Annotated in this window: 42 protein-coding genes and 1 tRNA gene (1 of these 43 cut by a window edge); 33 read left to right on the top strand and 10 right to left on the bottom strand. The window is 69.8% G+C overall.

Annotated elements, in window-relative coordinates; genetic code table 11:
• The first annotated feature begins 75 nt into the window (after nucleotides 1-75).
• The 9 genes from surE to DDZ18_RS12840 all read left to right on the top strand — a co-directional run bounded on the left by surE (nucleotide 76) and on the right by DDZ18_RS12840 (nucleotide 7,057).
• Nucleotides 76-882 (top strand): 5'/3'-nucleotidase SurE, encoded by an 807-nt coding sequence (gene surE / locus DDZ18_RS12880; RefSeq protein ID WP_109253806.1) that lies wholly within the window; start codon nucleotides 76-78, stop codon nucleotides 880-882.
• Nucleotides 879-1,523, top strand: a complete 645-nt coding sequence (locus DDZ18_RS12875) for a protein-L-isoaspartate(D-aspartate) O-methyltransferase (protein ID WP_109253805.1) — start codon at nucleotides 879-881, stop codon at nucleotides 1,521-1,523. Before surE ends, DDZ18_RS12875 begins: the two co-directional genes overlap by 4 nt.
• Nucleotides 1,524-1,620: 97 nt before the next feature.
• Nucleotides 1,621-2,025 carry a DUF6491 family protein gene (locus DDZ18_RS12870; RefSeq protein ID WP_109253804.1) on the top strand — a complete coding sequence of 135 codons (405 nt, stop codon included), beginning with the start codon at nucleotides 1,621-1,623 and terminating at the stop codon, nucleotides 2,023-2,025.
• Nucleotides 2,026-2,125: 100 nt separating this feature from the next.
• Nucleotides 2,126-2,524, top strand: coding sequence for a DUF6491 family protein (locus tag DDZ18_RS12865; RefSeq protein WP_109253803.1), 399 nt, complete (start codon nucleotides 2,126-2,128; stop codon nucleotides 2,522-2,524).
• Between the two features lie 89 nt (nucleotides 2,525-2,613).
• On the top strand, nucleotides 2,614-3,546 hold the full coding sequence (locus DDZ18_RS12860) for a M23 family metallopeptidase (RefSeq protein ID WP_109253802.1): 933 nt from the start codon (nucleotides 2,614-2,616) through the stop codon (nucleotides 3,544-3,546).
• 98 nt (nucleotides 3,547-3,644) lie between these two features.
• A complete protein-coding gene (yajC, locus tag DDZ18_RS12855) occupies nucleotides 3,645-4,040 on the top strand; it encodes a preprotein translocase subunit YajC (protein ID WP_109253801.1) in 396 nt (131 codons plus the stop codon).
• 28 nt (nucleotides 4,041-4,068) lie between these two features.
• Entirely contained in the window at nucleotides 4,069-5,700 is a 1,632-nt protein-coding gene (gene secD, locus DDZ18_RS12850; protein ID WP_109253800.1) for a protein translocase subunit SecD, read from the top strand.
• Between the two features lie 12 nt (nucleotides 5,701-5,712).
• Nucleotides 5,713-6,693, top strand: coding sequence for a protein translocase subunit SecF (gene secF / locus DDZ18_RS12845; RefSeq protein ID WP_109253799.1), 981 nt, complete (start codon nucleotides 5,713-5,715; stop codon nucleotides 6,691-6,693).
• Entirely contained in the window at nucleotides 6,683-7,057 is a 375-nt protein-coding gene (locus DDZ18_RS12840) for an Mth938-like domain-containing protein (protein ID WP_109253798.1), read from the top strand. The genes secF and DDZ18_RS12840 overlap by 11 nt, the downstream gene beginning before the upstream one ends.
• A 361-nt stretch (nucleotides 7,058-7,418) precedes the next feature.
• Here the strand turns inward: DDZ18_RS12840 and DDZ18_RS12835 are convergent, their stop codons facing one another.
• Together DDZ18_RS12835 and DDZ18_RS12830 are read right to left on the bottom strand one after the other, a co-directional pair.
• The gene (locus DDZ18_RS12835) at nucleotides 7,419-8,732 is read right to left on the bottom strand and encodes a serine hydrolase domain-containing protein (protein ID WP_109253797.1); all 1,314 of its coding nucleotides are present in this window, start codon (nucleotides 8,730-8,732) and stop codon (nucleotides 7,419-7,421) included.
• 73 nt (nucleotides 8,733-8,805) lie between these two features.
• On the bottom strand, nucleotides 8,806-9,408 hold the full coding sequence (locus DDZ18_RS12830; protein ID WP_109253796.1) for a superoxide dismutase: 603 nt from the start codon (nucleotides 9,406-9,408) through the stop codon (nucleotides 8,806-8,808).
• 120 nt (nucleotides 9,409-9,528) lie between these two features.
• Here DDZ18_RS12830 and DDZ18_RS12825 point away from each other — a divergent pair, with 120 nt between their 5' ends.
• Nucleotides 9,529-10,377, top strand: a complete 849-nt coding sequence (locus tag DDZ18_RS12825; protein WP_109253795.1) for a squalene/phytoene synthase family protein — start codon at nucleotides 9,529-9,531, stop codon at nucleotides 10,375-10,377.
• 10 nt (nucleotides 10,378-10,387) lie between these two features.
• Here the strand turns inward: DDZ18_RS12825 and trmFO are convergent, their stop codons facing one another.
• Nucleotides 10,388-11,794: a methylenetetrahydrofolate--tRNA-(uracil(54)-C(5))-methyltransferase (FADH(2)-oxidizing) TrmFO gene (gene trmFO / locus DDZ18_RS12820; protein WP_109253794.1), complete on the bottom strand. Its 1,407-nt coding sequence runs from the start codon at nucleotides 11,792-11,794 to the stop codon at nucleotides 10,388-10,390.
• Nucleotides 11,795-12,249: 455 nt separating this feature from the next.
• Entirely contained in the window at nucleotides 12,250-12,507 is a 258-nt protein-coding gene (locus DDZ18_RS13820) for a hypothetical protein (RefSeq protein WP_146190675.1), read from the bottom strand.
• 92 nt (nucleotides 12,508-12,599) lie between these two features.
• Between DDZ18_RS13820 and DDZ18_RS12815 the strand changes: the two genes are divergently transcribed.
• The 6 genes from DDZ18_RS12815 to DDZ18_RS12790 all read left to right on the top strand — a co-directional run bounded on the left by DDZ18_RS12815 (nucleotide 12,600) and on the right by DDZ18_RS12790 (nucleotide 20,800).
• A complete protein-coding gene (locus tag DDZ18_RS12815) occupies nucleotides 12,600-15,896 on the top strand; it encodes a type ISP restriction/modification enzyme (RefSeq protein WP_109253793.1) in 3,297 nt (1,098 codons plus the stop codon).
• Nucleotides 15,897-16,240: 344 nt separating this feature from the next.
• Complete coding sequence (locus tag DDZ18_RS12810) at nucleotides 16,241-17,119, top strand: hypothetical protein (protein ID WP_109253792.1); 879 nt, start codon at nucleotides 16,241-16,243, stop codon at nucleotides 17,117-17,119.
• Between the two features lie 45 nt (nucleotides 17,120-17,164).
• Nucleotides 17,165-18,193, top strand: coding sequence for a hypothetical protein (locus DDZ18_RS12805; protein WP_109253791.1), 1,029 nt, complete (start codon nucleotides 17,165-17,167; stop codon nucleotides 18,191-18,193).
• Between the two features lie 4 nt (nucleotides 18,194-18,197).
• Complete coding sequence (locus DDZ18_RS12800) at nucleotides 18,198-19,178, top strand: hypothetical protein (protein ID WP_109253790.1); 981 nt, start codon at nucleotides 18,198-18,200, stop codon at nucleotides 19,176-19,178.
• Entirely contained in the window at nucleotides 19,175-20,173 is a 999-nt protein-coding gene (locus tag DDZ18_RS12795; protein ID WP_109253789.1) for a CPBP family intramembrane glutamic endopeptidase, read from the top strand. Before DDZ18_RS12800 ends, DDZ18_RS12795 begins: the two co-directional genes overlap by 4 nt.
• 6 nt (nucleotides 20,174-20,179) lie before the next feature.
• On the top strand, nucleotides 20,180-20,800 hold the full coding sequence (locus DDZ18_RS12790; protein ID WP_109253788.1) for an exopolysaccharide biosynthesis protein: 621 nt from the start codon (nucleotides 20,180-20,182) through the stop codon (nucleotides 20,798-20,800).
• Between the two features lie 179 nt (nucleotides 20,801-20,979).
• Here the strand turns inward: DDZ18_RS12790 and uvrA are convergent, their stop codons facing one another.
• Nucleotides 20,980-23,988 (bottom strand): excinuclease ABC subunit UvrA, encoded by a 3,009-nt coding sequence (gene uvrA / locus DDZ18_RS12785; RefSeq protein WP_109253787.1) that lies wholly within the window; start codon nucleotides 23,986-23,988, stop codon nucleotides 20,980-20,982.
• Between the two features lie 34 nt (nucleotides 23,989-24,022).
• Nucleotides 24,023-24,973 (bottom strand): hypothetical protein, encoded by a 951-nt coding sequence (locus DDZ18_RS12780; RefSeq protein WP_109253786.1) that lies wholly within the window; start codon nucleotides 24,971-24,973, stop codon nucleotides 24,023-24,025.
• Between the two features lie 177 nt (nucleotides 24,974-25,150).
• Here DDZ18_RS12780 and ssb point away from each other — a divergent pair, with 177 nt between their 5' ends.
• On the top strand, nucleotides 25,151-25,621 hold the full coding sequence (gene ssb, locus DDZ18_RS12775) for a single-stranded DNA-binding protein (protein WP_109253785.1): 471 nt from the start codon (nucleotides 25,151-25,153) through the stop codon (nucleotides 25,619-25,621).
• A gap of 13 nt (nucleotides 25,622-25,634) precedes the next feature.
• Nucleotides 25,635-26,402 carry a hypothetical protein gene (locus tag DDZ18_RS12770; RefSeq protein ID WP_109253784.1) on the top strand — a complete coding sequence of 256 codons (768 nt, stop codon included), beginning with the start codon at nucleotides 25,635-25,637 and terminating at the stop codon, nucleotides 26,400-26,402.
• Nucleotides 26,403-26,411: 9 nt separating this feature from the next.
• Here DDZ18_RS12770 and DDZ18_RS12765 read toward each other — a convergent pair whose 3' ends face one another.
• A complete protein-coding gene (locus DDZ18_RS12765) occupies nucleotides 26,412-27,491 on the bottom strand; it encodes a Kelch repeat-containing protein (RefSeq protein WP_109253783.1) in 1,080 nt (359 codons plus the stop codon).
• 4 nt (nucleotides 27,492-27,495) lie between these two features.
• On the bottom strand, nucleotides 27,496-28,101 hold the full coding sequence (locus DDZ18_RS12760; RefSeq protein WP_109253782.1) for a superoxide dismutase family protein: 606 nt from the start codon (nucleotides 28,099-28,101) through the stop codon (nucleotides 27,496-27,498).
• A 346-nt stretch (nucleotides 28,102-28,447) separates the two neighbouring features.
• On the opposite strand from DDZ18_RS12760, the gene gyrA reads away from it, so the two are divergent.
• From gyrA to queA, 5 genes are all read left to right on the top strand, one after another.
• Entirely contained in the window at nucleotides 28,448-31,126 is a 2,679-nt protein-coding gene (gene gyrA, locus DDZ18_RS12755; RefSeq protein ID WP_109253816.1) for a DNA gyrase subunit A, read from the top strand.
• Between the two features lies 1 nt (nucleotide 31,127).
• Nucleotides 31,128-31,622: a pantetheine-phosphate adenylyltransferase gene (coaD, locus tag DDZ18_RS12750; RefSeq protein ID WP_109253781.1), complete on the top strand. Its 495-nt coding sequence runs from the start codon at nucleotides 31,128-31,130 to the stop codon at nucleotides 31,620-31,622.
• A complete protein-coding gene (locus DDZ18_RS12745) occupies nucleotides 31,619-32,626 on the top strand; it encodes a peptidylprolyl isomerase (protein ID WP_109253780.1) in 1,008 nt (335 codons plus the stop codon). Before coaD ends, DDZ18_RS12745 begins: the two co-directional genes overlap by 4 nt.
• Before the next feature lie 3 nt (nucleotides 32,627-32,629).
• A complete protein-coding gene (locus DDZ18_RS12740) occupies nucleotides 32,630-33,082 on the top strand; it encodes a peptidylprolyl isomerase (RefSeq protein ID WP_109253779.1) in 453 nt (150 codons plus the stop codon).
• A gap of 205 nt (nucleotides 33,083-33,287) precedes the next feature.
• Nucleotides 33,288-34,355, top strand: a complete 1,068-nt coding sequence (queA, locus tag DDZ18_RS12735; RefSeq protein ID WP_109253778.1) for a tRNA preQ1(34) S-adenosylmethionine ribosyltransferase-isomerase QueA — start codon at nucleotides 33,288-33,290, stop codon at nucleotides 34,353-34,355.
• Nucleotides 34,356-34,728: 373 nt separating this feature from the next.
• On the opposite strand, the gene DDZ18_RS12730 is transcribed toward queA, so the two are convergent.
• Nucleotides 34,729-36,276, bottom strand: coding sequence for an acyl-CoA carboxylase subunit beta (locus DDZ18_RS12730; protein ID WP_109253815.1), 1,548 nt, complete (start codon nucleotides 36,274-36,276; stop codon nucleotides 34,729-34,731).
• Between the two features lie 31 nt (nucleotides 36,277-36,307).
• On the opposite strand from DDZ18_RS12730, the gene tgt reads away from it, so the two are divergent.
• Nucleotides 36,308-37,438 carry a tRNA guanosine(34) transglycosylase Tgt gene (tgt, locus tag DDZ18_RS12725; protein WP_109253777.1) on the top strand — a complete coding sequence of 377 codons (1,131 nt, stop codon included), beginning with the start codon at nucleotides 36,308-36,310 and terminating at the stop codon, nucleotides 37,436-37,438.
• On the opposite strand, the gene DDZ18_RS12720 is transcribed toward tgt, so the two are convergent.
• Nucleotides 37,435-38,070: a hypothetical protein gene (locus DDZ18_RS12720; protein ID WP_109253776.1), complete on the bottom strand. Its 636-nt coding sequence runs from the start codon at nucleotides 38,068-38,070 to the stop codon at nucleotides 37,435-37,437. The genes tgt and DDZ18_RS12720 overlap by 4 nt on opposite strands.
• 124 nt (nucleotides 38,071-38,194) lie before the next feature.
• Between DDZ18_RS12720 and DDZ18_RS12715 the strand changes: the two genes are divergently transcribed.
• From DDZ18_RS12715 to astB, 9 genes are all read left to right on the top strand, one after another.
• A tRNA-Lys gene (locus DDZ18_RS12715) sits at nucleotides 38,195-38,270 on the top strand.
• 121 nt (nucleotides 38,271-38,391) lie between these two features.
• Nucleotides 38,392-38,850, top strand: a complete 459-nt coding sequence (locus DDZ18_RS12710) for a YybH family protein (protein WP_109253775.1) — start codon at nucleotides 38,392-38,394, stop codon at nucleotides 38,848-38,850.
• An 89-nt stretch (nucleotides 38,851-38,939) separates the two neighbouring features.
• Nucleotides 38,940-40,190 (top strand): CaiB/BaiF CoA transferase family protein, encoded by a 1,251-nt coding sequence (locus DDZ18_RS12705; RefSeq protein ID WP_109253774.1) that lies wholly within the window; start codon nucleotides 38,940-38,942, stop codon nucleotides 40,188-40,190.
• A gap of 103 nt (nucleotides 40,191-40,293) precedes the next feature.
• Nucleotides 40,294-41,352 carry an OmpA family protein gene (locus DDZ18_RS12700; protein WP_109253773.1) on the top strand — a complete coding sequence of 353 codons (1,059 nt, stop codon included), beginning with the start codon at nucleotides 40,294-40,296 and terminating at the stop codon, nucleotides 41,350-41,352.
• 179 nt (nucleotides 41,353-41,531) lie between these two features.
• A complete protein-coding gene (locus tag DDZ18_RS12695) occupies nucleotides 41,532-42,824 on the top strand; it encodes a cystathionine gamma-synthase family protein (RefSeq protein WP_109253772.1) in 1,293 nt (430 codons plus the stop codon).
• A gap of 35 nt (nucleotides 42,825-42,859) precedes the next feature.
• On the top strand, nucleotides 42,860-44,122 hold the full coding sequence (locus DDZ18_RS12690) for a hydrolase (RefSeq protein WP_109253771.1): 1,263 nt from the start codon (nucleotides 42,860-42,862) through the stop codon (nucleotides 44,120-44,122).
• 12 nt (nucleotides 44,123-44,134) lie between these two features.
• Nucleotides 44,135-45,148 carry an arginine N-succinyltransferase gene (locus DDZ18_RS12685; protein ID WP_109253770.1) on the top strand — a complete coding sequence of 338 codons (1,014 nt, stop codon included), beginning with the start codon at nucleotides 44,135-44,137 and terminating at the stop codon, nucleotides 45,146-45,148.
• The gene (gene astD, locus DDZ18_RS12680; RefSeq protein WP_109253769.1) at nucleotides 45,145-46,608 is read left to right on the top strand and encodes a succinylglutamate-semialdehyde dehydrogenase; all 1,464 of its coding nucleotides are present in this window, start codon (nucleotides 45,145-45,147) and stop codon (nucleotides 46,606-46,608) included. The genes DDZ18_RS12685 and astD overlap by 4 nt, the downstream gene beginning before the upstream one ends.
• A protein-coding gene (astB, locus tag DDZ18_RS12675; RefSeq protein ID WP_109253768.1) for an N-succinylarginine dihydrolase crosses the window boundary here: on the top strand, nucleotides 46,608-46,654 show its 5' end (the start). Its footprint extends 1,297 nt past the window's final position; the window shows 47 of its 1,344 coding nt (coding positions 1-47); its start codon is at nucleotides 46,608-46,610; its stop codon lies beyond the right edge, outside the window. The genes astD and astB overlap by 1 nt, the downstream gene beginning before the upstream one ends.

The raw sequence follows: 46,654 nt of genomic DNA, 5'->3' as shown, positions 1-46,654 counted from the left end.
AGTCACGGCCTGCGGCCGTGACAGCTCCCCCGCAAGCGGGGGAGCAAATCCGTCGCTGCGCAAGGCGAGCTGCCCATGACCGGCGCCGAGCCGCGCATCCTCGTCACCAATGACGACGGCATCGAGGCCGAGGGGCTCGCCGTGCTCGAGGAGATCGCGCGCAGCGTCTCCGACGATGTCTGGGTGATCGCGCCCGTCGACGAGCAGTCGGGCATGAGCCGGGCGCTTACGCTGAGCGCGCCGCTGCGCGTGAAGCGCCTGGAGGAGAAGCGCTTCGCGATCACCGGCACGCCGACCGATTGCGTGCTGATGGGGACCCAGGACCTGATCGAGGGCGCTGGGCCCGATCTCGTGCTGTCGGGCGTCAATCACGGCCAGAACATCGCCGAGGACGTGACCTTCTCGGGCACCGTCGCCGGGGCGATGCAGGGGCTCCAGCTCGGCATTCCGTCGGTGGCGTTCTCCCAGGCCTACGGCTTCGAGGGACGCGCCAAGATCAAGTGGGAGACCGCCCGGGCCTTCGGCCCGCACGTGCTGCGCCGCCTGCTCGCCGAGACGTGGAGCGAGAACGTGCTGATGAACGTCAACTTCCCCGATCGCGCGCCCGACGAGGTCGACGAGATCGAGATGACGGTCCAGGGGCGGCGCGACCAGCACATCATCCACGCCGAGCGGCGCACCGACCTGCGCGGCGGCGACTATTACTGGCTCGGCTTCACCGGCCGGCGGTCGGATCCGGCGGTGGGCACGGATCTGCGCGCGATCTATGAGGGACGCATCTCGATCACGCCGCTGCATATCGATCTCACCCACCACGCCACGCACGAACGTCTCCGGAAGGCGCTGAGCGGACCCGCGCCGAAAGCGGACGACCGCGAATGACCGCCGCGCCCGATCCGCGCATGATCCAGCTTCTGATGGCGCTGCGCCGCGCCGGCGTCTCCGACAAGGCCGTGCTCGCGGCCGTCGAGCGCACGCCGCGCGACAAGTTCGTCGCCGACGGCTTCCTCGACCAGGCCTTCGAGAACCGGCCCCTGCCGATCGATTGCGGCCAGACCATCTCGCAGCCCTTCGTGGTGGCGATGATGACCCAGGCGCTCGAACTCGACGATCGCTGCAAGGTCCTCGAGGTGGGCACCGGGTCGGGCTACCAGGCCGCGATCCTCGCCCGGCTGGCCCGGCGGGTGTACACGATCGAGCGTTATCGCACGCTGGCGAAGGCCGCCGAGCAGCGCTTCGCCGAGCTCAAGCTCTCCAACATCGTCACCCGCATCGGCGACGGCTCGAAGGGATGGCCCGAGCAGGCCCCGTTCGACCGCATCATCGTCACCGCCGCCGCGCCGGAGCGCCCGGACGGGCTGCTCGACCAGCTCAAGGAAGGCGGGGTGTGCGTGGCGCCGGTCGTCAACGGCTCCGTCCAGACGCTCATGCGCTATCGACGCGACGCCGACGGCGTGGTCGAGGAACCCCTCTTCGACGTCCGCTTCGTGCCGCTCGTCGAAGGGCCGACCCGCGCGCTATGACGATCGCGCGATCGAGGGAACGCGCATTCGCCGCAATCTGTTATATTGGTTGACCCGACGCCGTTCACGCGGCGGTTTCGAAACCTGGGAGACCGGCATGACGCGATCCGTCCTGATTTCCGCGACCGCCTCGCTGATGTTCGCCGCGGCCTGCGCCTCGGCCCAGACCACCGACCGCAGCGCGGACGCTGACGCTCGGCTGGCCGAGTTCGAGCGCACCGGCGAGACCCGGGCCTGCGTGCAGACCTATCTCATCGACGAAATGGAAGCGCTCGACGAGAGCCGCTTCCTCGTCGAAATGCGCGGCGGGGATTTCTACCTCAACGAGGTGAACGGCCGCTGCGCCGGCGCCGGGCGCGGCGGGACGGCCCTGTCCTACAGCACCTCGATCACCAGCCTGTGCCGGGGCGAGATCATCCGGGTTTTCGACACAGGCGCGGAGATGACCGTCGGCTCCTGCGCGCTCGGCGCGTTCGAGCGCCTCGAACCGCGTGAAGAGTGACTCGCTTGCGGTGTGACGAGAGCGCTCGTCCCCGGGCGCGTCACGCTGTATCCTTAGAAGAACCGGGGGCTGAAAGCGAAAGCTCTTACGGGAGGTTCCCATGAAGTCTCTGTTCCTGACCGCGGGAGCGATGGCGCTGGCCGCCTGCGCGACCGCAACCGCTCAGCAGGGCGAGGACCCGCTGGCGGGCTATGAGCGCACGGACGAGGTCCGGCGCTGCATTCCCATGCAGTCGGTGATCGGCCTGCAGGGTCTCGATGACCGCCATCTGCTGCTCGAGACCGACGGCGGCGCGCTCTATCTCAACGAGGTCAACGGCCGGTGCCGCGGCGCCGCGGATTACTACAGCATCCTGCGCTACGACACGACGGTGACGTCGTTCTGCGCCGGCGAGGCGATCCGCGTCATCGACCGGACCACCGATTCGGTGCGCGGGAGCTGCACGCTCGGCGAGTTCGTCCGGGTTCGAGAGACGGGCGACGCCGCCGGCTCGCAGTGATCGCCGTCGGCTTTGGCTAACGAGTGATTAACGCTCCGGCGCGATCCTGCGCCCGTTCGAGCAGATTTCCTGGAACGGGGTCGCGCAGAATGGGCGAGCGTCGGCACGCCGGTCTTCTTGTGGTCGCTGCGGCCACGCTGGTCGTGGCCGCCTGTGCGGGCGGGCCGCGCGCGCCTGCGGACGTCGATATGCGGGGGCCGGGAAGCGGCGCGCCGCCGCCGACCGCCGCCGAAGTCTGCGGCTCGCGCTACACGGTCCGCGAGGGCGACACGCTTTACTCGATCGCCGCGCGTTGCGGGACCTCGGTGATCGACATCGCCGAGGCCAACGGTCTGCGCGCGCCCTATGAGCTGTCCTCGGGCCAGGTGCTCGAGCTGCCCGGCCCCGAGATCTACACGGTTCGCCGGGGCGACACCCTCTACCAGATCGCCCGCGCCCACGGCATGGGCGTCTCGGACCTCGCGACGATGAACGGCCTGCGCCCGCCCTACACGATCTATCCCGGCCAGGAGCTGCGCGTGCGCGGCGGGGCGCGCACAGCCTCGACCGAGCGCGATCGCGACGAAACCACCGCCGAGACGGGTCTTCGCATCGAGGAGGCGCCGCCGCGGGCGCCGGTGCAGGGAACGCGCGAGGAGACCGCGCCGAGCTTCGCCTGGCCGCTCGACGGCGAGATTATCTCGCGCTTCGGGCCGCAGAACGGCGGGCGGCGCAATGACGGTCTGCGGATCGGCGCGCGCCTCGGCGAGCCGGTCCGGGCCGCCGCGGCGGGCGAGGTCGTCTACGCCGGAAACGAGCTGCAGGGCTATGGCGAACTCGTGCTGATCCGCCACGAAGGCGGCTGGGTGTCGGCCTACGGACACAACTCGGTGCTGCGCGTGGATGTCGGCGACCGGGTCGAGCAGGGCGATGTCATCGCCGACGCCGGCGCCACTGGTTCGGCCGAACGGCCGCAGCTGCATTTCGAGATCCGTCGCGGCGTGACGCCGGTCGATCCGCTTGAACACCTGCCTTCGCGCTAGCGCGAAGCGGGAAATTCGAGGTCCGGCGCTTGTTGCAACGCCGCTGCGCCCCGATATAGTCCCGGCGACTTATCGAAACCTCGCCAAGGGGCGCACCCATGTTCCCGTCGACCGACCCGATTCTCATCGCCGCCGCCGCCGGCGGCGGAGGCCTCGGCGTGATGCTGATGCAGCTCGCGCCGTTCATCCTGATCTTCGTCGTCTTCTATTTCCTGCTGATCCGGCCCCAGCAGCAGCGCGTGAAACAGCATCGCGAGATGATCTCCAACCTGCGCCGCGGCGACGAGGTCGTCACCGCCGGCGGGCTGATCGGCAAGGTCACGCGCATCGCCGACGGCGAGGCCACCGTCGAGCTGGCTGACGGCGTGCGGGTCAAGGTGGTCAAGGCGACCCTTTCCGAGGTGCGCTCGCGCACCGAACCGGCCAAGGCCGGCGCGGCGAAGAAGGAAGCCGCCTCGGACGACGACACCGACGAAGACGCCGCGCGCTCCTAGGCGCGCGCTCCAGGCCCCCGGACGCGCCATGCTTCATTTCTCCCGCTGGAAGGTCGCCCTGATCCTCGGTGCGATCCTGATCGGCTTTCTCTACACGCTGCCGAACTTCTTCCCTGAGTCCGCGCGCCTGACGCCGGCGGGCGAGCCGAAGGGAATCTGGCGCGTCCTGCCGCACCAGACCGTCAATCTCGGCCTCGATCTGCGCGGCGGCTCGCACCTCGTCTTCCAGGTGGACATGGAGGAGGTGCGCGAGGAGCGGCTGAACAATCTCGCCGAGGACGCGCGCGCCGCGCTGCAGAACGATCCCGTCATCTTCGCCGCGCGGCCCGCCGTCGTCGGCGAGCAGGTGGTGGTCCGGCTGTCGCAGCCGGACGACTTCGACGCCGCGCTCGAACGCCTGCGCGGGCTCAGCGAGCCGATCTCGACCGGTCTCGGCCAGCAGGGCTTTCAGCAGACGCTGAATGTCGAGCCCGGCGAGGACGGCCGCACCATCCGGCTGTCGATCACCGACGCGGCGCTTAACGACATCAAGCGCCGCACGGTCACCCAGTCGATCGAGGTCATCCGCCGGCGCATCGACGCCACGGGCACGACCGAGCCCACGATCGCCCGGCAGGGCGACGACCGGGTGCTGGTCCAGGTGCCCGGCGAGAGCGACCCGCAGCGCATCATCGACCTGGTCGGCACGACGGCGCGCATGACGTTTCACATGGTCGAATCGGGCGTTCAGATCGGGCCGAACGGCGAGGGGCGCACGCCGCCGGGCGTGATGATCCTGCCGACCGACACGCCGGGCGAGCCCTACCTGGCGGTGCAGCGCCGCGCGCTGGTGACCGGCGAGCAGCTCACCAGCGCCAGCCAGACGTTCGACCAGGGCGGCCAGCCCGCGGTCGGATTCCGCTTCAACACATCCGGCGCCCGAGCCTTCGGCGACGCCACGGCGTCCAATGTCGGCCGGCGCTTCGCGATCGTGCTCGACGACGTGATCATCTCCGCGCCGCGCATCCGCTCGCCGATCCTCGGCGGGTCCGGGATCATCGAAGGCGGGTTCACCGTGGAGACCGCCAACGATCTCGCCAACATGCTCAACGCCGGCGCGCTGCCCGCCGAACTCACGCCGATCGAGCAGCGCACCGTCGGCCCCGGGCTGGGTCAGGATTCGATCGACCGCGGACAGACCGCGATCATGATCGGCTTCGCCCTGGTGATCGTGTTCATGCTCGCCGCGTACGGCTTCTTCGGCGTGGTCTCGACGGCGGCGTTGCTGGTCAACGTGCTGCTGCTGATCGGCGCGCTGTCCGGGCTGCAGGCGACGCTCACCCTGCCGGGCATCGCCGGCATCATCCTGACGATCGGCATGGCGGTCGACGCCAACGTGCTGATCTTCGAACGAGTCCGCGAGGAGTACCGCAACGGGCGAACCGTGGTGAACGCCGTCGAGGCCGGGTATGACCGCGCCTTCGCGGCGATCCTGGACGCCAACGTGACGACCTTCATCGCCGCGAGCGTGCTCTACCTGATGGGCGCGGGGCCGGTGCGCGGCTTCGCCGTGACGCTCGGCATCGGCATTCTCACCTCGGTCTTCACCGCCTTCGTGTTCTCGCGCCTGATCGTGGCGAGCTGGATCAAGACCAGCCGCCCCAAACAGCTGGCGATGTAGGGGAGGCGGATCATGAAACTCGCGCTCGTCCGGTTCATTCCGACCGACACGAATATCCCGTTCATCCGGCTGCGTTTCGCCGCGCTCGTCGCGTCGACCTTGCTCATCATCGGTTCGGCGGCGGCCTTCTTCGGGCTCGGACTCAATTTCGGCATCGATTTCCGCGGCGGCACGCTCATCGAGATCCAGACCGAAGGGCCCGCCGACCTGGGCGCCATCCGGAGCGATCTCGACGGGCTCGGCCTGGGCGACATCCAGGTCCAGGCGTTCGGCGCCGAGGACGAGGTGTTGATCCGCCTCGGCACCGTCGACGTCGCCGACGTGCAGGGGCTCGAAGGGGTCACCGAGGAGACGGGCGCCGAGGAAGCTCAGCAGATCGCCCGTCAGACGATCCAGGAGACGCTGAGGGCGGAATATCCCGGCGTCGAGTTCCGTCGCGTCGAGGTGGTCGGCCCGCAGGTTTCGGGCGAGCTCGTGGTCGCAGGCGCGACCGCCGTGCTCGTCGCGCTCTTCCTGATGCTGGTCTATATCTGGTTCCGCTTCGAGTGGCAGTACTCGGTGGGCGCGGTGCTCGCGCTCGCCCACGACGTCATCGCCACGATCGGCATGTTCGCGGTCACGCAGCTGGAGTTCAATCTCTCCACGATCGCCGCGATCCTGACCATCGTCGGCTACTCGATGAACGACACCGTCGTCATCTATGACCGCATTCGCGAGAAGTTCCGCAAGTTCAAGACCGCGCCGACCGTCGAGGTGCTCAACCGGGCGATCAACAAGACGCTGTCGCGAACGATCCTGACCTCGGGCACGACGCTGGTGGCGCTGATCGCGATGGCGCTGATCGGCGGTCCGGCGCTGCAGGGCTTCGCCTTCGCGCTGATCTGGGGCGTCGTGATCGGCACCTATTCCTCGGTCTTCGTCGCCGCGCCGCTGCTCACGCTCACCGGCGTCAAGAGGGAGACGAGCCAGGAGGGCGAGGTCGTTGCCCCCTAGGGCGCCGGCCTACCAGGTTCCGCCCATCGACGCCTTCGGCGACGGCGGGTTCCGCATCGGCGGAGTCCGCCACGAGGGCGCGATCGCGCTGGTCGACGGGGCCGTGCGGGCCTGGCCGGTCGGCGAAGATCCGAAGGCGCTTGCGGTCTCAGATTTCGAGACCTTCCTGAACCCGGACGACAAGCCCGACGTCGTGGTGCTCGGCCTCGGCGCGAAGGTGGTTCATCCGCCCGCCGCGGTCCGGCAGGCCTTTCTCGACGCCGGCGTCGGGCTCGAGGCGCTCGACACGCCGGCGGCCTGCCGCGTCTACAACATCCTCGCCGGCGAGGCGCGGCGCGTCTGGGCGGCGCTGATCGCGGTGTGATCGCTCGAGCGACGGCGTGGCGGCTTCCCCTGCAGACCACGAGAGGCCCTCGTCCGACACCCCGATCCCCGTCCTTCGAGACGCCCTGTTCCCTCATGCTGAGGGCGAGCCCGGACTTGATCCGGGGGAGCGTCTCGAAGCACGAGGGAACAGGCCTCCTCAGAGCCTGCCCCGGACTTGATCCGGGGATGAGGGGATCGGGTCAGGCGGGCCTCGACGGACGCGAGGTCGTACGCCCTCCCATCCTTCGAGGCCCGATCCCCTCACCCTGAGGTGCGAGCGAAGCGAGCCTCGAAGGGGCAGGGGATCGGGCGCCTCAGGATGAGGGTCCTGGTCTGAGGAGCCGGGATAGGGCGCCTGGTCACTCTCCCGGCAGCGCCCCGTAGGCCAGCGGCTTGAACACGGCGCGCGCGGCGGCCTCGGGCGGCGTCGTCGGGCCGGGTTCCTCCTGGGCCATGATCACGCCGGCCAGCCCGGTCGACGGGCTGACGAAGAAGTCGGTGTCGAAATAGCCGCCCCAGCCGAAATCGCCGGGCCGTTCGATGGTTTCGTCGTCGCCGTCATAGGCGACTCCCACGCCGAGACCGTAGCCGGTGTCGGCCGCATCCATGGAGTCGGGCGTGCGCTCGGGACCGACATGAAGCTCGGTCATGCGATCGACCGTCTCCGCCGACAGGAGGCGCGTCCCGTCGAGTTCGCCGCCGCCCGCCAGCATCAGCGCGAAGCGCATATAGTCGTGCGCCGTCGAGACGAGGCCCGCCCCGCCGGCCTCGTCGGCGGCGTTGAGCACGCCGTCGTCGGCGGCGGGCACGCGGACCAGCGCGCCGTCGTCGTCATGGGTGTAGAGCGCGGCCATGCGCGCGCGCAGCGACTCGCCGGGGAAGAAGGTCGTGTCGTCCATGCCCAGCGGCGTGAAGATGCGCGCGTCCATGAAGGCGTCGAGCGTCTCGCCCGACACGATCTCGACGACATGGCCGAGCACGTCGTTGGCGTAGGAGTAACGCCAGGCTTCGCCGGGCTGGAAGTAGAGCGGCAGGCCGGCGAGCGTCTCCATGCGCGCGGCCATCGGCGCGTCGCCCTGGTAGATGTCGTGGCCGATATAGAGCGCGCCGAGATTGGTGTCGTAGTCGAAGATGTAGCCCACGCCCGAGGTGTGGGTGATGAGGTCGCGGATGGTGATCGCGCGCTCGAGCGGCTCGGTGGGAATCTCCATCGCTTCGTTGCGCATGAACGACGTCGCCACGCGCGCATCCGCGAAGGCCGGGATATAGTCGGCGACCGGATCGTCCAGCGACAGCGCGCCGTCCTCGACGAGCATCATCACCGCCACCGCGGTCACGGGCTTGGTCATCGAGGCGATGCGCACCGGCGTGTCGGCGGTCATCGGCCGGCCGGCGGCGATGTCGGCGTAGCCCGCCTCGGAGACGTGGACGATCTCGCCGTCGAGCGCGATGACGGCGGCGTAGCCCGCCCGCGCCCGTTCTGCGGCCAGTCGCTCGAGCGTCGCGTCCAGCTCGGCGAGCGCGGCGGCGTCCAGCGCGCGCGGCTCGGCGGCCTCCTCCGCCGGCGCGGCGGGTGCGGGCTCGGGACTCTCTTCGGCGTCGCGCGGCCCGCAGGCGAACAGCGCGAGCGGCGCCAGCAGGAACACGAAGAGGCGGCGGACGACGTCGATCATGGACTCCCCCCGGACATGAAAACGGCCGCGGCGAGGCTCGCCGCGGCCGCATCATCGGTCAATGGAAAAGGGGCTAGGACGCCTTCTTCAGGTTCTCCGCGGCGAAGTCCCAGTTCACCAGGTTGTCCAGGAAGGCGTCGATATAGTCGGGACGCTTGTTCTGGTAGTCGAGATAGTAGGCGTGCTCCCAGACATCCATCGTGATCAGCGCGTCGGCGCCGTCATGGGCCAGCGGCAGCTCGGCGTTGAGCGTCTTGCGGACCTCGAGCTTGCCGTTCTTGTGGACCAGCCAGGCCCAGCCCGAGCCGAATTGGCCGACGCCGGCGGTCTTGAATTCCTCGCGGAACTTGTCGAACGAGCCGAAGGAGCGGTCGATGAGGTCGGCGAGGTCGCCGCTCGGCTTGCCGCCGCCGCCCGGCTTCATCGAGTTCCAGTAGAAGGTGTGGTTCCAGATCTGGGCGGCGTTGTTGAACACGCCCATGTTCTTGTCGGCCCAGCTGGCCTTGATCACCTCTTCGAGGCTCTTGCCCTCGAGCGCCGTGCCCTCGACGGCGGCGTTGGCCTTGTCCACATAGGCTTTGTGGTGCTTGCCATGGTGGAAATCCAGCGTCTCCGAGGAGATATGAGGCGCCAGCGCGTCCTTGGAGTAGGGAAGATCGGGGAGGGTGAAAGCCATGAGGGGTCTCCTTGAAGCCTCGGTCGGGCCGGAGCGGACGCCTCGGCGCCCGTCCCGGGAATTACCGCTCAGCGTTCATATGGTTGCAGGCCGCGTCCTGTCCACCGCAACGAGGCCGGAATGACGACGGAATTCGACGCGACGCTCGCGAAGGACGATCCCGATCGCCGCCTCGCCGCGCTGTTCGCCGAGCCGGTGATCCGGCGGAGGCTGTTCGCGCTCTACGCCTTCTATCACGAGATCGCGCGCATTCCCGACAAGGTCTCCGAGCCGGTGATCGGCGAGATGCGCCTGGCCTGGGCGCGCGACGCGGTCGAGGATCTGTTCCAGACCCCGCCGAACGTGCGCCGCCACGACGTCTACGAGGCGCTCGCCGACGTGTGCTGCGAGCCGGGCGGACCCGACCGCGACACGCTCATCGCCCTGGTCGAGGCGCGCAACGCCGATCTCGGCCAGGGCCCGTTCCCGACGACGCAGGACCGGCGCGACTATGTCGACCGCACGGCGGTCGCGGTGATGCGCGCGGCGGCGCGGCTCACCGATCCCGAGCTTGATCTCGACGGCGAGGCCGGCGCGGCGGTCGCGGCGGCGGGACGGCTGTGGGGCTTTACCGGTCTTGTTCGCGCCTTCCCTGCGCTCGCCGCAGAGGGCCGGCCGCCGTTGGCCGCCGAGGAGATGGCCGCCCACGGGCTCGCCGAAATCGACCTGCAGCGCGGCCGCAAGGCCGAGGCGGCGCGGGCGGCGATGGCGGGGTTGTTCGCCGAGGCCGACGCCGCGCAGGCCGAGTTCGCACGGACGCGCGCGGCGCTGCCCGCAAAGGTCTTCCCCGCCGTCGGATACGCCGGCCTCGCCCGCGGCTATCTGCGCGCGGCGAAACGCGCGAAGGACCCGTATCGCGAACCCGCCGAGCGGCCGCTCTTCACCCGTCAGTGGCGCCTGGTCTGGGGCTCGCTGACCGGGCGGATCTAGGCGAAGGCGGCTATTCCGCCGCCGCGGCCTTCGCGCCCAGCCAGGCGTCGATGTCGGCCAGCGCGCGGGTCGTCATCGCGCGTTTCCTCGCCTCGGATTTCTGCTTTCCGCGCAGGCGCTTGCCCTCGGAATCCTTGGTCGGCGCGTCAATCTCGGGGAACAGGCCGAAATTGACGTTCATCGGCTGGAAGGCGCCCTTGCGGCCCGGCACGTGGCCGGTGGTGATGTGGGCGAGCAGCGCGCCCAGCGCGGTCGTTTCCGGCGGCGGGGCGGGCGTCTCGCCCATGCGTTCGGCGGCGGCGAAGCGCCCGGCCAGCAGCCCCATCGCCGCGCTCTCGACATAGCCCTCCACGCCGGTGATCTGGCCGGCGAAGCGCAATGACGGGCGCGCCTTGAGCCGCATCACCGGATCGAGCAGGCGCGGCGAGTTCAGGAAGGTGTTGCGGTGGATGCCGCCCAGCCGGGCGAACGACGCGTTCTCCAGGCCCGGGATCATGCGGAACACCTCGGTCTGGACGCCGTATTTCAGCTTGGTCTGGAAGCCGACCATGTTGAACAGCGTGCCCAGCGCGTTGTCCTGGCGCAGCTGAACCACCGCGTAGGCTTTCTCGTCGGGCTTGTGCGCGTTGGTCAGCCCGCGCGGCTTCATCGGCCCGTGGCGCAGCGTCTCGCGGCCGCGCTCGGCCATCACCTCGATCGGCAGGCAGCCCTCGAAATAGGGCGTGTCTTTCTCCCAGTCCTTGAACTCGGTCTTGGGCGCGTCGATCAGCGCGTCGATGAAGGCCTCGTACTGGTCGCGGTCCATCGGGCAGTTGATGTAGGCGGCCTTGTCGGCCTCGGTCTCGCCCTTGTCGTAGCGCGACTGCTTCCAGGCGACGCCCATGTCGATGGTCTCGGCGTAGATGATGGGCGCGATGGCGTCGAAGAAGGCCAGCTCGCCCTCGCCGGTGAGATCGTGGACGGCCTCGGCCAGCGCCGGCGAGGTGAGCGGCCCGGTCGCCACGATGACGCTGTCCCAGTCGGCCGGCGGAAGACCGGCGATCTCCTCGCGGACGATCTCGATATTCGGGTGCGCCTCGAGCGCGGCGGTCACCGCCTCGGAGAAGACGTGACGGTCCACCGCCAGCGCCCCGCCGGCGGGCAGGCGCGCCTTGTCGCCCATCGCCATGATCAGCGAGTCGGCGCGGCGCATCTCCTCGTGCAGCAGCCCCACGGCGTTGGTCGCCGCGTCGTCCGACCGGAACGAGTTCGAGCACACCAGTTCGGCCAGCCCGTCGGTGTGATGGGCCTCGGTGTTGCGGACCGGGCGCATCTCGTGGAGCACGACGCGCGCGCCGGCCTGGGCGGCCTGCCAGGCGGCCTCGGAGCCGGCCATGCCGCCGCCGACGATGTGGATGGGGTCGCGGGTGTTCGTCATGGGCGGGGATATAGGCCCTCGGGCCGGGACGAGGGAAGGGGGCGCGAAGGATCGCGGTGCGGGCGGCCTCCCATAGAGCGGGTGAATTCCCGGACGCGCCGCAGGCGCGATCCGGGACCTCTGGGCGATTGACGGCCGGGAGGCCCCGGCTCTCCCCCGGACCGGGTCCGGGGTCGGCCGGGGTTTCAGAACAGGCTCCCGGCCTTCACGCTCATTCCTGACGAAAGTCAGGATCCAGAGATCGTAGATCGCCGACGGCTGCGCCCGTCCTCTCTGGGTCCCGACTTTCGCGGGGAGAACGAGGGTGTGTGGATTTGATCCCCCGCATCGTTTTCCTGACCCCGGACCCCGATCCGGGGGATGGGACGACGCGCGCCCGTCCTCGATTGAGCGGGAAAACGAACGCGGCTAGCGTTCGCGCGAAGCGACTTAAGCGCGAGGGACGGAACCCTGGCTCAGGCCGCCTGCGCGCCGAGGCGTTCGATTTCGGCGAAGAATTCCGCCTGGAGGGCTGCCGCCTCCTCTTCGGGAAGCCAGCCTGTCATCTGGGGAATCACGGTCCGCCAGTTGCGAAGTTCGTCGTCGGTCCAGGGCAGGCGCTCCGACTCGCGGAGCTGATCGAGCACGGCGCGGATCCGGTTCCTGACCGTCTCGGCCGACGGCCGGGCCGGCCGCTTTTGTTCATTCGGACTAAAGAGTTCACCCTGCGACATGACTGGAAACTTGTTGCGATTCGCGGACCCGGCTAAAGCTTGGAATACGGGCCGCAAGGGTTGCGGGAAACACGCCTGCGGGGGAGTGTCGAATGGCGGCTGACGCGCTAGCGGAAGCGATCTCCACGTTCGGCGCAAGCGCCAAGGTCAAGCTGGACAATCCCGCGGCCGCCGGCGAGCCGGAAGACCAGCTTCGCGCGCCGCTCGAAACCCTGCTGAAGGATCTCGCCCCCACGATCGGGCTGAATGCGCGGGAGGCCGCGCTCGTGGGCGAATCCTCTCTCGCCGATCTCAAGACCCGGCCGGACTACGCCGTCACGCGCCGCAGCGCGCTGATCGGCTTCATCGAGGTGAAAGCGCCGGGCAAGGGCGCCGAGCCGAACAAGTTCGCCGACGCCCACGACAAGGAACAGTGGAAGAAGCTGAAATCGCTTCCCAACCTGATCTACACCGACGGCAACGCCTTCGGGCTCTACCGCGACGGCAAGCGCGAACGGCTCGTCCATCTCGACGGCGACGTGCGCACATCGGGAAAGGACCTCGCCGCGCCCGAGGCGCTGATCGCGCTGCTCGCCGACTTCTTCACGTGGGAGCCGATCCCGCCGCGAAACGCGCCGGCGCTCGCGGAGACCAGCGCGCGGCTCTGCCGGCTGCTCCGGGAGGAAGTGCGCGAACAGCTGGCGCGGGAGGCGAGGGCGCTCACCCAGCTCAAGGTCGACTGGCGCAAGCTGCTCTTCCCGGAAGCCACCGACGAGCAATTCGCAGACGGCTACGCCCAGGCCGTGACGTTCGGCCTGCTGATGGCCAAGGCGCGCGGGATCAGCCTCGCCGACGATCTCGATCACGTCGCGAAATCGCTTCGCAGGACCAACACGCTCATCGGCTCGGCGCTGCGCCTGCTCACTGAGGAGAGCGACGAGGAAGACACGCTCAAGACCTCGCTCGCCACGCTCGTGCGCGTGCTCGACGTCGTCGACTGGAACGCCGTCAGCAAGGGCGAACCGGAGGCCTGGCTCTATTTCTACGAACGCTTTCTGAGCGTCTACGACAACACGCTGAGAAAACAGACGGGTTCGTACTACACGCCGCCCGAGGTCGTCACGGCGATGGTCCGGCTCGTCGACGAGGCGCTCAAGAGCCCCGGACGGTTCGGCCTCAACAAGGGGCTCGCCTCGAGCGACGTCACCCTCGCCGATCCGGCCGCCGGCACCGGCACCTTCCTTCTGGCGATCCTGCGCCGCATCGCCGAAATCGAGGAGGCGGACGGCGGCCCCGGCGTCGTGCCCGGCGCGATCGAGTCGGCGCTGAAGAGGCTGATCGGGTTCGAGATGCAGTTCGGCCCGTTCGCGGTGGCGCAGCTGCGCCTGCTCGCCGAAATCGCCGAGCTGACCGGGCTCGATCCAGCCGACCCCATCGACGCCGAGCTGCGGCTCTACGTCGCCGACACGCTGGCCGACCCCGACGAGGAGACCGCCTGGATTCCCTCCGCCCTGACGCCGATCGCGGAGAGCCGCCGGGCGGCGAACCACATCAAGCGCGAGGAGCCCATCACCGTCGTGATCGGCAATCCGCCCTACAAGGAGAAGGCGCGCGATCGCGGGGCCTGGGTGGAGAAGGGCTCCGGCGGCGACCGGGCCATTCTCGAGGACTGGATGCCGCCGCCGGAATGGCGCGTCGGCGAGCACGCCAAGCACCTGCGCAATCTCTATATCTATTTCTGGCGCTGGGCGACGTGGAAAGTCTTCGGCGAGGCCGACGCGGCCGCCGGGTTGAGCGGGCAGGACAGGGGCGTCGTCTGCTACATCACGGTGGCGGGTTTCCTGAACGGGCCCGGTTTTCAGAAGATGCGATCCGACCTCCGGCGCGACGCCAGCGAGATCTGGGTGATCGACTGCTCGCCGGAAGGCCACCAGCCCGCGGTTGGCACGCGCATCTTCCAGGGCGTCCAGCAGCCCGTCTGCATCGTGCTGGCCGCCCGGCCCGCCGACGCCGATGCGAGCACGCCTGCGGCGGTGCGCTACCGCGTCCTGCCCGAGGGCCCGCGGGAAGAGAAGTTCGCCGCGCTCGCCGACATCGCGCTGGACGATGGCGGCTGGCGCGCGTGTCCGGAAGAATGGCGCGCGCCCTTCCTGCCGAAGGGCTCGGCGGCCTGGACCGGCTATCCCGCGCTCGACGCGCTGTTCGACTATGACGGTTCGGGAGTCATGCCGGGCCGGACGTGGGTGATCGCGCCGGACGCGGAGTCCCTGTCGCGGCGCTGGGACCGCCTGGTCTCGGAGACGGACCCGGCGAAGAAGGAGACGCTTTTTCATCCGCACGAAGGCGGTGACCGAAGCGTTCGAAAGGTATTGACGGATGGGCTCCCCGGGCACGAGCAGCGCGCCTACTCCGTCGGAGCTGACGAGGGCGGCGTCGTCGCGCCGGTGCGTTACGGATTCCGCTCGTTCGACCGCCAGTACGTCATCCCCGACAAGCGCCTGATCAACCGACCGAACCCCACCCTCTGGGCGGCGCATTCGGACCGGCAGGTTTATCTGACTGCACCACATGACCGGACGCCCGAGAGCGGGCCGGCTGTAACCGGTTGCGCACTGATCCCGGACCTTCACCACTATGCCGGCCGCGGCGGGCGCGTCTTCCCGCTCTGGACCGATGCGGCGGCAAGCGCGCCGAACCTCAACGCGCGCGTGCTGGCCGAGCTGTCGACGCTGCACGGGCGCGAGGCGACCGCCGAATCGCTGTTCGCCTATATCGCCGCGGTCGCGGCCAACCCGGCCTATACCGAACGCTTCGCGAAGGACCTCAAGCAGCCGGGACTGCGGATTCCGCTCACCGCCGAGCGGGCGCTGTTCGACGAAGCCGCCGTGCTGGGCCGGGAAGTCGTCTGGCTTCACACCTTCGGCGAGCGGTTCGCCGATCCCGAAGCCGGCCGTCCCGACGCGCCGCCGCGCATCGCCGAGGGCGGTCCGACGATCCCGAAAGACGGCGCGATCCCGACCGCTCCGGGCAAGTTTCCCGAGGAGATGCGCTATGACGCCGGCGCGCGCCGGCTGTTCGTCGGCGAGGGCCATATAGACAACGTCACGCCCGAAATGTGGACCTACGAGGTCTCCGGCGTGCCGGTGCTGCGTCACTGGTTCAGCTATCGCCGGAAGGACCGCTCGCGCCCCGTCATCGGCGACCGACGACCGCCCTCGCCGCTCGGCGAGATCCAGCCCGATCATTGGCTTCCGGAATATACGAGCGAACTCCTGAACGTGCTTCACGTGCTCGGGCGGCTGATCGCGCTGGAGCCCGCCCAGGCCGAGCTTCTCGAACGCATCGTCGAGGGGCCGACTGTCGGCGTCGACCATCTGCGGGAAATCGGCGCGATCGACGAGGAAGCGTGAGGCCAGGCCGAGACCACCGATGACGGCCGCTATTTCGCGAGAGGGTAGGCGCCTTCCGCGGCCCTTCTCCCCGCCGGGACGGGCGGGTCTAGACTCCGGTTTCGGTCCGGCGCGCCGGCGCGGCTGCAGGCGCGGCGGGAGGGCCGGGGAGAGGAGTCTCACGCATGGGCGGGCGTTCGGCCGCGAACTCTCACGACTCTCACCGCGCCTGCGGGCGGGGCGGGGCGTCCGCGGCGGGGGTGGTGGTAGTGGTGGGAGTCGGCGTTCGCCCTCCCGGCCCGGGGATAACCTCCCCCGCGCCGGCGCCCTTGGCCCGGCCGCGCGTCCGGGCTAGGTCAGCCGCCATGAGATGGATCGACCCGGGCGCGGTGCGCGCCGCCTTCGCCTTTCCCCTGGCTCATCCCGCCGTCGTCGGCGCCGGCGCGCTCGCCTGGGCGCTCGCCGCGGCGGGGTTCAGCGCGGTTCTCCTGGTCGGCGCGTCAGGCGCCGGCGGGGCGGGGCTGGGCGCGCTCGCGCTGGCGGCGCTCGCGTTCGCAGCGCTCGTCGTCGCGGTCTCGGCCTGGGCGCGCGCCGCGCTGGGCGATTCGAGCCCGGGCGGGTTCGCCGGCTTGCGGCTGGGCGGCGACGAGGCGCGGCTGGCGATCGCGTTCGGGCTCGTCCTGGTGCTCGTCTTCACGGTGCTGGGCACGGCGGGCCTGCTGGCGCTGGCGGTCGTGCTCGGCGTGACCCTGGTCGCCGCGGCGCGGGCCGGCGTCGCGGGCGAGCCCGGGGCCGCGATCGACACCTTCGCCCTGCTCAACGCCGGCGAATGGGTCGTCGTCGGCGCGGTCGGGCTCGCCTTCGCCGGCTTCGCGGCGTGGTTCCTCGCCCGCCTGGCGATGACCGTTCCGGCGACGGTCGGCCGGGGGAAGGCGCAGATCCTCGCCGCCTGGCCGCTGACGGCGGGACGGGTCGGCGAACTCGTCGTCTCCGCCCTCATCATCGCCGCGCCCGGCGCGCTGGTCCTGTGGGGGCTGGACCGGGTGTTCGCCGGCGCGGCGGGAAGTGTCGAGGCCGCGCAGGCCCACCCGGCGGCGTTCGTCGGCGCGGTCCTTGTCGGCGAGCTGGCGCGCATGGTCCTGATCGTCGCGCCGCTGACGACGTTTCTCTGCAACCGCTACATGAAATTTTCGACATCCGGCGCAGCGCCGGACGCGGAAGGCGAGACGCGCGGGGACGAGTGAGCTAGGCTCTCGGTTCGATCATCCAGCCGGAACGGGGGAACGGCCGTGAGCGAGCAGAATTACGATTTCGGGTCGGCGACCTTCTTCTTCTTCAAGACGATCGGACGCCGTCCGGGCGCGGCGCTCTACATCGCCTTTTTCCAGGGGCTGGCCTACGCGGGGCTGTTCGCGTTGATCGGCTGGGCGATGTGGCCGTTCTTCGGAGAACTCCTCCAGGCCGCTCAGGCCGGACGCGAGCCCGACGAAACGGTCATCCTTTCCATGCTCGGCCAGGTCTTCCTCGCCGCCGGGCTCGCCACGGTGCTCTCCATCGTGATCCTGCTGATGGTCCAGGCGGCCTGGCTCAGGCTGATGACGCGCGACGAGGTGGCGGGCGGCATCCCGTTCCGCTTCGGGGGCGACGAGCTGCGCCTGCTCGGCGTGAACGTCATCTTCATCGGCCTGGTCTTCGTGGGCTATCTGGTCGGCGCGCTTCTCGTCGCGCTGGCCATCGGGCTCGGCGCGGGGGTCAACGCCGTCGCCGGCGGCGATGTCTGGGGCGCGCTGGTCGCGGGCCTGATCGGGTTTCTCGGCTTCGTCGTCGTGTTCGTCGCGGCGATCGTCATCATGATCAAGTTCGCCGCCGCGCCGGCCATGACGATCAATGAGCGCGGCTTCCGCCTGTTCGAGGCGTGGAGCGCCTCGAAGAGAATCGTCGGCTGGATGTTCCTGTCCTATCTCGTTCTGATCCTGGTGTTCTTCGTCGGCGGCATCGTTATCGGACTGGTTCAGCAGTTCGCCGTGCTCGGCGGCGTGCTGTCGGCCGCGCCCGGGCTGATGGAGCTGTCGGAGAAACAGATCGAGGACCCCGCGATCGTCTTCGAGGCCGTCCGCGACGCCATGGCCAATCCGGGCGTGCTGATCGCGATCGTCATCACGCTGGTGCTGCAGCTCGCCTTCCAGATCATCGCCGAGGGGCTGTGGCACGGCGTCGGCGCCTATGTCGCCGTGCGTCACGCCGGCGGCGATCTCGCCGCGGCGGAGAATACGAGCGCGCCGGCAGGCTCGGTGGGCGACGCGCCGTCGGAAGGCTGACGGCGTGAATTCGGGGGCATCGCCGGCGACGGTGCGCTTCAATGCGCTGCGCGCCGTCTTCTTCTTTCTCGACCTGTTTCGCAAGCGCCCGGTCAGCTTCGTCTGGCTGAGCGTTTATCACGTCGCGGCCTACGCCGCCGTCGCGCTCGCTTCGGTCGCGGCGGTGGGCCTCTACGGTCCCGAGTACGCCGATGCGCTCGTTGCGCTCGAGGAGGATCCGGGCGTCGCCTCCGGCGTGGAGATGGCCGCCGCCGAGGTGCGCTACTCGATCGCGACGACGCTGGCTTCGCTCGCCTCCATGCTCGTGCTGCTCTTCGTCGAGGCCGCCTGGCTGCGCCTGATGGTCCGCGGCGAGGTGCGGATCGCGCCGCGCTGGGGCGACGAGGGCCGGGTCTTCCTCGCCGGACTCGTCATCGGCGGATTGATCGGGATCGCCGGGCTCTTCGGCTTCGTGGTGAACCTGTTCGTGATCGGGATCGCCGCGGCGGCGGGCGGCGCGCTGGCCGCGGCGATCGTCGGCGTCTTCGTCTCCGCGGGACTGGCGGGTCTCCTGGTCTGGCTGGGCGTGCGGCTGTCGCCGCTCGCTGCGCTGTCGCTGCTGCGTCGTCGCTTCGCCTTCGGCGAAGCCTTCGCCGGCACGGCGGGAATCTTCTGGCCGCTGATGGGCGCCTGGTTCGTCGCCACGCTGGCCTGGTGCGTGCTGGGCGCGGCGGCGTTTCTCGCGGTGCTCTCCGCGCCCGGCCCGCTGGGCGACGCCTATCTGTCGGGCTTCCGCTTCGACGATCCGACCGCGCCCCTGCGCGCCTACGCGGCTGCGCTGGAATCGCGCGAGGCCTTGCGCTTGACGGCGGTCGCGGCGGTGGTCATGCAGCTGGTGCAGCTGCCCGCCGTGCTGGCGTGGCGGGGCATCGGCGCCCGCGCCGCGCTCGCCATCGCCGCCCGGCGCGACGCCGCACCCGTGACAGAGGAAGCAAGCGACGCATGACCGCCGATACGCTTTACGCGCCCTGGCCGGAGGGGTCGCGACGCACCTGGGGCTGGGCGGCGATCGCGCTGGTCGTCGTCTCCTATTTCGTCTCGGCGCTGCCGATCGGGATCGGCGTCGTCGTCTTCACGGTCCAGCGCACGATGGCCGGCGCCGGTCCGGCCGAGATCGAGGCCGCGCTGGCGGGCAGCACGATGTCGTTCCTGATCCCGCTCCTGCTCGCCCAGTTCGTGCTCTGGGGCGGACTGGCGATCGCCTGGGCGAAGCTCTTCGAGAAGCGGACGCTGGCGAGCCTCGGCCTCGTCCTGCGCGGCTGGTCGCGGCGGTACGGCGGCGGCCTGCTCGTCGGGGTCGGTCTGGTCGTGGTGTTGACCCTCGGCGTGGGGTTGGTCGCGACGGGCGCGCCCGAGGCCGCCGACGCCGGGGAACTGGAACTCGCCGGCGCGGACTGGTCGCGTCTCGCCGAGACCGGAATCCTGCTGGCGCTCGTCGGCGTCGCGGCGGTGTTCCTGATCCAGGGCGCCGCCGAGGAGCTCGTCTTCCGGGGCTGGCTGATGTCGACGCTGGTCGCGCGCTGGGGCCGGGTCGCCGGCGTCGTCGCGAGCTGCCTCGTCTTCATGCTCTTCCACGCCCACGTCTTCATCTCGGGGCTGGCCTTCGGCGCCGTGGCGATGCTCGGCGTCGGCGCGACCGGCGTCTTCTTCGCGGTCTACGCGCTGTGGACGCGCAACATCGTCGGCGTCGCCGCCGTCCACGGCGCGTTCAACGCCAGCGCCGTCATCGGCCCGGTCGCGGGGCGGCTGGCCGCCGAACCCGACCGGCCGCTGGGCGACATCGTCTCGGAGGTGTTCGAAAGCGCGACCGGCATGGCCGGCCCCGAAGCCGTCGCCGTCGGCCCGGAGCTGTTCGTCCAGCTTGTCCTGTTCGGCGCGCTGAGCGGTATCATGGTGTGGAGGCTATCGCGCCGCCGCGCCGCGGCGGCCATGCACGAGTAGACCGCCATGACCAACACGGCCGGACGAGGTCCGCGCGGCGACGACGCCGCAACGCTCGAGGAGATCTTCGAGGACATCCTGCGCGCCGAGACCGGCGAGCGCATCACCGTCGACGACATTCTCGCGGGCCTGGAGCACCGCTCCTTCGGGCCGCTCCTGCTGATCCCGACCCTGCTGGCGATCATGCCGATCATCGGCGCGCTGCCGGGCGTGAGCTACGGCATGGGCTTTCTCGCCCTGTTCATCTCGATCCAGTTCGCCGTCTCCGCGCCCAAGCTGTGGCTGCCCCGGCGCATTCGTCGCGTCAGCTTCCACCGGAAGAGCTTCGAGCGCGGCGTGGAGAAGGCGAAACCCTGGCTCAGGCGCGTCGATCGGCTGATCCTGCCGCGCTTCCACATCGCCTTCCAGGAGCCGATGCCCCGCCTCGTGGCGCTGCTGTGCGTCGCGTTGAGTCTGCTCATGGTGATCTACGCCACCGTGCCCGGCGGCGTGGTGATCCCCGCGCTGGCGCTGCTTCTGATCGCGCTGGCGCTGACCACCCATGACGGGCTCTTGCTCCTGCTGGGAGTCGGCGCCTCGGTCGCCGCGATCACCGGCACGGTCTGGCTGGCGATGCGGGTGTTTTGAGGGGGCAGGCGTCCTGACGACGGGATGACCGCCGGATCGTCATTCCCGCGAAGGCGGGAACCCAGAGAGGATCGAGGGTCATCGCCAGCGATCCAGGCTCTCTGGGTCCCCGACAGCCTTCGGCTTCGGGGATGACGAAGACGTAGAGATCGGGCCTCGAAGGATGGGAAGACGCGCTCTTACCCCGCCTTCCTGAGCTTCGCCTGGCGGGCGCGGTCGCGCTCGAGCATCGGCTTGAGGAAGCGCCCGGTCCAGCTGGCCTCGACTTCGGCGACGTCCTCCGGGGTTCCCGCCGCGACGACCTCGCCGCCGCCGTCGCCGCCCTCGGGGCCGAGATCGATCAGCCAGTCGGCGGTCTTGATGACGTCGAGATTGTGCTCGATGACGACCACGGAATTGCCGGCGTCGACGAGGGCGTGGAGCACCTCCAGCAGCTTCCTCACGTCCTCGAAATGCAGTCCCGTCGTGGGCTCGTCGAGGATGTAGAGCGTCCGGCCGGTGGCGCGCTTGGACAGCTCCTTGGACAGCTTCACGCGCTGGGCTTCGCCGCCCGACAGGGTGGTCGCGGGCTGGCCGACCTTGACGTAGCCGAGCCCGACGCGCTGCAGCGTCTCCATCTTCTCGCGCACGCTGGGCACGGCCTTGAAGAAGTCCGCGGCCTCCTCGACGGTCATGTCGAGCACGTCGGCGATCGATTTGCCCTTGAACCTTACTTCCAGCGTCTCGCGGTTGAAGCGCGCGCCCTTGCACACGTCGCACTCGACGAAGACGTCGGGCAGGAAGTGCATCTCGATCTTCACCACCCCGTCGCCCTGGCAGGCCTCGCAGCGCCCGCCCTTCACATTGAAGGAGAAGCGGCCGGGCTTGTAGCCGCGCGTCTTGGCCTCGGGCAGCTGGGCGAACCACTCGCGGATCGGCGTGAAGGCGCCGGTGTAGGTCGCGGGGTTCGAGCGCGGCGTGCGCCCGATCGGCGACTGGTCGATGTCGATGATCTTGTCGAGCCGGTCGATGCCCTCGATCCCGTCATGCGGGGCGGGGACGGCCGCGGCGCCGGAGAGCTTGCGCGCGGCGGCCTTGTAGAGCGTCTCGATGGTGAGCGTCGACTTGCCCCCGCCCGACACGCCGGTCACGCAGGTGAACACGCCGAGCGGGAAGCTGGCGTCGACGGACTTGAGATTGTTGCCCGTCGCGCCGCGCACGGTGACGGCCTTCTTCGCGTCGACCTTCCGGCGCGTCTCGGGCAGGGGCACCATGCGCGCGCCGGAGAGATACTGGCCGGTGAGGCTGTCCGGCGCGGCGCGGATATCGTCCGGCGTTCCCTGCGCGATCACCTCGCCGCCATGGACGCCCGCGGCCGGGCCCAGATCGAGCACGTGATCGGCGGTCTCGATGGCCTCCTCGTCGTGCTCGACCACGATCACCGTGTTGCCGAGATCGCGCAGCCCCTTGAGGCTCTCGAGCAGGCGCGTGTTGTCGCGCTGGTGCAGGCCGATCGAGGGCTCGTCCAGGACATAGAGCACGCCGGTGAGGCCCGAGCCGATCTGGCTGGCCAGCCGGATGCGCTGGCTCTCGCCGCCCGACAGCGTCGCCGAGGCGCGGCTGAGCGTGAGATAGTCGAGCCCGACATCGTTGAGGAATCGCAGCCGGTCGCGGATCTCCTTGAGGATGCGCCCGGCGATCTCCTGCTTCTTGGGCGTGAGCGCGCTCTCGACAGTGTCGAACCATTCGCGCGCGTGACGGATCGATTTCTCGCCGGCGTCGGCGATGTCGAGCCCGGCGATCTTCACCGCCAGGGCCTCGGGCTTGAGCCGCTTGCCGCCGCAGGTCTCGCACGGCTGGGCCGACTGGTAGCGCGACAGGTCCTCGCGCACCCAGCTCGAATCCGTTTCGCGCCAGCGCCGCTCGAGATTGGGGATGACGCCCTCGAACGCCTTCGTGGTGGTGAACTGCCTGAGGCCGTCCTCGTAGGTGAACTTGATTTTGTCGGACGTGCCGTAGAGCACGGTGTCCCGGAACGCCGGATCGAGATCGCGCCAGGGCGTGAACATCGAGGCGCCGTAATGGTGCGCCAGCGCATCGAGCGTCTGCTGGTAGAGCTTCGAGGTTCCCCGCGCCCAGGGCGCGATCGCGCCGTCATAAAGCGTCTTGTCGCGGTCGGGGACGACCAGGTCCTCGTCGAACTTGAGGTTCACGCCCAGCCCGTCGCAGGCGGGGCACGCCCCGGTCGGGTTGTTGAACGAGAACAGGCGCGGCTCGATCTCGGGAATGGTGAAACCCGAGACCGGGCAGGCGAAGCGCTCGGAGAAGACGATGCGCTCGCCCTTTTCGTAGGAGCGCGGCGCCCCCCACCCCGACTCTCCCCCGGCGGGGGAGGGAGCGGCGCTTTCGCCGACGCCGGCTGCATCGCTTTCACCCTCCCCTTCAGGGGAGGGATGGGGTGGGGTGGGCTTCATCGCGGCGTCGCTCGCGAACTCCGCCATCGCGATGCCGTCGGCGAGCCGGAGCGCGGTCTCCAGCGAGTCCGCGAGCCGCTGCTCCAGGCCCTCCTTGATGACGACGCGATCCACGACGACGTCGATGTCGTGCTTGAACTTCTTGTCGAGCGTCGGGGCGTCCTCGATCGGGTAGAATTCGCCGTCGACCTTCACCCGCTGGAAGCCCTGCTTCATCAGCTCGGCGAACTCCTTGCGGTACTCGCCCTTGCGGTCGCGCACGATCGGCGCGAGCAGGTAGAGCCGCGCGCCGTCCTCGAGCGCCATCAGCCGGTCGACCATCTCGGTGACGGTCTGGGCGGCGATCGGCTCGCCGGTCGCAGGCGAGTAGGGCGTGCCCACGCGCGCCCAGAGCAGGCGCATGTAGTCGTGGATCTCGGTGACGGTGCCCACCGTCGAGCGCGGGTTCTTGGACGTCGTCTTCTGCTCGATCGAGATCGCCGGCGACAGGCCCTCGATGGAGTCCATGTCGGGCTTGCTCATCAGCTCGAGGAACTGGCGGGCGTAGGCCGACAGGCTCTCGACATAGCGGCGCTGGCCCTCGGCGTAGATCGTGTCGAAGGCGAGCGAGGACTTGCCCGAGCCGGACAGGCCGGTGAACACGATCAGCTCGTCGCGCGGCAGATCGACCGAGACGTTCTTGAGATTGTGTTCGCGCGCGCCGCGCACGGCGATGACTTTGCGTCCGTCGGCCATTCTTTTCCCGGTCACCTCGATCGTTCGCGCCCGGTCACGGGCGCGCGTATCCGAATGCGTCGTAGTCCCGCGCGAAATAACGCGCCAGCAGGTCGCGCGTCGCGGGGTGGTCGCGCAGCGCGGCCGCGTCGATCGCCGGCGCGGGCGTCCTGCGGTAGGTAAGCGGATCGATGCCGGTCTCAACCGCCTCGCGCCGCGCGGCCGCGTCCGAGGCCGCCTGCCGGCTGTGATGGAAGGACTGGCCCAGCGCCTCCATCCTCGCGTCGGAGCTGGTCTCCAGCCCGAAGCGCGCCTCGATCGCCCGGAAGGCGTCCGCGCCGTCCTCGATCCGCACATAGCTTATCCGGTCGGCGCAGGCGCGGTCGACATGGCCGTGCTGCGGGGCGAAGTGGCCGTCCATGCGCCAGACCGGCGTCGCGTTCAGCCAGCGCAGATAGTCGTGGAAGGACAGCCGCGTCTCCAGCGGCGTTCCCGCGCCATGGGCGAATGCGAGCGCGGCGGCGCGCCAGGGCGCGGCCCAGTGCCGGCGCTCGGGATTGAAGACGTGCTTCTCGTGCAGGCTGAGATAGCCGCCATAGGCGCGCGCCGTCGGCTCGCGGACGACCTTCACGATCGGGAGTCCGTCGCGCACCGCGGCCTCGACTCCGCGGCGATAGCCGGGCGCGGCCTTGATGACGCCGGTCTCGAAATTGTGGATCCAGCGGTCGTGGGCGAGCGCCTCGTCGAGCCGGCCGAGATGGTGCAGCCACCATTTCAGCGCCGTCGTCGAGGCCGCCTTCTGGCTGAGGCACAGGAGGAAGGGCAGGGCGGGATCCCAGAGCGGCAGCCGGCCGTGCTCGGCGAGCCCGCGCTGGCCGAGCGCCCAGGCCAGGGCCGCCTGTGCGGCGGGGCGATCGCGGAGGCGGTCGTCGAGGAGGCGGGACAGGGGCATCGCACCGGGAGCTGCGGCGGGCGGCGGGTCGAGCGCGGGCGTTGTCGTGGACATGGCCGCGACGGTCTCCTGTTAGCGCGCCGCGGCGGTCGAGGCCAGCCGCGGCGGCCGCGGCGCCCCGTGGACTCGGGCCCGCGCATCCGCTCAACTGCGCGCCGACTCGCGCGGGTTTGACGCGCGGAACATTATGTGAACAAATTTGCGAAGACAAGCAGACAGGAGCGGGCGGTCATGGCCGGAAGCGTGAACAAGGTCATCCTGGTGGGCAATCTCGGCGCGGATCCGGAGATCCGGAAGCTGAACTCCGGCGATCCGGTTGCCAATCTGCGCGTGGCGACCTCGGAGCAGTGGCGCGACAAGGCCACCGGCGAGAAGCGCGAGCGCACCGAGTGGCACAACGTGGCGATCTTCAACGAGAATCTCTGCCGGGTCGCGGAGAACTATCTGCGCAAGGGCTCCAAGGTGTATATCGAGGGCCAGCTGCAGACTCGGAAATGGCAGGACCAGTCCGGCCAGGACCGCTACACCACCGAGGTGGTGCTGCAGAAGTTCCGCGGCGATCTCCAGATGCTCGACACGAAAGGTTCGGGCGGCGGCGGCTACGAGCAGGTCGGCGCCGGCGGCGGCGGCCAGCGCCAGATGGAGGATCGCCCGCGCGAGAACTTCTCCTCCGACACGCTCGACGACGACATCCCGTTCTAGGGGCGGGCGTTGCATGCGGCGTTTATTCCAGGCGCTCCTGTTCGGCGCGGCGGCCTTGCTCGCCGCCTGCGCCGGCGGACCCGCGGCCGATGATGCGTCCTCGCCGGAGCCCGCCGAGGTCGCCGTCATCGCGGCCATGCACGGCTTCCACGCCGACCATCCCGGCTATGATTACGAGGCGCTGTACGCGCTGGTGCGCGCCTATGATCCCGACGCCGTGGGCGTGGAGATCCGGGCCGAGGACCTGGAGCGGCCGCGCGACTATCTGGCTTCCAACTATCCCCGCGAGATGATCGCGCTGGCCGACGCGTACGCGGGCCGCGTCTTCGGATTCGACTGGCTCGGCGCGGAGCTGGAACGCCGGGCCGTGCCTGACGGTTGGTGGCGGGAGCAGAGCGAAATCAAGGCGCTGGAACGGGCTTTCGACGCAGAGCCTGACTTCCCGGACGCGCAGATGACGGCGTTCGACGACGCCCAGCTCGCCCTGTTCGAGGAGGCCACGCCCGAAGGCCTCCATGACGGCCGCTATGACGACGTCACCGAACGCAAATACGCCTATTTCCGCGAACGCGTCGCCGGCACGCCCTATGAACGGCTCGGTGCGTTCTACGCCGAACGCGACCGCCGCATCGCCGAGGCGATCCGCGCCGAGGCCGCCGCGCGGCCCGGCCAGCGCATCGTCGTCGTGCTCGGCGCCGATCATCGCGCCGCGACCCTGGAGGCGCTGCGAGCCGATCCGTCCGTGCGCCTGCGCGCCGTCCCGCCGCCGGGCTTCGACTGAGCGGGGCGATCAGCCCGGCCGGAATATCTCCACGATGTCCGTCGTCCCATTCCCGCTCGGCTGCGCCGCGCCGGCGATGACGTGGATGGCGCCGTCGAGCGTCACCGCGCCCAGGCCGTGGCGCGGGGTGGGCATGCGGCCGGCCTCGCTCCATGCGTCGGCTTGCGGGTCGTACGCCCAGACCTGGTCGTAGACCCCGCCGCCGGTGGAATCGAACCATTCCCCGCCGAACGCGTAGAGCCGCCCGCCGAGTTCGGCCATCGCCAGCCCGCCCGAGCCGCGCGGCCCCGCCTCCGGGGCGGGGAGCGGCGCCAGCGTCTCCCAGCGATCGGTTTCGGGATCGTAGGCCTCGTGGACGGGCGTGTTGCCGCCGCTCACCGTGCGCCCGCCGACGACGTGGAGCCGGCCGTTCAGCACCGCGCCGGCCGCCGAGTTGCGCGCCGTCGGCGCGGGCGCGGCGACCGTCCACGCCTCCGATCCGGGATCGAGGACGAGATGGGCGTTGGTGTCGGCGTGGTGGGGCCACTCGCTGTTCTGCAGCCCCGCCGGCCGGCGGCCGGTGACGACATGGATGCGTCCGCCGACGACGGCGGCGACGGTCTCCGCCCACGGCGTCGGCATGCGCGGACCGCCGGTCCATTCATTGCGATCCGGGTCGTAGACCCGCACCGCATCGCTCATCGACCAGGCGCCGCCATTCGCCGCTGTGAAGCCGCCGATGGCGTAGAGCCGGCCGGCGAGGCCGACGCAGTTGGGGTGGTGGATGGGCAGCGGCAGGCGGGGGCGGGCGCGCCATGTTTCGCGGCCCGGGTCGTATTCGAAGAAGCGGTCGGAGATGCCGATCCGCCCCGTGCCCGCGTCGGGCGAAAGCCCGCCGGCGAGCCAGATCCGCCCGTCGAGCGCGGCCGGATAAATCTCCTGGACGCGGATCGGCAGGCGGGCGCCCGAGCGCCAGCCCGGCGTCATCGGCGCGGCCGCGGGCGCGGCCCGCTGCTCGGCGCCGCACGCCGCGGTCGCCGAGGCCAGGCCCGCGCCGACGGCGATCAGGCCGCCGGTGACGTGTCGTCGACTGGGGCGCTCGAGGCTCATCGGCTCAGCCCGCCTCGATCACGCCGCACAGGATGCGCGGGCCCGCGCCGCCGATGGGCTGGGAGCTGTGGTCGTCGGGATTGGCGTGCAGGATGAAGGCCGAGCCGTCCGCGTCGAGCAGCGCCGGCGCGTCGGTCCGGCCGTCGATGCTGACCCGGGTGGTGTAGAACTCGGTCATCAGCGCCCCGTCGGCATGGATCCAGAAATTGCCGAGATCGGCGTTGTCCGGGCCGTCGGGATTGAGCAGGCCGTGGGCGCGGCCCGACGGATTGATGTGGCTGCCCGCCGAGGTGAAGTCGCTCGCCGAGCAGTCGCCGGTCTCGTGAAGGTGGCCGCCGTGCCAGGCGCCGCGCGCGTCTTCCGGGAGGCCCTCGGCCTCGATGCGGATGACGACGCCCTCCGGGCCCTGGGTGAAGGCGGCGGTTCCGACCTCGCTTCCGTCCGTCGTGATCAGCCGCGCCGTGGCGGCGGCGACGGAGTCGCCTGCGGGCGTCGAGGCCGCGTCGGCCGACTCGGGAGAGCCGGCGGCCTCGTCCCCGTTTTCCTGGGCGCAGGCCGCCACCCCGGCGAGCGCGGCGGCGGAGGCGGCGAGAATCAGGCGGAACGGCATCGAAAATCTCCCTTGCAGCGCCGGCGCGCGGGTCGCGCGCCGCTTCCGCATCAACGTCCGGGGAACCTAGCACGCTCCGCGGCTGTGACGAGGCGGTGCAGCTACGCCGCGCGTTTGCCGGAATGCGGCGGGCTTGGTACACCCGTTCCGAACCCGCTCGCGCCCGATTCCGCGCGGGCGCCGGCCAGGGATTTCCCGCCTTTCGGGCGCGGCCCGCGCGCCCGACGCCCGGAACATCGAACCACGAGGACGACCCGATTTGAGCGATCTTCCCCCCGAAGACCGGACCCCCGAGGAAGGCGAGCCGCCGCGCCAGGAGGGGCCGGGCGTCGCCATCGAGGAGGAGATGCGCCGCAGCTATCTCGATTACGCGATGAGCGTGATCGTGAGCCGCGCCATCCCCGACGCGCGCGACGGCCTGAAACCGGTGCATCGCCGGATCCTCTGGTCGATGCACGAGAACGGCTACACGCACGACAAGCAGTACCGGAAATCCGCGCGCGTCGTCGGCGACGTGATCGGTAAGTATCACCCGCACGGCGACTCCGCCGTCTACGAGGCGCTCGCGCGTATGGCCCAGGACTTCTCTATGGGCCTGCCGCTGCTCGACGGCCAGGGCAATTTCGGCTCGGTCGACGGCGATCCGCCCGCGGCCATGCGTTACACCGAGGTGCGCATGGACCGGCCGGCCGAAGCGCTGCTGGCCGACATCGACAAGGAAACCGTCGACTACCAGGAAAACTACGACGCCACCGAGAAGGAGCCGGTCGTCCTGCCGGCGCGCTTCCCGAACCTGCTCGTCAACGGGGCGGGCGGCATCGCGGTGGGCATGGCCACCAACATCCCGCCGCACAATCTCGGCGAGGTCGTCGACGCCACTGTCGCACTGCTCGAGGACCCGGACATCGACGACGGCGAACTGCTCGAGATCATCCCGGGTCCCGACTTCCCGACCGGCGGCGAAATCCTCGGCCGCTCCGGATCACGGAGCGGGCTCCAGACCGGGCGCGGCTCGGTGCTGGTGCGCGGGCGGTGCACGGTCGAGGAGACCCGGAAAGATCGCGAGGCGATCATCGTCCACGAGATCCCCTACCAGGTGAACAAGGCGACGATGATCGAGAAGATCGCCGAACTCGTGCGCGAAAAGCGCGTCGAGGGCATCTCCGACCTGCGCGACGAATCCGACCGCTCGGGCATGCGCGTGGTGATCGAGCTCAAGAAGGACGCCAACGCCGAGGTGATCCTCAATCAGCTCTATCGCTGGAGCCCGCTGCAGACCTCGTTCGGGGTCAACATGCTCGCGCTCATTGGCGGCAAGCCGCAGCAGGCGGGGCTCAGGACTTTCCTCGAGACCTTCATCGCCTTCCGCAAGGACGTCGTCGCCCGGCGCGCCAAGTTCGAGCTGAAGAAGGCGCGCGACCGCGCCCATGTCCTGGTCGGTCTCGCCGTCGCGGTGGCCAATATCGACGAGGTGATCAAGCTCATCCGGTCCGCGCCGGACCCGCAGACGGCCCGCGCCCAGCTCAAGGAGCGCGCCTGGCCGGCGGGCGACGTGGCGCCGCTGGTCGAGCTCGTCGCCGACCCGCGCTCGGTCATCCGCGAAGGCACGATCAAGCTCACCGAGGAGCAGGCCAAGGCGATCCTCGATCTGCGCCTGCACCGCCTGACGGCGCTCGGCCGCGACGAGATCGGCGACGAGGCCGAGAAGCTCGCCGCCCAGATCGCCGACCTGCTGGAGATCCTCAAGAGCCCGAACCGCATCCGCGAGATCATTCGCGACGAGCTCGTCGAGGTGAAGGATCGCTTCGCCGTGCCGCGGCGCACCGCGATGGTCGAAGGCGATCTCGAGATCGAGGACGAGGATCTCATCCCGCGCGAGGACATGGTCGTCACGCTCACCCACGGCGGCTACGTCAAGCGCACGCCGCTGGCGACCTACCGCGCGCAGAATCGCGGCGGCCGCGGCCGGGCGGGCATGGCGATGAAGGAGGAGGATTTCGTCGCCACGCTGTTCGTGGCCTCCACCCACGCGCCGCTGCTCTTCTTCACCTCCGACGGCATGGTCTACAAGACCAAGACCTGGCGGCTGCCGCAGGGCGCGCCGAACGCGCGCGGCAAGTATCTGACCAACCTCCTGCCGGCCCTGAGCGAGGGCGCCTGGATCACCTCGGTGATGGCGCTGCCGGAGGACGAGGAGAGCTGGGGCGAGTACGACGTCATGTTCGCCACGACCGAGGGCACGGTCCGGCGCAACAAGCTGTCCGACTTCGTCCAGGTCAATCGCAACGGCAAGATCGCGATGAAGCTCGACGAGGACGCCGGGCGCATCCTCGACGTGCGCCTGTGCCGGCCCGATCAGGACGTGCTGCTGGTCACCGCCAACGGCAAGGCGATCCGCTTCCCCGTCACCGACGTGCGCGTCTTCGCCAGCCGGAATTCAACCGGCGTGCGCGGAATCCGGATGGAGCCGGGCGACCGGCTGATCTCGATGGCGATCCTCAATGCGCTGGAGGTCTCCCGCGGCGAGGTCCGCGCGTACATCAAGCAGCGCCGGGCCGAGCTGCGCAGCGACGCCGACGAGGAGCTCGACGGGCACGAGGCCGACGTCGCCGAGGACGAGGACGGCGAGGACGAAGAGGTCTCGCTGTCCAATGTCCGGTATCTGGAGATGAAGGCGAACGAGGAGATGCTGCTCGCCGTCGCCGAGTCCGGCCTCGGCAAGCGCGTCATTTCCTACGAGTATTTCCGCCAGGGCCGCGGCGGCCAGGGCGTCTGGACCAAGGACAAGCGCTTCCCGGAGCCGCTCGTCGCCTGCTTCCCGGTGACGGACGGCGACACCGTCATGGCGGTGACCGACGGCGGCCAGCTCATCCGCTTCCCCGTCGACACTGTGCGCATCGCCGGCCGCGCGACCAAGGGCGTCAAGCTGATCCGGCTGGAGGAGGACGAGAAGGTCGTCTCCGTCGTCCGTGTCGCGGAGAACGACGAGGCCGTCGACGAGGGCGACGCCGAGCCGGAGGCCTAGCATGAAACACCGCGTCGCGCTTTACCCCGGCACGTTCGATCCGCCGACGAACGGACATCTCGACATCATCGGCCGGGCGGTGAAGCTCTACGACAAGCTCGTCATCGGCGTGGCGCGCAATCTCGAGAAGGGGCCGCTGTTCACGCTCGAGGAGCGCGTCGAGATGGCGCGCGAGATGGGCGATGCGGTGAAGGACGACACCGAGATCGAGGTGCTGCCCTTCGACGGCCTGCTGATGCATTTCGCCGAGGAGGTCGGCGCCCACTCGATCATCCGCGGGCTGCGCGCGGTCTCCGACTTCGAGTACGAGTTCCAGATGGTCGGAATGAACCAGCGCCTCAATCCCGACATCGAGACCGTGTTTCTCATGGCCGATCCCCGCCACCAGGCCATCGCCTCGCGCCTGGTCAAGGAGATCGCGAGACTGGGCGGGGACATCTCGCCCTTCGTACCGCCCTCGGTCGCCAAACGCGTACTGGAGAAAGTCGCCCGATGACCCGCACCGCCGTCGCTTCCCTGACCGCGCTCGCCGCCGCGCTGTCTCTCACCGTCACTGCCTGCGCCCAGGAGTCCGAGCCCGAAGACGCCGAGACCGCTGCCGCCGAGACCGCGCCCGCCGAGGACGGCGCCTCGACCGAAACCGAATCCGCGGCTGCTCCGGAGGCGCCCGCAAGTCCCGCCGCGCAGGCGATCGCCGCCGCGCCCGACGAGGCCTGGCGGACGGTCGATCCGGACGACCTTCTCGTGATCACGACGTCGCACGGCGATGTCTGGGTCGAGTTCGCCCCGGAATTCGCGCCGAACCATGTCGAACGGATGCGGACCCTCGTCGAGCAGGATTTCTACGACTTCAAGGTCTGGCACCGCGTCATCGACGATTTCATGGCCCAGGGCGGCGGCGCGCTGGACAATCCCAACGCCGCGCCCGACATGCCGACGCTCGAGGCGGAGTTCACGATCCGCCGCGGACCGGAGATGGAGATCTCCGAGCTGCAGGACCGCACGATCAATCCGCGCTCCAATCCGGCCGAGGCCAAGGCCGGCTTCTGGAACGGTTTCCCGGCGGGCACGCAGCCGGTCGCCCAGGCCGCCATCCGCGCCGACGGCCAGGTCGAGAGCTGGCTTCTCCATTGCGAGGGCGCCGCAGCGATGGCGCGCACGAGCGAGCCGAACTCGGCGCGCGGCCAGTTCTACATCACGCGATCCGACGCCGAGCATCTCAACTCGATCTACACGGTGTGGGGGCGCGTGCGCCACGGCCAGGAGGCGATCAATTCGCTCGCCGTGGGCACGCTCGGCCAGGACATGGGCTTCCGGCCGGACTTCATCGAGGACATGGTCATCGCCTCGGACCTGCCCGAGGATGAGCGCGTGACCATCGAGGTGATGGACACCACGAGCGACGCCTTCGCCGCCTATCTCGACGCGGTCGCGCAGCAGAATGACGGCGAGCTGCCCGATGTCTGCGCGATCGACATTCCCACCCGCATCACGGAGTAAGCCTTGGCCGATAACGAAAACACGCTCGTCTTCACGCTCGAGGGCGGCGACGTCACGATCCGGCTGCGCCCCGATCTCGCGCCGAAGCATGTCGCGCGCATCTCCGAGCTGGCCAATGAAGGCTTCTATGACGGGCTGAGCTTTCACCGCGTGATCGACGGCTTCGTCGCCCAGGGCGGCTGTCCGGACGGAAACGGGACCGGCGGTTCCGGCCAGAAGATCCCCGCCGAATTCTCGTCGGAGCCGCACGTGCGCGGGACGATGTCGATGGCGCGCACCGCGGACCCGGATTCGGCCGACAGCCAGTTCTTCATCTGCCTCGACGCGGTGCCCTATCTCGACAACCAGTACACCGTCTGGGGCGAGGTCATCGACGGCATGGAGCATGTCGACGCCCTGCCGCGCGGCGAGCCGCCCGCCGAGCCCGGCAAGATCCTCAAGGCCCGCGCGGGGTAGGCGAGAAGGTCTGTTCCGTCGGGATTCAGGCCCTCGTCCTTCGAGACGCCTCGAACCCCTCATCCTGAGGAGGTCGCGAAGCGACCGTCTCGAAGGACGGGGATCGAGGCCCTCAGGATGAGGGCTTTGGAAAAGCGAGCGTAGTGCGCTCTTCGGTCCTCACCCCGGCCCCGCTCGCCGCGCGCGCGGCTAGACCCCGCTTCCGATGAAACTCGCCGATTTCGATTTCGACCTGCCCGAAGACCTGATTGCGCTGCGCCCCGCGCGGCCGCGCGACTCCGCGCGCCTGCTGCATGTCGCCGCCGACGGGGCGCTCGCCGATCGCGGCGTTCTCGATCTGCCGGCGCTGCTGAACCCGGGCGATCTGCTGGTGTTCAACGACACCCGCGTGATCCCCGCCGCGCTCGCGGGCGTGCGCCCGGCGCGGCCCGTCGGCGGGGGCGGGGACTCGACGGTCGAGATCAATCTCCACAAGCGCGCGGGCGAGGCCGCCTGGCTGGCCTTCGCCCGACCCGCCAAGCGCCTGCGCGAAGGCGACGAAATCCGCTTCGACGGCGGGCTCGCCGCGACGGTGACCGACAAGCGCGAAGGCGGCGAGATCGCGTTGTCATTCGACCGCTCGGGCGTCGATCTCGACCGCGCGATCGTGGCCGCCGGCGCGCCGCCGCTGCCGCCCTATATCGCCTCGAAACGCGCGCCGGACGAGACCGATCTCGCCGACTACCAGACGATCTACGCCGATCCGGAGAAGGCGGGCTCGGTGGCCGCGCCGACGGCGGGGCTGCACTTCACCGACCGGCTGTTCGCCGCCCTCGATGATCGCGGCGTGAAGCGCGCCCGGGTCACGCTCCATGTCGGGGCGGGGACCTTCCTGCCGGTGAAGACCGAGGACGTCTCCGAGCATCGCATGCACGCCGAGTGGTACGAGATCGGCGCGGACGCCGCCGCGGCGATCAACGAAACGCGGGCCGCCGGCGGGCGCATCATCCCGGTGGGCACGACCTCGCTGAGGACGCTGGAGAGCGCGGCCGACGCGGACGGAACCGTGCGCGCCGAGGCGCGCGACACCGACATCTTCATCACGCCGGGCTATCGCTTCCGCGTCGTCGACGCGCTGCTCACCAATTTCCACCTGCCGAAATCGACGCTGTTCATGCTGGTGAGCGCGCTGGCGGGGCTCGAAACGATGCAGCGCGCCTACGCCCACGCGATCGCGGAGAAGTACCGCTTCTTCTCCTATGGCGACGCCTGCTTCATCGAGCGGGCTGGGTGACGTGAAATCCCGGACGCGCCGACGCGGCTTCGGATGGAAATCACCAACGTTCGCGCCTGGCCCTGACCTGCTGGACACAGACCCGGCTTCAACGTCCCTTCTCCCCTCCTCGAGGGGAGAAGTGAGATGAGGGGAGGGGACGCGGAGTGCGCCCGTCGACCACCCCCCACCTGGCCTCTCCCCCTTTTTGGGGGAGAGGAATCGGAGCCTGGCGCGGCCATTCAGGAAAGCGCTCGACCCTGACGTCCCTTCTCCCCTCGCTGAGGGGAGGAGTGAGATGAGGGGAGGGGGCGCGGCGTCTGAATGTCGAACCTTTCACCCCCACCCCGACCCTCCCTGGGTTCCCGCCTTCGCGGGAATAACGAAACGAGGATCACGGCCGATAGCGCGGCGGCTGCGCGCGCGGTTCGCGCAGCGGCGCAGCCAGCCGGGCGAACTCGGTCAGCAGCGGACGCGTGTCGGCGGGGTCGATGATCTCCTCGGCCCAGAAGCGCTCGGCGGTGCGGAACGGCGAGGTCACCGCGCTCATCTTCCTGTTGAGCTCGGCCTTCATGGCGTCGGGGTCCTCGGACTCGGCCAGCGCCGCCTTGAACGCGGCCTCGAGACCGCCCTCCAGCGGCAGCGAGCCCCAGTAGCCCGACGGCCAGGCGTAGCGCCAGCGGAAGCGCGTGTGATCCATCATCGCCGCGCCGGCCACGCCGAACGCCTTGCGCACGACGATCGCGCACCACGGCGTAGTCGCCTGGTAGATCGCCGACAGCGCCCGCGCGCCGTGCCGGATCGTGCCGGCGCGTTCGGCCTGCGTCCCGATGACGAAGCCGGGGATGTCGACGAAATGGACGACCGGCAGGCGGAAGGTCTCGGCGAGGTCGACGAAGCGCGTGACCTTCTGGGCGGCCTCGGCCGTCCAGCCGCCGCCATAGATGTTCGGATTGCTCGCCAGCACCGCGACCGGCCAGCCGTCGAGCCGGGCCAGCGCGGTGATCACCGACCGGCCGAAATTGCGGCCCATCTCGAAGACGCTTCCCGCATCCATCGTCGAGCGCAGGATGGCGTGCATGTCGTAGCCGTAGCGCCGGTCGCGCGGGACGATCTCGCTCAGGCGCGGATCGGTGCGGGCCGGATCATCCGAGACAGGCCCGCGCGCGGGCGGCTCGTGGATGCTGTCGGGCAGGTGGGAGAGGAACCACTTCGCCGCCTCCATCGCCTCGGCCTCGGTGGCGTAGGCGTCGTCGACGGCGCCGGCGGCGAGCTGGATGTCGGCCCCGCCGAGCTCCTCCTTGGTGACGGTCTCGCCGATCCCGGCGACCACGGGCGGGCCGGCGACGAACATCTGGGACAGCCCCTTCACCATCACCGAGTAATGGCTCGACACCGCCCGCGCCGCGCCGAGGCCGGCGACGGGGCCGAGCACGAGCGAGACCACCGGCACGCGCTCGAGATTGGCGACGACCTGGTCCCAGCCCGGATTGAAGGGGATATAGCTTGCGCCCATGTCGAGCAGCGACTTCACCGAGCCGCCGCCGCCGGTGCCTTCGATCAGGCGAATGAGCGGCAGGCGCAGCTCGCCGGCCATCTTCTCGGCCTGGATCTGCTTTTCGATGATCGCCGCGTCCGCAGCCCCGCCGCGCACGGTGAAATCGTCGGCGACGACGGCGACCGTGCGCCCGTTGATCTCGCCGCGCCCGAACACGCAGTTGGCGGGCTTGAAATCGGTCAGCGCTCCGGCGGCGTCATACTCGGCGCTTCCCGCGATCGAGCCGACCTCGCGGAAGCTGCCGGCGTCCAGCAGCTGGTCGATGCGTTCGCGCACGTTTAGCCGGCCCGCCGCGCGCTGACGGGCGAGCTTTTCCGGCCCGCCCATGCCGCGGGCCAGCTCCCGGCGCTTGCGCAATTCCTCGATTTCGTCTTTCCAGCTCATCTCGTCCCCGTAGCCGCGCAAGAAACGATTCATGGCCAGTTTCGACTTTCCCGTCTCCGCCGTCGACGGCGCGGCGCGCACCGGCCGGCTGATCACGTCGCGCGGCGAGATCCGCACGCCGGCCTTCATGCCGGTGGGCACGGCCGCCACGGTGAAGGCGCTTTATCCCGAACAGGTGAGGGCGGCCGGCGCCGACATCATCCTGGGCAACACCTATCACCTGATGCTGCGCCCCGGCGCCGAGCGCATAGCCCGGCTCGGCGGGCTGCATCGCTTCATGGGCTGGGACGGCCCGATTCTCACCGACTCCGGCGGCTTCCAGGTCTGGTCGCTCGCCAAGCTCAGGAAGATGAGCGAGCAGGGCGTCGAGTTCGCCAGCCATATCGACGGCTCGAAGCACATGCTCACGCCGGAGCGTTCGATCGAGATCCAGGCGGACCTCCTGGGCGCCGACATCTCCATGCAGCTCGACGAATGCACGGCCTTCGGCAGCGACCGCGACGAGGCGGCGAAGTCGATGGAGCTGTCGCTGCGCTGGGGGAAGCGGTCGAAAGACGCCTTCGGCGAGCGCGAGTCCCAGGCGCTGTTCGGCATCGTGCAGGGCTCGGTCTACGAGGACCTGCGCGCCGCCTCCGCCGAGGCGCTGGTCGAGACCGGCTATGACGGCTACGCGATCGGCGGGCTCGCGGTCGGGGAGGGCTTCGAGACCATGTGCGCGGTGCTCGACCACACCACGCCGCGCCTGCCCGCCGACCGGCCGCGCTACCTGATGGGCGTGGGCAAGCCGATCGATCTCGTGGAATCGGTCGCCCGCGGCGTCGACATGTTCGACTGCGTGATGCCGACGCGCTCGGGCCGCCACGGCCAGGCCTGGTCGGACTACGGCCCGGTCAATCTGAAGAACGCCCGCTTCGCCGAGGATCCCGAGCCGCTGGACGCGTCGATCGACTGCCCGGCGAGCCGGGACTACGCGAAGGCCTACATCCACCATCTCGTGCGCGCGAACGAGTATCTCGGCGCGATGCTGCTGAGCTGGCACAACGTGGCCTATTACGAGGATCTGATGGCGCGCATGCGCGCGGCCATCGCCGAGGGCGCGTTCGAGGCGTTCCGGCGGGACTTCCTGTCGCGATGGGAGGCCGGCCCGGCGGCTGGACGCTAGTCGTCGTCGCCGGCGGCGTCTCCGGCGGTTTCGCCTTCGTCATCCGGCTCCGTCAGGCCATAGGCTTCGAACACGGCTTCTAGGTCGCTGCGGTCGCAGTCGAACCCGTCGAACAGGCCGCGCAGATAGGCGCGCCGCTTGAGCGCCATCTCGCGGCGCTGGCGCGCCTCGCGCTCAATCTCGCCGGCGCGGCCGACGAAGCGGATCACCGGCCGGACCGGGTTGAGGCCCACGATGGTCGAGCGATAAGCGTCGGCGGCCAGGCCGGGCGCGTCCTCGACGATCTCCTCGGCGGAGATGAAGGTCGGGTCGTCCTCGTCCTCCGGGGCGCCCGCCGGCTTGGGCGGCGGCGCCTCGCGGTCGCGGCCCAGCACCGCCGTCAGCCGCGCGATGTCCTGGGCGACCGTGGCGCAGCTGCGCTCGGCCCCCGCGCCGCCGTAGGGCGTCGGCACGGTGGCGTCGCCCTCGTCGACCATGACCGGCCCTGGCCGCTCGCGCGGCAGGCCGAGCGCGTCGACGCCGGCCTCGCGCGTCTCGTCGACGACGCCCGGGCCGCGATTGGCGCAAGCCGTCGCGATCATCGCGGCGGCGGCGATCAGCAGCATCGGCCTGAACGGTGACAGCGCTTTCATTGCGCCTCGAATATATTGCACCCTGATGCGGCTCGCGAGGGCGGAACGCGCGGGCGCCGCGCCCGTGCGCGCAGCGCCTTGACCCCCATCACGGGCGCCGATAGGTTCCGCGCCTCCTCACGGGGAGCCGATAGCTCAGCTGGTAGAGCAACTGACTTTTAATCAGTAGGTCCAGGGTTCGAATCCCTGTCGGCTCACCAATTATTTCAACAAGATGACGCATTTCGCAGCGGACGGGCTCGGGTCCGGGCCGGGCGGGTTCGCGACCCGGCGAGCGCTCGCCATTGACCGGGCGCGATCGCGGGCCGAGAGTTCCGCGCCATGCGCACGCTGATCTCCGCCGTCCTCTGCTGCTGCTGGCTCGCCGTCGCCGCGCCGGCGAACGCGCAGGAGTGCGCGGGCGATTCGCCGCACGCCGCCGAGGTCTGCGCCGTTCTCGCCGCCCAGCAGGAGGCCTGGAACGCCGGCGACGTGCGCGGCTTCATGGACGGATACTGGAACAGCGAGGCGCTGATCTTCGCCTCCGGCGGCGACGTGACGCGCGGATGGGAGCCGACGCTCGAGCGCTATCTGGCCCGCTACGACACGCCCGAGGCCATGGGCCGGCTCGCCTTCTCCGGCATCGAGGTCTCAGCGCTCGGCGAGGACGCCGCGCTGGCCTTCGGCCGTTGGCGGTTGGAGCGCGAGACCGACGCGCCCAACGGACTGTTCTCGCTCGTCTTCCGGCGCATCGACGGCGACTGGCGGATCGTCCACGACCACACCTCCAGCGCCGACTGAGCCGCCGGCGCGAGGCCGCGCTGTACGCGACGCGCGCGAGCGCCTAGAAGGGCGCCGTTTCCCATCGGGTCGCGAACAGGGGGCGCGCGTTGTCGACCGGCGCATTATCTCACATCCGGGTGCTCGATCTGTCCCGCGTGCTGGCGGGGCCCTGGTGCACGCAAATTCTCGGCGATCTCGGCGCCGACGTCATAAAGGTCGAGAACCCGGACGGGGGCGACGACACGCGCGGCTGGGGGCCGCCCTTCGTGAAGGGCGCGGACGGCGCGCGCGGCGATGCGGCCTACTATCTCTGCGCCAACCGGAACAAGCGCTCGATCGCGGTCGATTTCCGCACCGAGGACGGTCGCGGAATCATCCGCGATCTCGCCGCCCAGAGCGATGTGGTGGTGGAGAATTTCCGCACCGGCGGGCTCGCCAAGTACGGGCTCGACTACGCCAGCCTGAAGTCTCTGCGCGAGGATATCGTCTATTGCTCGATCACCGGCTTCGGCCAGGACGGGCCGAGCGCGCAGCTGCCGGGCTACGACTTCCTCATCCAGGCGATGGGCGGCGTGATGTCGATCACCGGCCACGATCAGCCCACCAAGGTCGGCCTGCCGATCGCCGACCTGTTCACCGGCGTCTACGCCGCCGGGGCGATCATGGCCGCATTGACGGCGCGCGATCGCGGCGCGGGCGGCCAGCACATCGATATGGCGCTGTTCGACGTTCAGGTCGCGATGCTCGCCAACCAGGCGATGAATTATCTCGTCAGCGGACGCCCGCCCGGACTGACCGGCAACGCGCATCCCAACATCGTGCCGTACCAGGACTTTCCCACCTCGGACGGCCGGATCGCCGTGGCGGTCGGATCGGACCGCCAGTTCGTCCGCTTCGCCGCGGCGCTGGGCCGCGAAGGCTGGGCCGACGATCCGCGCTTCGCCACGAACGCCGGGCGGGTGGAGAATCGCGAGGTGCTCGTCAGCGAGATCACGCTCATCCTTGCGGAGAAGACCACCGCGCACTGGCGCGCGGCGCTCGAGGCCGCCGGCGTGCCTTGCGGGCCCATTCAGGATCTCGAAGGGGTGTTCGCTGACCCCCAGGCGCAGTCGCGCGCGCTCAAGCGGGCGCTTGAGATGACGGGGGTGGGAGACACCCCCGCCGTGGCCAATCCGATGCGTCTTTCGGCGACGCCGCCCGCCTACGCCTCGGCGCCGCCCCGGCTCGGCGAGCACACGTTCGAAGTGTTGCGCGAACGCCTCGGCGCGCCGGAAAAGGCGCTCTCGGAGTGGGCGCAAGCCGGAGTTGTTCGCGATTTCGGGGGAAATCGACCCGAATCCGGTGGAGATGGAACCTGAAATACGGTAAATGCTTTGACAGATCGTCAACCATGACGATTGCGCGCCTGAAGCAGGCGCAATCAGGCTCACACGAAGGGTTTCGGCCCGGAGGGGGACATCAATGAAGAAACAACTTCTTTCGGCGGCCGCCGTCGGCGCCCTCCTTGCTGTACCGTCCGTCGCGTCGGCGCAGGAAGGTTGGTATGTCCGCGGCGCGCTCGGCTACGGGACTCCCGATGAGACGGATGTCTCCGGGCTTCTGAACGGCGAAATCCAGGGCGAGAGCAATATGCGCGAAGCCCTGGCGATCGGCTATGACTGGGACAATGGCTGGCGCCTCGATCTCGAGGGCGCCCATCGCTACAACGACACCGGCGCGGTCGGAAACATCCAGCCGGGCACGAGCGATTTCCACGTCTGGTCGGCCATGGCGTCGATGATCTACGACTGGGACACCGGGACCCGGTGGCAGCCCTATATCGGCGCGGGCTTCGGCTTCGCCGACGTGAACGCGTCGGTCATGGGCGTCGTCGATGAAGTTCTGATCGACATCGACAACTCCGACAATGCGCTGGCCTACCAGTTCCTGGCCGGCGTCGGCTGGGCGCTGACCGATCGGGTCACGCTGGACACCGAGTATCGCTTCTTCGGCTTCGGCGACACCGACTACGGCAACTTCCTCGAAGTCGACGGCATGCAGGGCCACGAGGCGTGGGTCGGCCTGCGGTATTCGTTCGCGGCTCCGCCGCCGCCTCCGCCGCCTCCGCCGCCGCCGCCTCCGCCGCCTCCGCCTCCGCCGCCTCCGCCCCCGCCGCCTCCGCCGGCGCCGGAGTGCGAGGATGTCGGCTTCGTCGTGTACTTCGAGTGGGATCGCTCGAACGTCACCGACCAGGCGCAGCAGGTGATCAACCAGGCCATCCAGCAGGCCAACGAGTGCGGCGTCGCCTCGGTCGAGATCGCCGGTCACGCCGACCGGTCCGGCCCGGCGTCGTACAATGTCGGTCTGTCGGAGCGCCGCGCCCGCGCGGTCCGCGACGAGATGGTGCGCCTCGGCGTGCCCGCCTCGGCGATCTCTCTCGAGGCCTTCGGCGAAAGCCGTCCGGCCGTCGAGACGCCCGACGGCGTTCGCGAGCCGCTCAACCGGCGGTCCGAGGTCACGATCGACCTCACCGACCAGTAGGCCGCGTCGACATCGACACGGCGGACGGCCCGGCGCTTCGGCGCCGGGCCGTTTGCGTTTGGCGTCCAGACACTTGCGCCGCTGCGGGTTGACCCTCGTCGGCGTCCGGCGCATGAAGCCGGCTCATGCGCGGGCGAGGCTGCGCCCGAAACCGATACGACAATCCGCGGAGACGCCCGATGAGCAAGCCGGACACCCCTTATCGCAAGCGCGCCCTCGACGGCCGGCCGCTCACTCCGGAAACGCTGGTGATGAGTTACGGCTTCGATGCGAAGCTGTCGGAAGGCTCCATCAAGCCGCCGATCTTCCAGACCTCGACGTTCGCGTTCTCGAGCGCCGAGGAGGGCGCGGCCTTCTTCCGCGTGATGGGCGGCAAGGCGGTCGAGGGCGATCCGGCGACTCCGGGCCTGATGTACTCGCGGTTCAACAATCCCAACGTCGAGGTCGTCGAGGACCGGCTGACGCTGTTCGACGGCGCCGAGGAGGCCTGCGTGTTCTCCTCGGGCATGGGCGCGATCTCGACCGTGCTGATGGCCTTCGCCCATTCGGGCGACATGATCCTGCAGTCGACGCCGCTCTATGGCGGCACCGAGACGCTTATCCGCAACATCATGCCCCAGTACGGGATCGGCGGCGTCGACTTCGTCGCCGGCGCGCCGGAGGACGAGATCCGCGCGGCCATGGAGGCCGCGCTCAAGAAGGGGCCCATCGCGGCGATCTACACAGAGACGCCGACCAATCCGACCAACGAGATCGTCGATCTCGCGCTGATGAAGACGCTGGCCGACGAGATCGGCGAGCGCCAGGGGCGCCGGCCGCCGGTGATCGTCGACAACACCGTCCTCGGTCCGATCGGCCAGACGCCGCTCGATCACGGGGCGGACGTGCTGGTTTATTCGCTTACGAAATATGTCGGCGGGCACTCGGACCTGATCGCCGGCGGGGCGATGGGCTCAAGCGAGCTGATGGCGCCGGTGCGCAAGCTGCGTTCGGCGATCGGCACCAATCTCGACCCCAATACCTGCTGGCTCCTGGCCCGGTCGCTCGAGACGGTGAAGCTGCGCATGCAGGCCGCGTTCGACGGCGCGCGAAAGGTCGCGGAATTCCTGAAGGATCACCCGAAGGTGGAGCGGGTCCGCTATCTCGGCTTCCTCGAGCCCGGTTCGCGCGACTACGAGGTCCATCGCCGCCAGGCCGGCGACCATCACGGCTCGACCTTCTCCTTCGACGTCGCCGGCGGCCAGGAGGCGGCCTTCCGCATGCTCAACGCGCTGCAGGTCGTGAAGCTGGCCGTCAGCCTTGGCGGCACGGAATCGCTCATCTGCCATCCCGGCTCGACGACCCACGCCGGCGTCGATCCGGAGCTGCGCAAGCGCCTCGGCTTCACCGACGGCATGGTGCGCACCTCGATCGGGATCGAGAACCCGGACGACCTGATCGCCGACTTCGAGCAGGCGCTCGCCAAGGCCTGAGCGCCGTTCCGTCTTCAGCAGCCCCGCAGGCGCGCATGAGCGACATCGAACTCGACAGCACCGAACGCGAGATCCTGGACTGGGTCGACTCCCGCGCCGATCACATGATCGCGGAGGTCAAGCGCTGGGCGAAGATCAACTCGGGCAGCCGCAACGCCGAGGGACTCGAGGCGATGCGTGCGGTGCTGGCCGAGGCCTTCGCCGAGACCGGCGGCGAGGTGAGGGCCGTCGAGCTCCAGCCGAGCCAGACCGTCGAGCCGGACGGCGAGATCCGCGATATCGAGTACACGCCGTCGATGAAGGTGTCGCAGCGGCCGGACGCGCCGATCCGGATCGTGCTGACGGGCCATCACGACACCGTCTTTCCCAGGGAGTCGCACTTCCAGGATCTCGATCTCTGGGACGACGACACCCTCAACGGGCCGGGCGTCGCCGACATGAAGGGCGGCTTGCTGGTGATGCTGCACGGCCTGCTCGCGCTCGAGCGCAGCCCGTGGGCGGACCGCATCGGCTACGACGTGCTGGTGAGCCCCGACGAGGAGATCGGATCGCTGGGCTCCGGTCCGGTGCTGGCCGAGCTGGGCGCGCGGGCCGATCTCGGCATGACCTACGAGCCCGCGCTGGCCGACGGCTCGCTCGCCGGGGCCCGCAAGGGCTCGGGCAATTTCTCGCTGCGCTGCCGCGGTCGCGCCGCCCACGCCGGCCGCGAGCACCATCTTGGACGCAATGCGATCGTGGCGGCGGCCGATTTCGCCGCCGAGCTGGACAGGCTCAACGGCGCGCGCGAGGGCGTCACCATCAATGTCTCGCGCATAGACGGCGGCGGCGCGCCGAACGTGGTGCCCGACACCGGGGTCGTCCGGTTCAATTGCCGCGTGCTGGACGAGGACGGCGCGGCGTGGGCGCGCGGCGAGATCGAGCGCCTCGTCGCGCGGGCCAACGCCCGCGACGGCATCGACGCCGATCTGCACGGCGGCTTCACCCGGCCGCCCAAGCCGATGACGCCGGCCAACCGCCAGGTCTTCGAGTGGACGCGCACGGCCGGTCGCGCCATCGGGCTCGACATTCGCTGGAACGACACCGGCGGCGTCTGCGAAGGCAACAATCTCTGGGCGGCGGGGTGTCCGAACGTGGATACCCTGGGAGTCCGCGGCGCCGACATTCATTCCGACCGCGAGATCGCGAAGCTGTCGAGCTTCGCCGAGAAAGCCAAGCTGTCGGCGATCATGCTGATGAAGTTCGCCCGGGGCGATTTCGACGCGCGCGCCGCGCGCGCGCTTTCCGCCGCCGCGGAGTAGGGGAGACAGACCATGCTCGTCGTCCGCGCGGCGCGTCCCGCCGATCACGACGCCTTCGTCAGGCTGGCCGCCGCGGCCGGGCCCGGCTTCACGAGCCTCGCCGTGAGCCCGGAGGCGCTGCGCGAGAAGCTGAACAAGTCCGAGGCCGCCTTCGACGGGACCGTCTCCGATCCGTCCGACGCCTGCTACCAGCTCATGCTGGAGGACAGCGAGACCGGAGAGGTTCACGGCACGGCCGCGGTCAAGGGCGCGGTGGGAATCAAGAAGCCGTATTTCGACTTCAAGATCTTCACCTTCGCCCAGGCCTCGAAGGAGGCCGATCGCCGCTTCGACATGGACGCGATGCTGCTGGTGAACGATTTCGCCGGCGCCACCGAGGTGGGCTCGCTGTTCGTGGGCGACGGACTGCGCGGCGCCGGCGCCGGTCGTCTGGTCGCGCAGGCGCGCTACATGCTCATGGCCGCCGACAGGTCGCGCTTCGGCGAGCGCGTTCTGGCCGAGTTGCGCGGCGTGGTCGACGAGAACGGCCATTCGCCCTTCTTCGAGCACGTCACGCGACCGTTCTTCCGCATGACGTTCGACGAGGCCGACCGGCTGTCGGCGGCGACCGACAACCAGTTCATCCTCGACCTCATGCCCGCCCACCTCATCTATGTCGACCTGCTCCCCGAGCCGGCCAAGGCGGTGATCGGCCACACCCATCCCCAGGGCGTGAACGCGAAGCGTCTGCTGGAATGGGAGGGCTTCGAGTACGATCGCTATATCGATATCTTCGACGGCGGGCCGCTGGTCTCGTGCCGGACCGACAAGCTGCGCACGATCCGGGAGAGCCGGACGGCGACGGTGCAGGGCAAGGTGAGCGGCGCGAGCGTACAGGCGCTGGTGTCGAACGATCGCGTGGCGGGCTTCCGCTGCGTGTTCACCGAGGTGGAGCTCTCCGGCGATCGCGTCGCGCTCTCCGAGGAGGCGCGGCGCGCGCTCGATATCGCCGAAGGCGAAGCAGTCAGGATCCGGGTGCGGGAATGAGCATCGAAACAGGCAACTTCATCAACGGCGCATGGGGCCAGGGCGCGGGCGAGACTTTCGGCTCGATCGATCCCGCCACGGAAGCCGTGATCTGGCGCGGCGCGGCGGCCGGTCCGACCGATGTGCGCGCCGCCTTCGAGGCCGCGCGGAACGCCTTCGCGGACTGGGCGCTGACGGACTTCGACGCGCGCCGCGCGGTCGCCGAGCGCTATCGCGACGAGCTTCTCCGCCGGAAGGACGAGATCGCCGAGACCATCGCGCGCGAGACGGGCAAGCCGCGCTGGGAGGCGGCCGGCGAGGTCGGCGCGATGGCCGCCAAGATCGACGTCTCGATCCAGGCCTATGAGGAGCGCACGCCCCGCAAGGTCACCGAGACCGATTTCGGCGAGGCGGTGCTCGACCACAAGCCGCTCGGCGTGATGTTCGTGCTCGGCCCGTACAACTTCCCGGGCCACCTGCCGAACGGCCATATCGTCCCGGCGCTGCTGGCGGGGAACACGGTGGTGTTCAAGCCGTCGGAGCTGACGCCGGCGACGGGCGCGCTGATGGTCGCGTGCTGGTCCGCGGCCGGGCTGCCCGACGGCGCGCTCAACCTGGTGCAGGGCGCGCGCGAGACCGGCGCGGCGGCGCTCGACGATTCCGATCTCGACGGCGTGCTGTTCACCGGCTCGTGGAACACCGGCAGCTTCATTCACAAGAAGTTCGCCGGCCGGACGGGCGTCCAGCTCGCCCTGGAGATGGGCGGCAACAATCCGCTCGTCGTCTGGGACGCCGACGACGCCGAGGCCGCCGCGCGGATCGCCGTCCTGTCGGCCTACATCACGTCGGGCCAGCGCTGCTCCTGCGCGCGGCGTCTCGTCGTCGCCGACGGCGAAGCCGGCGAGGCGGTCGTCTCGCGCATCGCCGAGATCATCGACCAGCTGCCGATCGGCGCCTGGGACGCCGAGCCCGAACCGTTCATGGGGCCTCTGGTCTCCGAGCGCGCCGCCGAGGACGTGCTGTCGGGCCAGGACCATCTGCTCGCGCTCGGATGCAAGCCCATCGTCAAGGCCGCGCGCCTGGGGCGCGGTTCGACCTTCGTCAGCCCGGGCCTCATCGACGCGACCGGCGTGGAGACGCCCGACGAGGAGATCTTCGGGCCGCTGCTCAAGGTCGTCCGCGTCGGAAGTTTCGACGACGCGATCCGCGAGGCGAACAACACCGCCTACGGCCTGTCCGGCGGCCTCATTTCGGATTCCGCCGAGCTCTGGACGCGCTATCGCGCGCTCGCCCGGGCGGGCATCGTCAACTGGAACCGCCCGACGACCGGGGCGGCGTCGACCATGCCGTTCGGCGGGCCGGGGCGGTCGGGCAATCTGCGGCCGAGCGCCTATTACGCCGCCGACTACTGCGCCTATCCGGTCGCCACGCAAGCCGCGCCGACGCTCGAGCGCATGGCGGTGAAGGGGCTGGCCGACTGATGGCGAACGCGGTCGAAGCGAATTTCGACGGACTGGTCGGACCGAC

The sequence above is a fragment of the Marinicauda salina genome (assembly GCF_003122085.1).
Lineage (GTDB): Bacteria > Pseudomonadota > Alphaproteobacteria > Caulobacterales > Maricaulaceae > Maricicauda_A > Maricicauda_A salina.
Note: the sequence above shows the minus strand (reverse complement) of the source record. Positions and strands in the feature narration are given on the sequence as shown.

Coding starts and splice junctions, on each gene's coding strand:
- astD (WP_109253769.1), top strand. CDS start 45,145: ATGAGCATCGAAACAGGCAACTTCATCAACGGCGCATGGGGCCAGGGC.
- uvrA (WP_109253787.1), bottom strand. CDS start 23,988: ATGGCCGACGGACGCAAAGTCATCGCCGTGCGCGGCGCGCGCGAACAC.
- queA (WP_109253778.1), top strand. CDS start 33,288: ATGAAACTCGCCGATTTCGATTTCGACCTGCCCGAAGACCTGATTGCG.
- tgt (WP_109253777.1), top strand. CDS start 36,308: ATGGCCAGTTTCGACTTTCCCGTCTCCGCCGTCGACGGCGCGGCGCGC.
- DDZ18_RS12875 (WP_109253805.1), top strand. CDS start 879: ATGACCGCCGCGCCCGATCCGCGCATGATCCAGCTTCTGATGGCGCTG.
- DDZ18_RS12710 (WP_109253775.1), top strand. CDS start 38,392: ATGCGCACGCTGATCTCCGCCGTCCTCTGCTGCTGCTGGCTCGCCGTC.
- secD (WP_109253800.1), top strand. CDS start 4,069: ATGCTTCATTTCTCCCGCTGGAAGGTCGCCCTGATCCTCGGTGCGATC.
- DDZ18_RS12815 (WP_109253793.1), top strand. CDS start 12,600: ATGGCGGCTGACGCGCTAGCGGAAGCGATCTCCACGTTCGGCGCAAGC.
- DDZ18_RS12830 (WP_109253796.1), bottom strand. CDS start 9,408: ATGGCTTTCACCCTCCCCGATCTTCCCTACTCCAAGGACGCGCTGGCG.
- DDZ18_RS12720 (WP_109253776.1), bottom strand. CDS start 38,070: ATGAAAGCGCTGTCACCGTTCAGGCCGATGCTGCTGATCGCCGCCGCC.
- DDZ18_RS12765 (WP_109253783.1), bottom strand. CDS start 27,491: ATGAGCCTCGAGCGCCCCAGTCGACGACACGTCACCGGCGGCCTGATC.
- DDZ18_RS13820 (WP_146190675.1), bottom strand. CDS start 12,507: ATGTCGCAGGGTGAACTCTTTAGTCCGAATGAACAAAAGCGGCCGGCC.
- yajC (WP_109253801.1), top strand. CDS start 3,645: ATGTTCCCGTCGACCGACCCGATTCTCATCGCCGCCGCCGCCGGCGGC.
- DDZ18_RS12795 (WP_109253789.1), top strand. CDS start 19,175: ATGACCGCCGATACGCTTTACGCGCCCTGGCCGGAGGGGTCGCGACGC.
- DDZ18_RS12730 (WP_109253815.1), bottom strand. CDS start 36,276: ATGAGCTGGAAAGACGAAATCGAGGAATTGCGCAAGCGCCGGGAGCTG.
- DDZ18_RS12870 (WP_109253804.1), top strand. CDS start 1,621: ATGACGCGATCCGTCCTGATTTCCGCGACCGCCTCGCTGATGTTCGCC.
- DDZ18_RS12865 (WP_109253803.1), top strand. CDS start 2,126: ATGAAGTCTCTGTTCCTGACCGCGGGAGCGATGGCGCTGGCCGCCTGC.
- coaD (WP_109253781.1), top strand. CDS start 31,128: ATGAAACACCGCGTCGCGCTTTACCCCGGCACGTTCGATCCGCCGACG.
- DDZ18_RS12760 (WP_109253782.1), bottom strand. CDS start 28,101: ATGCCGTTCCGCCTGATTCTCGCCGCCTCCGCCGCCGCGCTCGCCGGG.
- surE (WP_109253806.1), top strand. CDS start 76: ATGACCGGCGCCGAGCCGCGCATCCTCGTCACCAATGACGACGGCATC.
- DDZ18_RS12810 (WP_109253792.1), top strand. CDS start 16,241: ATGAGATGGATCGACCCGGGCGCGGTGCGCGCCGCCTTCGCCTTTCCC.
- DDZ18_RS12860 (WP_109253802.1), top strand. CDS start 2,614: ATGGGCGAGCGTCGGCACGCCGGTCTTCTTGTGGTCGCTGCGGCCACG.
- DDZ18_RS12825 (WP_109253795.1), top strand. CDS start 9,529: ATGACGACGGAATTCGACGCGACGCTCGCGAAGGACGATCCCGATCGC.
- DDZ18_RS12690 (WP_109253771.1), top strand. CDS start 42,860: ATGAGCGACATCGAACTCGACAGCACCGAACGCGAGATCCTGGACTGG.
- DDZ18_RS12685 (WP_109253770.1), top strand. CDS start 44,135: ATGCTCGTCGTCCGCGCGGCGCGTCCCGCCGATCACGACGCCTTCGTC.
- DDZ18_RS12745 (WP_109253780.1), top strand. CDS start 31,619: ATGACCCGCACCGCCGTCGCTTCCCTGACCGCGCTCGCCGCCGCGCTG.
- DDZ18_RS12835 (WP_109253797.1), bottom strand. CDS start 8,732: ATGATCGACGTCGTCCGCCGCCTCTTCGTGTTCCTGCTGGCGCCGCTC.
- DDZ18_RS12695 (WP_109253772.1), top strand. CDS start 41,532: ATGAGCAAGCCGGACACCCCTTATCGCAAGCGCGCCCTCGACGGCCGG.
- gyrA (WP_109253816.1), top strand. CDS start 28,448: ATGCGCCGCAGCTATCTCGATTACGCGATGAGCGTGATCGTGAGCCGC.
- DDZ18_RS12770 (WP_109253784.1), top strand. CDS start 25,635: ATGCGGCGTTTATTCCAGGCGCTCCTGTTCGGCGCGGCGGCCTTGCTC.
- ssb (WP_109253785.1), top strand. CDS start 25,151: ATGGCCGGAAGCGTGAACAAGGTCATCCTGGTGGGCAATCTCGGCGCG.
- DDZ18_RS12780 (WP_109253786.1), bottom strand. CDS start 24,973: ATGTCCACGACAACGCCCGCGCTCGACCCGCCGCCCGCCGCAGCTCCC.
- DDZ18_RS12700 (WP_109253773.1), top strand. CDS start 40,294: ATGAAGAAACAACTTCTTTCGGCGGCCGCCGTCGGCGCCCTCCTTGCT.
- secF (WP_109253799.1), top strand. CDS start 5,713: ATGAAACTCGCGCTCGTCCGGTTCATTCCGACCGACACGAATATCCCG.
- trmFO (WP_109253794.1), bottom strand. CDS start 11,794: ATGACGAACACCCGCGACCCCATCCACATCGTCGGCGGCGGCATGGCC.
- DDZ18_RS12790 (WP_109253788.1), top strand. CDS start 20,180: ATGACCAACACGGCCGGACGAGGTCCGCGCGGCGACGACGCCGCAACG.